Source organism: Nocardioides luteus (assembly GCF_000960475.2).
Classification (GTDB): domain Bacteria; phylum Actinomycetota; class Actinomycetes; order Propionibacteriales; family Nocardioidaceae; genus Nocardioides; species Nocardioides luteus_A.
In genome coordinates this window covers 1-46,922 of sequence record NZ_JZDQ02000045.1, presented here as the reverse complement: position 1 = coordinate 46,922, position 46,922 = coordinate 1, and the positions used below count along the sequence as shown (strand labels likewise).

The window sequence follows — 46,922 nt, the reverse complement described above, 5'->3', positions numbered from 1 at the left end:
CGTAGGTGACGCCTCGGCAGGGGACGATCAGACCGAGCGGACGGCAACGATGTCGGCGAAGGCCTCGAGGGCCGTGCGGACGGGGCCCTCGGGGAGCGGGGCGAGGGCGGCCTTGGCCTCCTCGGCGCGGGCCTGGACGTAGGCGCGGGCCTCGGCCAGGGCCGGGTGGGCGCGGAGCAGCGCGACACACTCGGCCAGCGCGTCGTCGTCGGTGAGGTCGCTGTCGAGCAGCTCCAGGAGACGGGCATCGCCGGGCTCGTTGGAGCGGCGGACGAGCAGCACCGGGAGCGTCGGGACGCCTTCGCGAAGGTCGGTGCCGGGGGTCTTGCCGGACTCGTCCGAGGCGATGTCGAGGATGTCGTCGGAGAGCTGGAAGGCGACGCCGACGATGTCGCCGTAGGCGACCAGGGCGTCCTGGATCTCCTTGTCGGCGCCGGCGAAGAGCGCGCCGTAGAGTGCCGAGGTCGCGATCAGGACCCCGGTCTTCCCGGCCAGCACCTCGAGGTGGTGGTCGACCGGGTCGACCCCCTCGGCCGGCGCGACGCCCTCGAGGATCTGGCCCTCGACGAGCTTGGCGAAGGTGGCCGCCTGGATGCGTACGGCCTCGGGGCCGAGCTCGGCGGTCAGCGACGAGGAGCGGGCGAAGAGGAAGTCGCCGGTCAGGATGGCGACGTGGTTGTCGAAGCGGGCGTTGGCCGTGTCCTCGCCGCGGCGCAGGAGCGCCTCGTCCATGACGTCGTCGTGGTAGAGCGAGGCCTGGTGGGTGAGCTCGACGACGCAGGCCGCGGTGATGACCTCGTCGGCGAGCGTGTCCGGGCCGCACTCGGCGGCCAGCAGCACCAGCAGCGGCCGGAACCGCTTGCCGCCGGCCTCCAGGAGATGCGAGGCCGCTTCCGTGACGAACGGAGAGCTGCTGCGGGCATAGCCCGCCAGCTTCTCCTCCACGATCGCCAACCGAGCGCGCAACCGCTGCTCGAGCTCGGGATCGGTGATCGGGAGGGCGAGTTCAGGGGCTCGGTCGGTGGGTGCGCTGGTGCTCACCCGATGAATCCTCCCGCATCCACCAACAGGCTGAGCACAGGGCCCGGAATTACACCCAACAAGACGGTGGCGAGAGCGCTCAGCGAGATCACCACGGTGGTGGCGTACGACGGCGTGGAGACCGTCGCCGCGTCGTCGCGTGGGTCGGTGAAGAACATCAGCATGATGACGCGTACGTAGAAGAAGATCGCGATGATGCTCGACCCGATCGCGACCACGACCACCGGCCACTGACCGGCGCCCAGCGCGGCGGCGAAGACGCCCCACTTGCCGATGAACCCGGCGGTCAGCGGCAGTCCGGCCATCGAGAGCAGGAAGACCGCGAAGGTCGCCGCCACCCACGGGTTGGTACGTCCCAGGCCGGCCCAGCGGTCGAGCGAGCCGACCTCGCCGTTGGGCCCCCGGACCAGGGAGACGATCGCGAAGGCGCCGAGCGTGGCGAAGCCGTAGGCGGTCAGGTAGAAGAGCACCGCCTGGGTCGAGCCGAAGGCGTCGGTCTGCACCCCGAGGAGGCCGGTCAGCAGGAAGCCGGTGTGGGCGACGGCGGAGTAGCCGAGCATCCGCTTCACGTCGGTCTGGACGATCGCGAAGGAGGCACCCAGGAGCATCGTCAGCACCGCGACGACGCCGATGGCCGGGCGCCAGATGTCGCCCTCGGCACCGAAGGCGACGTAGAAGAGCCGGAGCATCGCGGCGAACGCGGCGATCTTGGTGGCCGCGCTCATCCACGCGGTCACCGGCGTCGGCGCGCCCTGGTAGACGTCGGGGGTCCAGGAGTGGAACGGCACCGCGCCGGTCTTGAAGAGCAGTCCGACGGCCATCAGGCCGATGCCGAGCAGCAGCAGCGGCCCGGAGCCCTCCTCGGCCGCCACCTCACCGATGTCGGCCAGGGACATCGACCCGGCGAAGCCGTAGACCAGTGCCAGACCGTAGAGGAAGATCCCGGAGGAGAACGCGCCGAGCAGGAAGTACTTCAGCGCGGCTTCCTGGGAGAGGAGCCGCCGGCGCCGGGCGAGCCCAGTCAGCAGGTAGAGCGGCAGCGAGAGCACCTCGAGGGCGACGAAGAGCATCAGCAGGTCGCCGGAGATGCAGAAGAGCATCATCCCGCCGACCGCGAACATCATCAGCGGGTAGACCTCGGTGTGCTCCAGACCACGCTGGGAGGCGGTGCGCTCGGCCGAGGTGCCGGGCAGGGCCGCGGCCTGGCCGGCGAAGGCGCTGACACCGTTGTCGAGGCGGCGCTCGGCGAAGAGCGCGACGCCGCCGAGCGAGACCAGCAGCACCAGCCCCTGGGAGAAGACCCCGGGGCCGTCGATGACCAGGGCGCCTTCACCCGTCGAGGCGCCCAGCGCCGATCCGGCGCCGACGGCGACCGTACCGGCGAGCGCGGCGACCAGTCCCGCCAACGCCAGCGACACCTGGGTGTTGAACCGCGCGGCGCGGGGCGCGAAGGCCTCCACGACGACACCGGCGCAGGCCACGGCCAGCACCAGCAGGACGGGCCAGAGGGTGGCGTACGAAATTCCGGGAGACTCGAACATCGCCTCACTCACCTGCCTGGATGACGTCAACAAGAGGAGCCACGACCGGTTGGGCCGCCGAGATCAGCGGGCCCGGGACGAAGCCGAAGAAGAGGAGGGCGACCAGCAGCGGCACGAGTACGCCGACCTCCCGCCGGTCGAGGTCGTGGACCGGTCGCCGGGAGAGCTGAGCGGGTCCGGTGAAGATCCGCTGGTAGGCCCACAGCACGTAGATCGCGGCCAGCACGATCGCGGTCACCGCGACCACACCGACCAGCCAGTGGTAGTCGAAGGCGCTGATCAGGACCATGATCTCGGAGACGAACTGGGACAGCCCCGGCAGACCCGCGGTGGCCAGACCGGCGACGAGGAAGGTGCCGGCGAGCACCGGGGTCGCCTTCTCCAACCCGCGCATCGAGGAGATCGAGGCGGTGCCCTTGCGGGTGATCAGGAACCCGGCGATGAGGAACATCGCCGCGGTCGCGACCCCGTGGTTGACCATGTAGAGGATCGCGCCGACCAAGCCCTCGCGGGTCGCCGCGAAGATCCCGAGGGTGATCAGCCCGAAGTGCGAGAGCGAGGTCAGACCGATCAGGCGGAGCAGGTCGTCCTGCCCGATCGCGAGCACCGCGCCGTAGACGATCGAGATCAGCGCCAGCACCACCACCACGGGCGTCGCCCAGGCGGAGGCCTCCGGCACCAGCCCCAGGCAGAGGCGGATCATCCCGAAGGTGCCGATCTTGTCGAGGACGCACACCAGCAGCACCGAGGTCGGCGTCGTCGCCTGCTCGGTCGTGTCCGCCAACCAGGTGTGCACCGGGAACAGCGGCGCCTTGACCGCGAACGCGATGAACATCGCCACGAAGATCCAGCGCTGGGCGGTGGTGCCGATGTCGAGCTGGGCGAGGTCGCTGATCAGGTAGGACGGCGAGCCGGCGTCCGAGGAGACCACGAAGAAGCCGATCAGCGCACCGAGCAGCACCAGACCGCCGCCGAGCTGGAACATCAGGAACTTGAGCGCGGCCTTGGCCCGGTGGGGGCCACCGTGCTGACCGATCATGAAGTACGCCGGGATCAGCGTCGCCTCGAAGGCGATGTAGAAGACGAACAGGTCCGCGGCCAGGAAGGTGAGCAGCGCGAAGGCCTCCAGGGCCAGCGCCCAGGCGTACCACCGCTTGTCGTGGTCCTTGACCGCCGCCACCATCGTGATCGGCACCAGGGCCACGGTCAGCAGCACCATCAGCTTGCCGAAGCCGTCCATCTCGAGCGCCCAGTGGACGCCGAGCGGCTCCATCCAGACGAGGTCGGTGTCGGGTGCCGTGAACATCGTCACGAGACCGACGACCAGGGTCGCGATCGCGAACCCGAAGGCCCACAGCTTCGGCCGGGCCGGCATCACCGCGGTGATCAGCGCGCCCGCGAACGGGACGAGGACGAGGAGTGTCAACAAGTCAGCTCACCACGATCAGGGCCAGGGCGACGAGGACCGTGCCACCGAGGACGGAGAGGGCATAGGAACGTACGTAGCCGGTCTGCGCCTTGCGGAGCTCGCCGGCGATCGCCGCCAGGGCGATCGGGCCACCGCTCATCACACCGTCGACGGCGTACTTGTCGGTCGCGAGGGCGCCGCGGGTGAGCGCCATCCCGGGCGGCACCACGACGTCCTCGATGTGCGGGACGTGCAGGTAGGGAGTCGGCTCGGTCGTTGCCGAGCGGCGCCCGAAGACGAACCCGGCCGCCGCGACCCCGATCGCGACCACGAGCACCGCGAGGACGGAGGTCGCCCACACCGGGAGCGGACCGTGGTGCTCGGCGTGGCCGATCGCGGTCACCGGCTCGAGCCAGTGCTCGAGCCAGCCGCCCAGCGTGAAGACGCCGCCGAGCACCGACAGCGCGGCGAGGACGACGAGCGGGCCGGTCATGATCCGCGGCGACTCGTGCGGATGTACGCCCTCGGGCCAGCGCTTGCGGCCGAAGAAGGCGAGCATCATCAGGCGGGTCATGTAGAACGCGGTCACGCCGGCGGCCAGCAGGGCGATGATGCCGACCAGCCAGCTCTCGGCGAACGCGACCTCGAGGATCTTGTCCTTGGACCAGAAGCCGGCGAAGCCGGGGAACCCGATGATCGCCAGGTAGCCCATCGCGAAGGTCAGGAACGTGACCGGCATCGCGCGGCTCAGGGCGCCGTAGTGCTTGAGGTTCACGTCGTCGTTCATGCCGTGCATGAGCGACCCCGCGCCGAGGAACATGTTGGCCTTGAAGAAGCCGTGGGTGAGCAGGTGGAAGATCGCGAACGCATAGCCCGGCCCGCCCAGCCCGGCGGCGAGCATCATGTAGCCGATCTGGCTCATCGTCGAACCGGCCAGGACCTTCTTGATGTCGTCCTTGACGCAGCTCAGCGCGGCACCCCAGATGATGGTGACCAGGGCGACGACCACGACGGCGGTCGAGGCGGCCTCGGCGGCGTCGAAGATCGCGCTGCTGCGCACGATGAGGTAGACGCCCGCGGTCACCATCGTGGCCGCGTGGATCAGCGCCGAGACCGGGGTCGGGCCCTCCATGGCGTCCAGCAGCCAGCCCTGCAGCGGCACCTGGGCGGACTTTCCGCAGGCGCCGACGAGCAGCAGGATGCCGAGCCAGTTGAGGGTGGTCGTGGTGGTGTCGCTGATGTCGATCGCGGAGAACGACGTCGACCCGAAGGTGACGAAGGACAGCGCGATCGCCAGCGAGAGTCCCATGTCGCCGACCCGGTTCATCACGAACGCCTTCTTGGCGGCCGCGGCGGCCGACGGCTTGTGCTGCCAGAAGCCGATCAGCAGGTAGGACGCCAGACCGACGCCCTCCCAGCCGAGGAAGAGACCGACGTAGTTCTCCGCCAGCACCAGCATCAGCATCGCGGCGAGGAACAGGTTGAGGTAGCCGAAGAACCGGGTGCGCCGCTCGTCGTGGGCCATGTAGCCGACCGAATAGACGTGGATCAGCGTGCCGACCCCGGTGATGAGGAGCAGGAACAGGCCGGAGAGCTGGTCGTAGAGCAGGTCGAACCCGACGCTCAGGTCGCCGGTGTCGAACCAGGTGTAGAGGTGCTGGACGACCTGCCTGCTCTCCTCGTCACGACCGAGGGCGGCGATGAAGAGGGCGAGCGAGAGCACGAAGGACCCGCCGGCGAGCACGACCGCGAGCCAGTGCCCGACCCGGTCGAAGAGTGCCGGCGCCAGCGGCCGCCCGATCAGGATCAGAGCAGCGCCGGCCAGGGGTAGCGCGATGACCAGCCAGATCAGCGAGAAGACGCCTCCGGCCTCGACAGGATTCACCACTTGAGCATCCTTGGCTCGTCGACCGAAGCCGTGTTTCTGGTGCGGAAGATGGTCATGATGATCGCCAGCCCGACGACCACCTCAGCGGCCGCGACGACCATCACGAAGAACGCCGTCACCTGCCCGTCGAGGTTGCCGTGCATCCGGCTGAACGCCACCAGGGCCAGGTTGGCCGCGTTGAGCATCAGCTCGACGCACATGAAGACGACGATGGCGTTCCGCCTGGTCAGCACCCCGATCGTGCCGATCGTGAAGAGGATGGCGGACAGGATCACGTACGCCGTGGTGTTGTCTGTCATGCATCCTCCCCTTCGTCCGTGCGACCGCCGGCGAGGATCGCCGGGACCGACCTCGTGCTCTGCGACCCGTCCGGCAGCAGGGCCGGGGTGTCGTTGCTGTTGTGCCGCGCGAAGGTGCCCGGTGGGGGCAGCGGGCCGAGGTGCTTGCCGCTCTTCGCGTAGTCGGCGACCCGCTTCTGGGCGAGGTCGGTCTGGCTCTGCTTCGGGTCGATCCGCTCCCGGTGGGCCAGCACCATCGCGCCGATCGCGGCGGTGATCAGCAGCGCGCTGGTCGCCTCGAAGGCGATCACGTAGCGGGAGAAGAGAAGGTCGGCAAGGCGTTGTACGTTGCCGCCCTCGTTGGCGCTGGACAGCCCGCGCATGGTGGCGATGCTCGCCTGGCCGACACCCGCGATGAGCGTCGCGCCGAGCCCGACGCCGAGCAGCGTGGCCAGCACCTTCTGCCCCGCGATCGTCTCCTTGAGGGTGTCGGAGGTGTCGACGCCGACCAGCATGATCACGAACAGGAACAGCATCAGGATCGCGCCGGTGTAGACCACGATCTGCACCGCGAACAGGAACGGCGCCTCGAGCGTCGCGTAGATCATCGCGAGGCCGATCATGACCACCGCCAGCGACAGCGCGGCATGCACGGGCTTGCGCGCGAACAGCAGGCCCAGCGCCGCGATCACCGTCACCGCGGCCAGGATCACGAAGCTCATCGGGCCGACTCCTTCGGCTCCGGTGCGTAGTAGGAGGTGTCGTCGTTGCCGAGGAACATCGGGTGGGGAGGCGCCTCCATCCCGTCCTCGAGCGGCGCGAGCAGGTCCTGCTTCTCGTAGATCAGGCTCTCGCGCGTGGTGTCGGCGAGCTCGTACTCGTTCGTCATCGTCAGCGCCCGTGTCGGGCAGGCCTCGATGCACAGCCCGCACAGGATGCAGCGCAGGTAGTTGATCTGGTAGACGCGGCCGTAGCGCTCCCCGGGCGAGTAGCGCTCCTCCTCGGTGTTCTCCGCGCCCTCGACGTAGATCGCGTCCGCCGGGCAGGCCCATGCGCACAGCTCGCAGCCGACGCACTTCTCCAGGCCGTCGGGGTGACGGTTGAGCTGGTGGCGGCCGTGGAACCGCTCCTCGGTCGGCTCCTTCTGCTGCGGGTACTGCTCGGTGACCGGCTTCTTGAACTGGGTCCCGAACGTCACCGCGAACCCGCTGACCGGGTCCCAGAAACGCTCCTTGAACGAGCGGTCGTCGTTGCTCACTTTGCCTCCTCAGGAGAGGGAAGAATGCGTACGCCGTTGGCGGTCGGCGGCGGGCCGAAGACCAGCGGCTGGGCGGCGCCTCGCACCGCGCCGCCCTGGGGCAGCGCCGGCGTCGGGAAGCCGCCGGTCGGGGTGCTGACCTGGGCCTCCTTCTCCGGCAGCCGGTTGAGGAAGCCGAGCACGACGACCGCCGTGACGGCCAGGCCGAAGCCGAAGAGGACCCAGTTGGGACTGAAGCCGCCCTCGATCGCGGCCATCTTGATCACCGCGACGACGACGATCCAGGCCAGGCTCGCCGGCAGCAGGATCTTCCAGCCGAGGCTCATGAACTGGTCGTAGCGCAGTCGCGGCAGCGTGCCGCGCAGCCAGATGAAGATCCAGATGAAGAAGAACATCTTCAGGAAGAACCACAGCACCGGCCAGTAGCCCTCGTTGGCTCCGGCCCAGAGGGTGCCGAGGCCGAGCGGGGCGCGCCAGCCGCCGAGGAACAGCGTCGTGGCGAGCGCGCTGACGGTGGCCATGTTGATGTATTCGGCCAGGAAGAAGAGCGCAAACTTAAGGCTGGAGTATTCGGTGTGGAAACCACCGACCAGCTCGCCCTCCGCCTCGGGGAGGTCGAACGGCGCGCGATTGGTCTCGCCGACCATCGAGATGCAGTAGATCAGGAAGGAGGGCAGCAGCAGGGCACCGAACCACCAGTCCTCCTGCGCCGCGACGATCTGGCTGGTGGACAGGCTGCCGGCCATCAGGAAGACGGTGACGAGCGCCAGGCCCATGCTCACTTCATACGAGATCATCTGGGCGCTGGAACGGAGTCCGCCGAGGAGGGAGTAGGTCGATCCCGAGGCCCAGCCGCCGAGCACGATCCCGTAGATGCCGATGCTGGCGATCGCCATCACGAACAGCACCGCGACCGGCATGTCGGTCAGCTGCAGCGGCGTCCTTACGCCGAAGAGGTTGACCTCCGGACCGAACGGGATCACCGAGAACGTCACGAACGCGGGCACACAGGCCAGGATCGGCGCGGTGACGAAGACGATCTTGTCGGCCTTCTCCGGGGTCAGGTCCTCCTTGAGCGCCAGCTTCACGCCGTCGGCCAGGGACTGGAGCAGACCGAACGGCCCGTGCCGGTTGGGCCCGATGCGGTGCTGCATCCGGGCCACGACCTTGCGCTCCCACCAGATGTTGAACAGCGTCAGCACGACGCAGACGACGAAGACCAGCAGGACCTTGATCGCGATGATCCACCAGGGGTCCTGGCCGAACTGTTCCAGCCCGTTCACTGCGCACCCTCCACCGTCACCGTCGAGCCCGGCGAGGCCAGGTCAGCCCATACGCCGCGCCCGAAGCTGTTCGTCGGCACCCACACGGTGCTGTCGGCCATCTCGGCCGGCAACGCCGGGAGCGTCCAGCTCCCCCGGTCACCGGTGATCGTCACGACGTCACCGAGCTCCGCGTGGAGCGCTGCCGGGATGCGTACGAACGCCGGCCGTGCGGTCGCGGCCAGTGCCTTGTCGCCGCTCTGAAGCGTCCCGTTGTCGAGCATGAGACGCCAGGTGGCCAGCCGGAAGCCAGCCGAATCGGTCGTTGTGGCGGCCGAATCGGTCGTTGTGGGCGACGAGACGACAGTTTCGTCCGCCACTCCTGCGGACTCGGGGCCCACAAGTGAGAGCTCGGCGGTGATGTGTCCGAGGACCTCGGCGTCGGAGTAGGCCGCGGGCTTGTCGAAGACCTTCTCGAACGGACGGCGGCGGCCCTCCCAGGTGACGAAGGTGCCGGCCTTCTCGGAAGCGGTCGCGACCGGGAGTACGACGTCGGCGCGCTCGGTCACAGCGGTGACCCGCTGCTCGAGGCTGACCACGAAACCGGCCTGGTCGAGAGCGGCCAGGAAGGCGGCCGGGTCAGCGGTGTCGTCGGGATCGACGCCGGCGATCACCAGGGCGTCGAGGCCGGCTCGGACCATCGCCTCGGCGTCGAGCCCGTTCTCACCCGGGAGCAGGTCGGCCTCGACCGCTCCCCGGTCGCCGGCGCGACGCGGCACCCAGGCGAGCCTGGCGCCGGTGCGGTCGGCGAGCTCGGCCGCGGCGGAGTAGGCGCCGGGGCTGGTCGCCAGCCGCTCGCCGACCAGGATCACCGATGCTTCAGTGACCCCGCTGACCTGGGACAACGCGTCCTTCTCGGCACCGGGAGCGGTCAGGACGACCTGGGCGCCGAGCTTGCGGGAGCCCTCCGAGGCGTACGGACTGAGGGTGGTGATCCGCAGTCCGGCCCGGTTGGCCTTGCGCAGCCGCAGGAAGAGGGTGCCAGCCTCGTCCTCGGGCTCGAGACCGACCAGGACGACATGGTCGGCGGCGTCCAGATCGGCGTAGGTGACGGTCGTGCCGGCCACCCTCGATCGCAGGAAGCCGGTCTCCTCCTCCGACAGCGGGCGCGAGCGGAAGTCGAGGTGGGGCGTGCGAAGGGTGTCGCGGGCGAACGCGGCGTACGCCTTCGCATCCTCCAGCGTCAGCCGGCCACCGGGCAGCACACCCACCGAGCCGGCACCGGCCAGGCCCTGGGCGGCGACGGCGACGGCCTCGAGCCACGAGGCCGGCCGGAGCTCGCCGTTCTCACGGATCATCGGCGAGGTGAGCCGGTCGCGGACGGCGTAACGGAAGCCGAAGCGGTCCTTGTCGGAGATCCACTCCTCGTTGACCTCCGGGTCGTTGCCGGCGAGGCGGCGCATGACCTTGCCGCGACGGTGGTCGATCCGGATGGCGGCGCCGCAGGCGTCGTGCTCGGCGACGCCCGGGGTCGAGACCAGGTCGAACGGGCGGGCCCGGAAGCGGTAGTCGTCGCTGGTCAGGGCGCCGACCGGACAGATCTGGATGACGTTGCCGGAGAAGTAGGACGAGAACGGCTTGTCCTCGGCGATGCCGATCTGCTGCTGCGCGCCACGCTGGATCAGCGCGATGCCCGGGTCGCCCGGGATCTCGGCGGCGAAGCGGGTGCAGCGCTGGCAGACGATGCACCGCTCCCGGTCGAGCAGCACGTTGGGCGAGAGGTTGATCGGCTTGGGGAACGTACGCTTCGTCCCCTCGAACCGGGTCTCGCCCTGCCCGTGGGACATGGCCTGGTTCTGCAGCGGGCACTCGCCGCCCTTGTCGCAGACCGGGCAGTCCAACGGGTGGTTGACCAGCAGGAACTCCATGATCCCCTGCTGTGCCTTCACGGCCGTGGTGTTCTGCGTCTCCACCACCATGCCCTCGGCGACCGGGATGGTGCAGGAGGCCTGCGGCTTCGGGAAGCCGCGGCCGTTGCCGGCGTCGGGGATGTCGACCAGGCACTGGCGGCAGGCGCCGACCGGGGCGAGCAGCGGGTGGTCGCAGAACCGCGGGATCTCGATCCCGGCCTCCTCGGCCGCCCGGATGACCAGGGTGCCCTCGGGCACCGTCACGTCCTGGCCGTCGATCTTGACGGTCACATCGGTCACTGAACTGCCTCCGCCCATGCGGTCGACTTCTTGGCGTCGAAGGGACAGCCACCCTGCTCCAGGTGGGCCAGGTATTCGTCCCGGAAGTACTGGATCGAGCTCGTGATCGGGCTCGTCGCGCCATCGCCCAGCGCGCAGAACGAGCGGCCGAGGATGTTGTCGCACTGGTCGAGCAGCAGGTCGAGGTCCTCGGGCGAACCCTGGCCCTTCTCCAGCCGCTCCAGCACCTGCACCAGCCACCAGGTGCCCTCACGGCACGGGGTGCACTTGCCACAGGACTCGTGCTTGTAGAACTCCGTCCACCGCAGCACCGCCCGGACCACGCACACCGAGTCGTCGAAGATCTGCAGCGCGCGGGTGCCGAGCATCGAGCCGGCCGCCGCCACCCCTTCGAAGTCGAGCGTCACGTCCAGGTGCTCCTGGGTGAACAGCGGCGTCGAGGAGCCGCCAGGGGTCCAGAACTTGAGCTCGTGACCCTCGCGGATCCCGCCGGCCAGGTCGATCAGCGTACGCAGCGTGATGCCGAGGGGCGCCTCGTACTGCCCCGGCCTCTTGACGTGTCCGGAGAGCGAGAAGATGCCGACGCCGGCCGACTTCTCGGTGCCCATGCCGGCGAACCAGTCGGCGCCGTTCTTCACGATCGCCGGCACCGAGGCGATCGACTCGGCGTTGTTGATCACGGTCGGGCTGGCGTAGAGACCGGCGACGGCCGGGAACGGCGGACGCAGGCGGGGCTGTCCGCGGCGTCCCTCGAGCGAGTCGAGCAGCGCGGTCTCCTCACCGCAGATGTAGGCCCCGGCGCCCGCGTGCACGACCAGCTCGAGGTCGTAGCCGGAGCCGTGGATGTTCGTGCCGAGGTGGCCGGCCTCGTAGGCCTCACGCACGGCGGCCCGCAGCCGGCGGACCACGTGCAGCACCTCGCCGCGTACGTAGATGAAGGCCCGCTCCGCGCGGATGGCGTAGGACGAGATGATCACGCCCTCGACCAGGGTGTGGGGCGAGGCCATCATGAGCGGGATGTCCTTGCAGGTGCCCGGCTCGGACTCGTCCGCGTTGACCACGAGGTAGCGCGGCTTGGGGTTCTCGGGGTCGGGCGGCGGCAGGAAGCCCCACTTCACCCCGGTCGGGAAGCCTGCCCCTCCGCGGCCGCGGAGCCCGGAGTCCTTGACCATCGTCTGTACGTCCTCGGGTGCCATCCCGAGAGCGACGTCGAGCGCGTCGTAGCCGCCGGTGGCGGCATAGGCGGGCAGCGTCCAGGCCCGCTCGTCGCCCCAGTTGGCGGTGAGCACCGGGGTCAGGGTGTCAGTCATCGGACGCCTCCTCGGCGATCGTCTCCGACTCGGCGCGACGGGTGTCGGCCACCTCGACGGCCTCGGGCAGCTCCTCCGGGAGGTCGGACGAGCCGTGCGCGTCACCCGGCGCGGCCCAGCCGCGCTCGCGGGCGAGCTCGAGCCCGACGCGCGAGGCCGACCCGGCGGCGGGCCCCTCGTCGACGAGCCCGTCCTCGAAGCCGGCGAGAACCCGCTCGGCCTCGCGCCAGCTCGTGATCCGGGCCCCGCGTGAGGCCACGACCTCACGGCCTTCGCGCAGGTCATCGACCAGCTGCGAGGCCGACTCGGGGGTCTGGTTGTCGAAGAACTCCCAGTTGACCATCACCACCGGCGCGTAGTCGCAGGCCGCGTTGCACTCGATGTGCTCGAGCGTGATCGAGCCGTCGGCGGTGGTCTCGTCGTTGCCCACCTCGAGCTTCTCGCGCAGGCAGGCGAAGATCTCGTCGCCGCCCATGACCGCGCACAGCGTGTTGGTGCAGACGCCGACGTGGTGGGTGCCGACCGGGTGGCGCTTGTACATCGTGTAGAACGTCGCGACCCCGCTCACCTCGGCGGGGGTCAGTCCCAGGACGTCGGCGCAGGCCTGGATGCCTTCGGGCGTGACCCGGCCCTCCACCGACTGCACCAGATGGAGCATCGGCAGCAGCCCCGAGCGGGCCTGGGGGTAGCGAGCCGCGATCTCGCGCAGCTCGTCGAATGTCTCCGGAGCCAAGCTCATCGGTCGACGCCTCCCATCACCGGGTCGATGGACGCGATCGCCACGATCACGTCGGCCACCATGCCGCCCTCAGACATCACGCTGGTGGCCTGCAGGTTGGTGAACGACGGGTCCCGGAAGTGGACCCGGTAGGGCTTGGTGCCGCCGTCGCTGACCACGTGGGCGCCGAGCTCTCCGCGCGGCGACTCGATCGCGGCGTACGCCTGGCCGGCCGGGACCCGGAAGCCCTCGGTGACCAGCTTGAAGTGGTGGATCAGCGCCTCCATCGACTCACCCATGATGTGGCGGATGTGGTCGAGGGAGTTGCCCTGGCCGTCGGGGCCGACGGAGAGCTGGGAGGGCCAGGCGATCTTCTTGTCGGCCACCATCACGGGGGCACCGTCGAGGTCCTTCAACCTCTTGAGCGCCTGCTCCATGATCCGCAGCGACTCCCACATCTCGGCCAGCCGCACCCGGAACCGCCCGTAGGAGTCGCAGGTGTCCCAGGTGATGACCTCGAAGTCGTAGTCCTGGTAGCCGCAGTAGGGCTGGGTCTTGCGCAGGTCCCACGGGTAGCCGGTCGAGCGCAGGATCGGGCCGGTCAGCCCGAGCGCGAGGCAGCCCTCCAGGTCGAGGTAGCCGACCTGCTCCAGGCGGCCCTTGAAGATCGGGTTGGCGTTGCAGAGTGCGGCGTACTCGTGCAGCCGGGTCTTCATCAGCTCGATGAACTCGGTGACTCGCGCGACGGTCCCTTCCGGCACGTCCTGGGCGACGCCGCCGGGGCGGATGTAGGCGTGGTTCATCCGCAGGCCGGTGATGAACTCGAACAGGTCCAGGCACAGCTCGCGCTCACGGAACCCGATCGTCATCACGGTCAGGGCGCCGAGCTCCATGCCACCGGTCGCGATCGCCACCAGGTGGGAGGAGATCCGGTTGAGCTCCATCAGCATGACCCGGATGACGTCGGCCTTCTCCGGCACCTCGTCACCGATGCCGAGCAGCTTCTCCACCCCGAGGACGTACGCCGTCTCGTTGAAGATCGGCGAGAGGTAGTCCATCCGGGTGACGAAGGTCGTGCCCTGCGTCCAGGAGCGGAACTCCATGTTCTTCTCGATGCCCGTGTGGAGGTAGCCGATCCCGGCTCGCGCCTCGGTGACGGTCTCGCCCTCGAGCTCGAGGATCAGCCGGAGCACTCCGTGGGTCGAGGGATGCTGCGGACCCATGTTGACGACGATCCGCTCGTCCTTGACGTCCTTGAGGGCGTCGGTCAGCTCGTCCCAGTCCTGGCCCGTGACGGTGAACGTACGTCCCTCGTCTGCCTCGGTCGTCGTCATGAGTAGCTCCTCCGCGTGTCCGGCGGCGGGATCGTCGCGCCGTGGTATTCCACCGGGATCCCGCCGAGCGGGTAGTCCTTGCGTTGCGGGTGTCCGGGCCAGTCGTCGGGCATCAGGATCCTGGTCAGGCCCGGGTGGCCGTCGAAGACGATCCCGAACATGTCGTAGGTCTCGCGCTCGTGCCAGTCGAGCGTCGGGTAGATGGCCACCCCGCTCGGCACGTGCGGGTCCTCGTCGGGCGCAGAGGTCTCGATCCGCACCCGGCGGTTGTAGGTCATCGAGAGCAGGTGGTAGACCGCGTGGAGCTCTTTGCCCTGGTCAGCCGGGTAGTGCACCCCGGACACCCCCGAGCACAGCTCGAAGCGCAGCTCGTCGCGGAGCACCCGCAGGGCCTCCAGCAGCCGCTCGCGGCGTACGTGGAAGGTCAGCTCTCCACGGTGGATGACCGCCTCCGCCTCGGTGAAGGCGAGCGCGTCGGCGATCTCCTTGAACCAGCCACCGTAGGGCTGCACCCCGACGTCGCTGGTGCGGCTCGGCATCGAGTGGCGGCGGGTGAGACCGCCGTAGCCGCTCGTGTCGCCGGTGTCGCTCACGCCGAACATGCCGCTGTTCTGGCCGATGTTCTCGCTCACCGCAGGAGTCCCGTCTGGTCGATCAGCGGCAGCTGGCGCAGGGCCGCGGTCTCGTTGGCGACCTCCTCGCGCTCGGCGTTGACGCCCAGCGAGCCGTGCTGGATCTTGTCGTGGAGCTTGAGGATCGCGTCGATCAGCATCTCCGGCCGCGGCGGGCAGCCGGGGAGATACATGTCGACGGGCACGATGTGGTCGACGCCCTGGACGATCGCGTAGTTGTTGAACATGCCGCCGCTGCTGGCGCAGACGCCCATCGCGAGCACCCACTTCGGCTCGGGCATCTGGTCGTAGATCTGGCGCAGCACCGGCGCCATCTTCTGGCTCACCCGGCCGGCCACGATCATCAGGTCGGCCTGCCTCGGGGAGGCCCGGAAGACCTCCATGCCGTAGCGGGCCAGGTCGTACTTCGGGCCACCGCTCGTCATCATCTCGATGGCGCAGCAGGCCAGCCCGAACGTCGCCGGCCACAGGCTCGCCTTGCGGAAATAGCCCGCCAGGCCCTCGACGGTCGTGAGCAGAACCCCGCTCGGAAGCTTCTCTTCGAGACCCATGTCAGTCCCAGTCCAATCCACCGCGGCGCCACACATAGGCGTACGCGACAAAGACGGTCAGCAGGAACAGGCCCATCTCGGCGAGACCGAACCATCCCATCGAGTCGAACCTGACGGCCCACGGGTAGAGGAAGATGATCTCGATGTCGAAGATGATGAAGAGCATCGCGGTGATGTAGTACTTCACCGGGAAGCGACCGCCCAGCGCCTGTGGCGTGGCCTCGATCCCGCACTCGTAGGGATCCGCCTTGGCCTGGTTGGCCCGACGCGGTCCCACGACCGAGCTCATCACCACCGAACCGACCGCGAAGAGCGTCGCCAGTCCCGCCAACGCGAGCACCGGCACGTAGAGCTCCATCTCGCCTCCTACCCTGAGCCGGCCCACCCCTGTTTGAGACTTTGTGAATAGAATCACAATGTGGGCCAACTCACATCCTGCCACTCCTGCGGCGGATTGCAAGTGGGTTGCTGAAATGGCGCGCGGGCACTTTCCCGCCATGGTGGGAATGTGCCCGCGCATACGGCGGCAAACGCCTGCAGAACCACGCCATGGCGGGGTTGTGGCGGGTCAGGCTTCGGCGCTCGCGGCCGGCGTCGGAGCGTCGAGGAACGCTCGGGGGATCACGACGATCCGCTTGTCGGCATTGGTCAGGACGGACGGCATTCCGCCGGGACCGACCTGCACCATCTCGTACGTCACGGTGTGCTTGGTCCACCGGCGCAGCTTCAGCCAGGTGTGGTGCCAGGCGACGCTTCCCCAGGGCCCCTGGATCTCGAGCCACTCACCCACCGAACCGCCAACCGTGGCGCCGACGGGATACATCCCCGACATCCGGCCCTCGCCGGCGAGCAGCCAGATGATGGGGCTGAGCGCCGCCATCACCGTCATTGCGATCGCCAACCTGTAAGAGCCGATGGCGACCTGGATCGGGAGGTTGAGGCCGACGGCGGCTGGGTACAGCCACAACGAGATGCCGAACTGCGCCCGAAGCCACGCCCGGACGAGCCGCCACCTCAGGGGCCGATCGACGACGACCTGCTCTTCTGCCATCGGGGCCTGCGCAGACCCCTTGCTCACCCTCATGGCCAGCTCTCGTCTGATCTCCGGCCCGATGAGCTGAACCGGGAAGTCGACCGACCGCGCCACCTCATCCGGACCGCTCGGAAGATAGGCCGGCACGGCCAGCGTCTTCTGGCCTTCCTGCCGGCACCGCACGAACACCGGCCCCACGTCGACATCGGTCAGTCGCGACCAGGGGTAGAGCGTCAATCGCCTGAGCGTACGCACACCCAGGCCGGCCTCCGATGCCCATGCCGTCAACGTCGCTCCGACGGGGTATTCGCGCTCCACACGGCCCGGCAACGTGGCCAGAGGCACCGACATCGCCAACGCCATGAAGACGGCGCCGATCGAGACCGTGATCCCGAGCTCGAGAGCCTGGGGGATGGATCCCACGGCGGGATCATGCAGGGCGAACCAGAAGAGGCCGGCGATCAGCACAGGCAGAACCAACCCCGAGACCCAGTAGGCCCAGCTCCGCAGCCGCAACCTCACCATGGCCCACTTGAGCCGACGCTGATCCTCGAGAGTGACGGTCCAGTCCGTCACCGAGCCCGGCACCACATCCGCATCCACGAGCGGCCTCCTCAGCGTCCCCACAGAAGTCGCCGCAGCGTACTGGATACCCCGGCGGGAATTCGGGCAAACCGGGATCAGGTCATCCTCAGTCGGGATCGGGACGGATCCAGCCCTTCGCAAGCCCCGCACGGACGATGGCGTCGGTGGCTTCGCCGAGGGTCGTCGAGGCGGCGACGACGCCGGCCTCACGCGCCCGCACGCGGGACTCCGTGGCACCTGGCATGCTCCAGGTGCCACCGCGGTTGAGCCAGTTCAGGAGCATCGGCTCGAGGCGGTCCATCGCCTTGCAAAAGCGCGCCTCGGGGGTTTGAGCGGCCTCGAACTCGTCCCACAGCGCCCGGATCTCGCCTGCCTGATCCGGCGGCAGCATGGTGAAGAGCTTGTCGGCGGCGGCGAGCTCGCGCTCGACCTGGTCGACGACCGCGGCGGGGTCGAAGACCGGGCTGTCGCCGGCGTAGATCTCGACCATGTCGTGGATGATCACGAGCTTGATCGCGTGCCCGACGTCGATCGGCTCGTCGGCGTACTCGGCCAGCAGCAGCACCATCAGCGCCAGGTGCCAGGAGTGCTCGGCGTCGTTCTCTCGGCGGTCTGCCGCGGCCAGCGGCGAGGCGCGCAGGATCGTCTTGAGCCTGTCGGCCTCGGCGATGAACTCCAGCTGGGCTCGCAGCCTCCCGCCGATCTCGTCCGGGAGCGGGTTCAGGTCGATGATCAGGTCGGCAGGCGAGTCATCCATGCGTCGACCTTCGCACGGCGCGTACGTCTGGAGAAACCGACTCCTCGTCGAGGATCGCCCGCGGCACGATCACCCGCGCTGCGCCCGACCTGAAGACAATCGCATACCTCGTCCTGGCGACCGGCGCGAGCTTGGACCGGTGGATCGACGTACGTCCCCACGGGCCACGGACCACCAGATACTCACCGAAGGAACCGCTGATCGTCGACCCGATCGGGTAGGTGCCGATCGTCGGAACGACGGTAACGGCGATGATGACGCCCAGGGCGAGCATCAACCCTCCTGCCGTCCGCAGAGCCGGCCAAAGGTCGCCGCCAGCTACCCCGAGAAGCACCACCAGCACGGCTGCGGCGACCACGATCCAGCCCGCCACGCGGAAGCGGCGCACTGCCGCCGCACACAGGGCGATCTGCAGCTTTCGGTCGACGACCACGGAGCGCTCGCCGGGCGCATCCTCGCGAGCAACCGGTTCGACGACACGTCCATCGACACCGCGGTCCAGGCGCGCCCTCGCCTGCTCACCCAGCACCTGCCGAGCCACCAGGAGATTCTGCTTCGGACTCAGTGTCCGCAGGTGCACGGCGATCGGCCCGACGTTCGCAGCAGCGATGCGATCCCAGTTGATCTCCATACCGCCACCGCGGCCGTCGAGCCGGTATGCCGTCGCGCCCGCCCAGGAACGGAAGGTCTCTCCGACGGGGTAGACCTGTCGGACCCGCCGCACCGAGATCCCGATGATCAGCGCCACAGAGGCAAGCAGGGCGGCGATCGCCACGACCGGGTGCCAGTCGAGCACCATCGCAGCGCCGGCGATGATCCCCACGGCTACGCACAAACCCAACCAGGTCGAAGGCTGCCGCACCCACCACCGCCGATACGCGCGCATGAACTCGCGCCGTTCCTCGGCGGTCACCGTCCAAGTGGCGTCCGGCGCGTCGATCGAGTCAGTCACGACGCCGCATCATGCCGTAGCGGCAGAAGCCAACAGGCCTCGGGTCAGCGAGTGGGCAGGGGAAGCGCGCGCTTGGAGCGCGACACGTACGCCGAGCCCTCCGGCCCCACGACGGCGTAGGAGTCGCCCAGGCGGGAGTTGTACTCCAGGTGGGCGCGGCCCCAGAACATGCCGATGCGGATGCCGCCGTACATCCCCGGGGCGGTGAACCAGGCCTCGTCGGGGCCGCCCTCCTCGGAGATGAGCCGGACGTCGAAGGTGCGCAGCTGGTAGTCGCCACGGAACTCGGCGGTCAGCTCGGCGAGGGTCGCGTTCACGTGGTGGTTGACGCCCTCGAGGTTGTCACCGAGCGGGGTGCCGGGGCGGTAGTAGGGGTCGAGCATGTCGACCAGGTGCTCGTGACCGCGACGCTTGGCGAGCTGATAGGGCGTCTCACCGTGAGCCGTCGGCAGCGAACGAACGCCGCCCAGCGAGAGCAGCTCCTGCACGGTCTCCCGCGGCGCACCGAGGTAGGCGGCGTGGTGGAGCGGCGTGAACATCGACTCGCCACCGATCTTCCAGGTGTTGACGCCGACCGTGTAGTCGTTGCGCACCTGCGAGAGCGCGCGGCGCCAGTCGCCCTGTGCAGCCGCGTCGGTGAGCGAGTCCCTGGCCTTGACCGCTGCGGGGCCGTAGGCCTCGCGGGGCATCAAGATTCCGTCCCAAGGCAACGTGGAGGTCATGGTTGAACTTTCGCAGAGATCAAGCCGTCGCGTGGTGGAGAGCGACGATTCCGCCGGACAGATTCGTCCAGGTCGGCGACTGCCAACCGGACGCGGAGAGCAGGTCTGCGAGACCTGCCTGGTCGGGCCAGGCCCGGATGGACTCGGCCAGGTAGACGTAGGCATCGGGCGATGAGGAGACCGCGCGGGCCACCGGCGGCAGGGCCCTCATCAGGTATTCCACGTAGACCGTCCGGAACGGCTTCCAGGTCGGGTGCGAGAACTCGCAGACCACGATCCGGCCGCCGGGGCGGGTGACCCGGCGCAGCTCGCGCAGGCCGGCCGCCGGGTCGACGATGTTGCGCAGACCGAACGAGATCGTGACCGCGTCGAAGGTGCCGTCGCGGTAGGGCAGCCGGGTGCCGTCGCCGGCCGTGAACGGCAGGTGCGGCTTGGCCTGCTTGCCGACCTGGAGCATGCCGATCGAGAAGTCCGTCGGGACCACCGTGGCGCCCGCGTCCAGGAACGGCTGGGACGAAGTGCCGGTGCCGGCGGCGAGGTCGAGCACGAGTTCGCCCGGCTTCGGGTCGACGGCCTTGATGACCTCACGCCGCCAGCGCCGGTCCTGGCCGAGCGAGAGCACGTCGTTGGTGAGGTCGTAGCGCTTGGCCACGGCGTCGAACATCCGACGTACCTCGCCGGGCTGCTTGTCCAGATCTGCTCGGGTCACAGGAGGATTCTGTCTCGGGTCGCTGTCCGGACCGAACTCAGGCGAGCTTGTCGAAGATCTCGTCGGCGTACTTCGCCGCGTCCTTCTTCGAGGCCGCGGTCGCCTGGACGGTCAGGTCGTCGGACGCGTGCGAGCAGGTCGCCTGGGTCTGACCGGTCGACTGGTCGGCGCTGGAGTAGCAGACGTTGTCGCCCACCTTGGAGACCTCGCCACCGCCGTAGTAGGCGCTGCCGTCGCCGGCGAAGGCACGGATCATCACGGACTTCTTCATGTCCTTGGTGATGTAGGTGCGCGTGGCCATCGAGAACCCGAGAGCGTCGGACACGTTGCGGTCCTCGGTCTTCGAACTGGTCGCGTTCTGCTTGATGTACATGTCCAGCTGGTCCTCGGACGCGCCCTGCTTCTTGATGACGTCGAGGTCGTAGGAGGACTTCTTGTCCGCCGGCTTGTAGCCGCCGGACAGCGTCTCCGGGAGGGTGATCTTCACCCCCGAGTGGGAGTCGGAGTCGCCAACCCACCGCGGCAGGCCCACGCCCAGCACGACGAAGAGGGCCAAGGCGATGATGCCGAGGGTGATGCCGTTCTCTGCGACGAACGACTGCTCTTTGTTGGTACTCACGCCAGGGCACGCTACAACCCATGTGGTCAGGTATGGCAACTGGGGCGTACGCCACATACATCACTTCGACTCGTCCCGGCCGACACCACGCCGATACTCTGGTGTGGTGAGTGAGTCTGAGCAGCGGTCCCTGGTGGCCACCACCGTGGCCCTCGACGCCGGGTCGGAGACGCTCGAGGACCTGCTCGCGCTGCTGCCCGCCCGGCGCCGCGTCCTGTCCTGGGTGCGCCACGGCGAGGGCCTGGTCGGCTGGGGCACCGCCGCCGAGATCCGTACGTCCGGCCCGGAGCGGTTCGCGCACGCGGCCAAGTGGTTCGAGGAGCTGGCGGCCGTCTCGACGGTCTCCGACCCCGTGGGCGAGCCCGGCACCGGCCTGGTCGGCTTCGGCTCCTTCTCCTTCGCCGACCTGCCGGGATTCTCCGTCCTCAAGGTGCCCGCGGTCGTCGTCGGCAAGCGAGGTGACGTCGCCTGGGTGACCACCGTCGGCCCGGCCGCCACCCCGCCTCCTCCCCTGGCTCCGACGCCGCAGCCCGAGGCACCGCGCGATGTCGTCTTCGCCGATGCGTACGTCGACGGCGAGCACTGGATGCGGATCGTCGCCGACGCCGTCGCCCGGCTCCAGCACGGCGACCTCGACAAGGTCGTCCTGGCCCGCGACCTGCTCGCCGCGGCCAGCGCCCCGATCGACATCCGGGCCGTGCTGCGGCGGTTGGCCGCTGCGTACCCGACGTGCTGGACCTTCCACGTCGACGACCTCTTCGGCGCCACCCCGGAGCTGCTCGTACGCCGCGAGCGCGGCCTGGTCACGTCCCGCGTGCTCGCCGGGACGATCTGGCCGACCGGCGAGGAGGACCTCGACCACGCCCTGGCCGCGTCGCTGGCGGAGTCGTCGAAGAACCTCGAGGAGCACGAGTACGCCGCCAGGTCGGTCGCCGACGCCCTGGAGCCGCACTGCTCCTCGATGAACGTGCCCGAGGCGCCCTTCGTGCTCAAGCTGCCCAACGTGATGCACCTGGCCACCGACATCACCGGCGTGGCCAGCGACGGGGTGAGCTCGCTCGATCTGGCCGCCGCGCTGCACCCCTCGGCCGCGGTCGGCGGCACCCCGCGCGAGGACGCCGTCGCCCTCATCGCCGAGATCGAGTCGATGGAACGTGCCCGCTACGCCGGGCCGGTCGGCTGGATGGACGCCACCGGCGACGGCGAGTGGGGCATCGCGCTGCGCTCGGCCGAGATGATCGACGACCGCACCGCCCGCCTCTTCGCCGGCTGCGGCATCGTGGCGAGCTCCGACCCGGAGACCGAGCTGGCCGAGACCCAGGCCAAGTTCGTCCCGATCCGCGACGCCCTGTCCTGAACGCCCCTCGGCGGGCTGGAACCCGCGCGATAGATTCGGCGGCATGAGGATCACGAAGTTCGGCCATGCCTGTGTCCGGATCGAGCACGACGGGGCGGTGGTGGTCGTCGACCCGGGCGTGTTCACCCAGCCCGAGGCGCTCGACGGCGCGACGGCGGTGCTGATCACCCACGAGCACCCCGACCACTACAACCCGGCCCTCCTGGAGGGCAACGACGCGCCGGTCTACACCATCGGCGCGGTCGCGGCGCAGATCCAGAAGGGCGCTCCCGCGGTCCACGAGCGGACCACGGTGGTGAAGCCGGGTGAGTCGTTCGACGCCGGGCTGCCGGTCACCGCGGTCAATGACAAGCACGCGGTCATCCACCCCGACCTGCCCCACTTCGACAACTCGGGCTACCTGATCACCGCCGGCGACCAGGCGCTCTTCCACCCGGGCGACGCGCTCGACGGCCCCGGCCAGGCCGTGGACGTACTCTTTCTGCCCGTCTCCGCGCCGTGGGCGCGCTCGGGCGAGCTGATCGACTTCGCCCGCTCCGTCGGTGCCTCGCGGACCGTCGCGATCCACGACCGGGTCTACTCCGAGGCCGGCTCCGGCATCTTCGACACCCAGGCGGCCGCCCTGATCCCCGCAGAGCGCGGCTACGTACGCCTCGCGGACGGGGCCGACCTCTGATGGCACTCGTCGCAGTCGTCTACGCCTACAACGACCTTCCCGACGTACGCGCCGAGCATCTCGACGCCCATCGCGGGTTCCTCGGGAGCCAGGACACCCTGGTCCTCTCCGGCCCCACCTCCGACGGCTCCGCCCTGCTCGTCTTCGAGGGCGAGATCGCCACGGTCGAGGCCATTCTGGACGACGACCCGTTCCTCGCGGCCGGGCTCATCAAGGAGCGCCGGATCTTCGAGTGGACCCCGGTCCTCGGCTCCTGGAAGTCCCAGCTGGGCCTGTGAGGACCGGGGGCCGCCCGAACCCCGGGATCACCCCCGCGCGAGCGCCTGCAGGCGGTCGTACGCACCGTTGAACGTGTCCTGGTCCAACGGCGAGGAGGTGTACTGCCAGAAGGTGTAGTAGCCCCAGCCGGCCGGCAGCGTGCCGGGCGAGCTGGCATAGCGCGCGATCCACAGCGGGTGCGCGCTGGCGAACTGCGAGGTGTTGCCGGTGCAGGTCGTCCACCAGTCGGTGGTCGTGTAGATGACCGCGTCGCGGCCGGTGCGGTAGCGGTAGCGGCTCAGGAAGGCCGAGATCCACGAGCGCATCGACGACTGCGACAGGCCGTAGCAGGTGCCGCCGGAGTAGGGGTTGTACTCGATGTCGAGCACGCCCGGCAGAGTCTTCCCGTCGGCCGACCAGCCGCCGCCGTTGTTGACGAAGTAGTCGGCCTGCGCCGCACCGCCGGAGTCGGACGGGTTGGCGAAGTGGTAGGCGCCGCGGATGAAGCCCTGGTTGTAGGAGCCGTTGTACTGCTGCGGGAAGTAGGTGCTGTTCTTGTAGTAGCTGCCCTCGGTCGCCTTGATGTAGGCGAAGCGCTTCCCCTGACCCCACCAGTAGGCCCAGTCGACGTTGCCCTGGTGGCCGGAGACGTCGATGCCGCTCACCGTCGCCTGCGCGGTGATCGGGGTCTCGTTGCGGGATCCGCCCTTGGCGTTCGAGCCGGGCGTCGACCATCCGACGTACGCCCCGTGCTCAAGGGTGACGCCGTGGGACTTCGCGTTCTGGGTGAGGTGGCGGTCGTCCTTCTCGGCGGCGCCGGCGGACTGGGTCGGGGAGAGGGAGGTGGCGAGGAGGAGACCGGCGACGATCGCGGTCACTCTCATGGATCTGCGGCGCGAAGGACTCATGGGGCTGCCTTTCCCGAGGAGGAGACGTGCACTGAGAAGCATCGTGGCTGGGAAACATGGTGCCGCAACCGATGTCCCCCGGGGAATGTTTTCCAGTAAGCAAGTTACTCAACCAAATGGTTGACAATGCCGTACGCCTCGACCTAGCCTCGTTATCAACCAAATGGTTGAGGAGTAGCGGATGAGCGAGGACAGACTCTCCCGAGTCTTTGCGGCACTGGCGGACCCGACCCGGCGCGACCTGGTCGCCCGGCTCGCGTCGGCCGACGCGACCGTCGGCGAGCTGGCAGCGCCGTACGACGTCAGTCTCCAGGCGGTCTCCAAGCACCTCAAGGTGCTCGAGGACGCCGGTCTGGTGAGCCGGGAGTCGCGCCGCGCACCCGTACGCCTCGAAGCGGAGGTGTTCGACCTCATGACCAAGTGGATCGAGAGATACCAACAGCAGGCCGAGAAGCGCTACCAGCGCCTGGACGCGCTGCTCGCCGAGATGCAGGAAAGCACGTCACCACGAGAATCATCCCGAGAAGAGGACGCATCATGACCACCACGAAGCACGAGACCACGATCGAGGCCTCCAAGGAGACCCCGACGATCACCATCGTCCGCGAGTTCGACGCTCCCTGCGAGCTCGTCTTCCGCGCCCACGCCGACAAGGAGCTGTACGCCAAGTGGCTCGGCCCCCGCGACGTCGGGATGCACATCACCGAGTGGGACTTCCGCACCGGCGGCTCGTGGGCCTACTCGGCCGAGCGCGACGGGGACGAGTTCACCCAGTTCTTCGGCAGCTTCCACGAGGTGCGTGAGAACGAGCGCATCGTGCAGACCTTCACCTGGCGCGGCGCGCCCGACGGTGCCTCGCTGGAGTTCCTCACCTTCGAGCCACTGCCCGGCGGCCGTACCCGACTGACCGGCCTCAGCGTCGTCGAGTCCTTCGAGACCCAGGCCGCGATCATGGCCAGCGGCATGGACAAGGGCGTCATCCAGGGCTACGAGCAGCTCGACGAGCTCCTCGAGGAGCTCTCGTGAGTCCTTCCGAGCAGCACGCGTACGACGCGGCCCGGTTCGCCGAGCTCGTCGGCTCCGCCGCCCCCGAGGACTGGGCCCGCCCCAGCCCGGTGGCGGCGTGGACCGCACTGGACGTCGTCACGCACCTGGTCGAGTGGCCGCGCGACTTCCTGCGCTCCTCGGCCGGCGTGGACCTGGTCGCGCTCGACGTCGCCGCGGACCCGGTTGCGGCCTGGAAGACCCACACCGCCGACATCCAGGCCCTCTTCGACGACCCCGCCGGCCGGATGGTCTCCAACCCCCATACGGGCGACAACCCGGTCGACGTCGTGCTCTCCCAGATCTACACGCCCGACATCTGGATGCACTCCTGGGACCTGGCCCGCGCCCTCGGGCGCGACTTCGACCTCGGCGACGAGCGTGCGTCGGCGATGCTGGCCGGTGCTTCTGCGATGGAGGATGCCATGCGTGCCTCCGGCCAGTTCGGGCCTCGCGTCGAGGTTGCCGCCGATGCCTCCCCTCAGGAGCAGCTCCTCGGCTTCATCGGCCGGGATCCGTACTGGAATTCCTGACATCCAGCCGCGGCATGCCTTATCGTTTCTCGATAACATCGAGAAACGATAAGGAGTCGTCATGGCGCGACCGTCACATGACGAGAGGCCGACATCTGAGCGCGATGCGCTCACACCGTTGAGCACTCTGGTCGACGTCATCTTCATGTTCCTCGTCGTGTCGGTCCTCTTCCTCGCCACGCTGGTGACACTGAACCTGTTCGGCATCGGTGACGGCGCGAGCTTCTTCGAGTTCTCCGAGGACGTATGCGTCGAGTCCGACTCCTTCATGGTGGGCGACGACGAGCCCCCGGCCGGAACGTACACAAAGCCGGGTTCGAGGATCATGACGTCCGGCTCGACGTTCTGCACGCATCGCCCGAGCTGGGCGACGCAGCTGGCCGCCTCGGCCGGCGGGATCCTTGGCGCAACGCTACTGTTCGGGGCTTGCCTCCTCGCGCGACGGATCATCAAGGTCGCTCGGCGCGACGGGATCTTCGCAAGGAAACCGGCCGCGTCGATGCGTACGTTGGGGTGGTTCCTGCTCGCAATGTCGATCATCGTTCCCGTGGGGAACGACATCGGTAGCAGCATCTTCATCGCCTCGGCCGCAGCGCCCGAGCTGGACCTGACGTGGTCGACAGGAGTGGGCATCGAACCGGACTGGTCCCCGTTGATCCTGGGGATCTGTGCCCTCACCTTCAGTCGCGTGATGCGCCGCGGAGCGTCGCTGCAGGAGGAAGTGGCGCTGACAATATGACCGATGGCGACCACCGCGTGACCGTGCACCTCGACGCCCTCCTCGAGGAACGCGGCATGACGCTCACCGAGCTCGCAGACCGGATCGGGATTACCGTCGCCAACGCGTCGATCCTCAAGAACGGCCGCGCCCGCGCGATCAGGTTCTCGACGCTCACCGCGATCTGCGACGTACTCGAGTGCCAGCCCGGCGACATCCTGCGGGTGAGCTGACCTCAGGACAGCGTCAGGGAGCCGACGCCTGAGGTGTAGTGGGTCGCGTACGTCAGCTGCACCTGCTCCGCGCCGGGCGCGAGCAGGATGGTGGCAGCCTGCTGGATGTAGTTGCCCTCGACGTGGACGCTGACGTGACAGGCCCGCTCGGCGGGGATCTCGAAGGAGACGGTGCCCCAGTAGACGACGTACTGCCGGCCGTCGATGCTCGCGATCGGCGGCAGCTTGCCGGGGTTGTTGGCCAGCATCTTGTTTCCGCTGGTCAGATGGAGCACGAGGATGCGCTTCGCGCCGGTGTAGTAGTCGACGTAGGGCACCACACCCGGCCACTGTGGCTGTTCGGTCACGGGGTCACTGTTCCATGTCAGGCGCGGGCGAGCGCGCGGATGGCCAGGTCGAGCTGCCGGCGGCCGGCGCGGGAGACCACGGCCTCGATGACCTCGATGCCGCCGTTCGGGGAGGCGAGGGCGGCCTCGAGCTCGGGCACCGAGGTGACCGCGAGGTGCGGGATGCGGTGGGCGGCGCAGAGTGCTTCGAGCGAGGTGCCGTGCGGGGTGCCGAAGAGCCGCTCGAACCTGTCGGCGTAGTCGTCGGCGCCCTGCTCGAGCGAGGCGAAGATCGACCCGCCGTCGTCGTTGGCGACGACGATGGTGAGGTCAGGGCGGATCTCCTCGGGGCCGAGCAGGAGGCCACCGGCGTCGTGCAGGAAGGTCACGTCGCCCATCAGCGCGAGCGCGCGGGTCGACCACGGACGGCCGACGGCGGCACCGATCGCCGTGGAGACGATGCCGTCGATGCCGGCCAGGCCACGGTTGGCGATCACCTTCCGTCGCCCGCCGACGTTGTTGGGCCGCATCATCAGGTCCAGGTCGCGTACGGGATTCGAAGGGCCCAGCATCAGCAGCCCGCGGTCGGGCAGGGCGCGGGCGACACAGGCGGAGACGTCGTACGCCGTCATCTCCTGCTGCTCGTGGAGCAGCCGGTCCACCTGGCGGCTGACCTCGCGATCGGCCGAGCGCCACTCCTCCAGCCACCCGGTGTCCGGGGTGCCGTCGACGTGGAGCCGGGTGTGGATCGTCCGGTCGACCCGGAACGGGCGCGCCGGCCAGACGCCGTCGACCGCGGCCGCGATGACCTCGACGTCGGCGCGGGCGAGCAGGTTGGTGACCGGGCGGGAGAGGGTGGGGTGGCCGTAGACGACGACCCGCTCGATCCGTTCGGCGAGCGGTGACTCCAGCAGCAGGCGGTAGGAGCGCAGGGCGTTGTCGCCGGTGCGGGCGCCGGAGGAGGGCTCGGCGAGGAGCGGCCAGCCGGCGTCCTGGGCGAGGATGCGGGAGGGCGGGCCGGCATCGTCACCCGCGACGACGACCGTGAGCGGTGTCCCCGGGCCGGTCTGGATCGACTCGTGGATCATCAGCTCCGGCCGTACCGGCTCCGGGCGGACCGCGATCTCCCCCGGCTCCCACCTGTCAGGCGGGGTCAGTGGCTCGTCGAGCTGGAGGTTCCAGTGGACAGGCCCGCGCGCGGCGTCGAGGGCGTCGATCTGGTTCGCGTCGGGGGCCTCGGCCAGGTCGACGGTCTCCACCAGCCGGCCGAAGATGCCGACCTGGTCGGTCACCTGGTTGGCGCCGGTCTCGCGCAGCCGGGCCGGCCGGTCGGCGGTGACCACGGCCAGCGGCACGCCGCCGTGGGCGGCCTCGAGCACCGAGGGGTGCAGGTTGGCGACCGCGGTGCCGGAGGTGCACATCACCGCCGCGCGCGAGCCGACCTTGGTCAGGCCGAGCGCGAAGAAGCCGGCGGAGCGCTCGTCGATCCTGGTGTGCAGTCGCACCAGCCCCGCGCGCGCGGCATCGAAGGCCGCGAACGACAGCGGGGCGTTGCGCGATCCCGGCGCGATGACCACGTCGGTGACCCGCGCCTCGAGGAGCGCGGTGACGACCGCACGGGCGAGCTCGGTAGCGGTGGCCATACGTTCTTCCTTCATCGAAGCGTCTCCCGGTAGGCGAGGACATCAGCCAGACGCCGGCGCCAGAACTCCGTACGCTCCGGCGCGGCCGCCAGCGCCGGCTCGGCGAGCAGCCGCACGGGGGCCGGCGAGGCCGAGAGCACCGGCAGGACGCCGCCGGACGGAAGGAGCGGCACACCGGCGATGTCCTCGGTGAACATCGAGACCGTGCCGAGTCCGCAGGCGTAGGGCAGCTCCGGCAGCGCCGCCGCGAGCGCGATCCCGGCGGCCATCCCGACCGAGGTCTCCAGCGCCGAGGAGACCACGCACGGCAGCCCGATGTCCTCGGCGATCCGCAGGCAGGCGCGTACGCCGCCCAGCGGCTGCACCTTCAGCACCGCCACGTCCGCAGCCTCGAGGTCGCGTACGCGATAGGGGTCCGCGGCCCGCCGGATCGACTCGTCCGCGGCGATCGGCACGTCTACCGCGCGGCGTACCTCGGCGAGCTCCTCGACCGTGGGGCAGGGCTGCTCGACGTACTCGAGCCCGCCGGCGGCCCGGTCCAGCACCTTGATCGAGGCCAGCGCCTCCTCGACCGTCCAGAGGCCGTTGACATCGATCCGGACGTTGCCCGCAGGACCGAGGGCGTCGCGGACCGCCTCGACGCGGGCGATGTCGTCGGCCAGGCTCTGGCCCGGATCGGCGACCTTGACCTTCGCGGTCGCGCACCCGGAGCGGGTCACGATCTCGTGGGCACGCTCCGGCCCGACGGCCGGCACCGTGGCGTTGACGGGAACGGTCTCGCGAAGCGGCGTCGGCCAGTCCCCCGCCGCCGCCTCCTCGGCGCAGCGCAGCCACGGCTCGATCTCAGGGATGTCGTAGTCGAGGAACGGCGACCACTCGCCCCATCCACCGGAGCCCTCGAAGCGATGTATCGAGCCTGTCGAGATGACGACGCCCTCACGCTCGGTGATCCCGCGGAAGCGGGTCGTCATCGGCAGCGAGAAGACCTGCAGGTTCATCGCGACTCCACCTCGTCGCTCGTCGCCAGGCGCAGCAGGGCCTGCCGGTCGGGCTTGCCGTTGCCGAGCAGCGGGATCGCGTCGAGCGCGACGACCTGGCGGGGCGCCCAGGACCGGGGGTGCTCCGCGGCGACCCACTCCCGGGCCGCGGCGGCGTCGATGTCGCCGACGACGAAGGCGACCAGGCGCTGGCCCCACTCCTCGTCGGGCGTGCCGAGGGCCTCGGCGGCGGTGACGGCCGGGTGCTCGCGTAGCCGCCTGGCGACGATCGCGGCCGGCACCTTCACACCGCCGGTGATCACCATGTCGTCGATCCGGCCGAGGATCCTGAGCCGGCCGTCGTCGTCCAGGGTGCCGGCATCGGAGGTCAGGAACCAGCCGTCGACCAGGGCGCTCGCGGTCTGGTCGGGATCGTCCTGGTAGCCGTCGAAGAGCATCGGGCCACTGATCCGGACCCGGCCGTCGGCGCCGATCGCGATCCCGACACCGTCCAGCGGCATCGCGTCGTAGACGCACCCGCCGCAGGTCTCGGCCGACCCGTAGGTGGCGACGACGTTGATGCCTTCCTCATGAGCCCGGTCGCGCAGCGACGGGTCGATCGGGCCACCCCCGAGCAGCAGTGTGTGGAACCCGGCCAGCGCGGCGAGATCGTCACCACCGGACTCGATGATCCGGTGCAGCTGGGTCGGCACCATCGAGACGAACCGCGGCCCGTCGTTCATCGCCGCGGCGGCCTCGGCGAAGGACGCGTGGGCGGCAGCGATCACGGGCTCGAACCCCGCGAGCAGCGAGCGGGCGATCACGTTGGCCCCGGCGACGTACGAATCAGGGAGCGTCAGCAGCCACTGCCCGCTCGCCCCGACGCGTCGCGCCGACGCCGCTGCCGACGCCTTCATCGCCTCGCGTGACAGCATCACCCGCTTGGGCGTACCCGTCGACCCCGAGGTCTCCACGACCCAGTGCTCCGGCCCGCCTCCGGCGAGCCACTCGGCCATCGCGGCGACGGTCTTCTCAGCCCGTACCACCGCGTCGTCCACACCCCAACGCTATCTCCTGCGGTGCGGGGGCCTGCGGAGGGCTGGTGGGTCCGCGGGCTGTAACACGCTGTCCGTAGGTCTATCCGGTCGTTCCGATAGGGCGAGTAGTCCTACGAACGACGTGTTACACGTGCCGCGAGCGCCGCTACTGGCCGCGGATGTCGAAGTCGGCCACCAGCCCGTGGTGGTCGGACTCGAGCTTGAACGTGGCCTGCCGGGCGGCGGTGACGGTCGCGTTCGAACCGAAGAGCCAGTCGATGGTGCCGCCACCGTCGTGGGTGGCCCAGCCCTGCGGGGGCGCACCGAGGGCCTCGAAGGTGGAGGTCATCCCCGCCTTGGTCATCAAAGGCTTCGGCCCCCACGGATCGCCGTCGCCGCCGTTGCGCGGGTAGGGCGAGTTGAGGTCGCCGGCGACGAGGACGGGGCCGTACTTCTGCAGTCCCTGCGCCAGCCCGGCGAGCTTCGCGAAGCCGCGCTGCGCCTCGTCCTTACGCGCCTGGGGGCTGTTGGCGGGCGAGGTCATCGTGTGGGTCGAGATCACCGAGATGCGGCCGGAGCCGTCGCTGCTCGCGAGGACCACCCAGGTGGCGTACCTGTTGTCGTTCTTGACCCCCGTGACCGGCTTGGTGAGCTGGACGGTGCCCTTGTCGACCGCCACCCAGCGGTCGGTGCGCCACATGACGACGGGGCTGAGCGCCTGGCTGCGGGTGCCGTACTCGTCCGCCGAGGCGCGGTAGGTGCCGTAGCCACGCACCGAGATGTCGGAGACCGTACGCGACTGGGCCTCGTTCAGGGAGACGAAGTCGGGCCCGTGCTCCATGACCTCGGCCAGGTCGGAGCGGTATCTCGAGCGGGACAGGGTGACCTTGATGTTGGCCTGCGCCAGGCGCACCTGCGGGCCGGAGACCGCTGCCGGCGAGGCTCCGACCTGGCCCGCGCCGGGCAGCCCGGCGGCCTGCTTCGTGGCCTCGAGGGTCTTGCCGATGTTCTTGGTCAGCCAGGCGGCCGGATCGACCTGGTCCTGCAGGTAGCCGCCGCCATGCGGGTGCACCTCGAAGTGGAGGTGGCAGCCGGTCGAGTTGCCCTCGCTGCCGACCTGCCCGATGACCTGGCCGGCCTTCACCATCTGGCCCTCGCGGACCGAGAGCGACTGCATGTGGGCGTACCACGTGGTCAGGTTGCCGGGCGCCGTCTGCACCTTCACCAGCCAGCGACCCGCCCAGCCCCAGCCGCCGCCGGACTCGATCACGATCGTGCCGCCGTGGGCGGCCTGCACCGGGGTGCCGCACGGCGCGGAGTAGTCGTTGCCGGTGTGCATGTTGGCCCAGTTGGAGCCGGAGTTGCCGTAGTTGCCCTGATCGACCGCGAGGCCGGCCTGGATCGGGCGGATGACGGTGGTGCTGATCCCGGCCAGGCCGATCGTGCACGAGACGTCGGTCGCGGTGGCCTTCAGGTCGGCGGCCGAGACTCCGTCGGCGAGCGCGGCGACGAGCGCCCGCGCCTCGTTCTCGTGCTGGGCGTACGCCAGCGGGAATGCCGATCGCTGCACCGCCTGCGCGGCCGCGGTGACCTGCATCTTGCGCCATCCCGGGATGTCCAGGAGACCGGTGTTGCCGGTATGGGCGGCCACGCCGTAGAACGCCTGGGCGGACTTGACCGGGTTCATGATGTCGGCGACGGTGCCCCACCCGGAGACCGGGCGCTGCTGGAAGAGACCGACCGAGTCGCGGTCACCGTAGTCGAGGTTGCGCAGGGCGCTCTCCTGCATCGCGGTCGCGAGCGCGATCACCCACCCGTAGGCGGGCACGCCGGACTGCTTGCCGACCGCCACGATCGTCCGGGCGTTCTGGATCTGCTCGGTGTCGAACCCGGCGATGCTGCCCTCGGGGACCTCACCGTCGGGGCCCAGGTTGCCGGCCGGGACCGCGTTGACCCCGCCGACACAGCCCGACTGGGCCTGGTCCTGGTTGCTCTGCTCGGTGCTCGCCAGACCGCCGACCAGGATCACCAAGGCACCGGTGACCACAAGGACGAGCGTGGCCGCACCGGCCACGATCCCCCAGATCAGACGTGCCTTGAAGATCCACATCGCCCTAACCCCCCGGAAGGATGTTGGCGACGTACCAGACGTTGTCGACCAGCGTCAGGTAGACGATGACCTTGGGGCCGTCGGTGGTGACCTCGACCCGTGCCTCCCCGTCGTTCTGCTCGAGCACCTTCGCGGCGCCGACCACCTTGGTCGCCGGTACGGTCGCCGGGTCGGTGGTGCCCAGTGCCTGGGCCAGCGACTCGTCCGGGCGGGCGGCGTTGATCCCGGCCCACCACTCGTCGGTGGTCAGGTCGGGACGGGCCCAGGCGGTGACGAACTTGGTCGCCAGGGGCACCGGGTCGGGCACGGGTGCCGGCGATCCGGTGGCTTCGGGGCTCTGCTCCGCCGACACCGAGCCCCGCTCGGGCTGCGAGGCCGGCTCGGCGTCGGGCGCGTCGCTCCACTGGGCGATGAGCCAGATCACGAAGACGATCCCGACGACCACCGAGAAGAACCGGAACGGCGACCTCATGGGCCACCTCAGCACCGGCGCGATGACCTCCCACAGCACACCACGCGTCGTTGTCGACCGCACTACCGGGCTCCTCCTTCAGCTGACCCCCAGCTGGAACCGTTGTCGACAGGAACCGAGCGGTTCCCGTTCGGTGAGTAGATGACGAAGACCGGGTTGCCGTCCGCGTCGTAGTCCACGTTGGCCTCCGCCACCGGCGAGTGCCGCGGCGGCTCCGGCTCGCGGTCGGCGTAGGCGGTGTGGTCGACAGGGCTCGGCGCGTCGGGGCGGTCGTTGGCATAGACCTGCGCGGCGGCGGGTCCAGGAGTCGGCTCGTCGCGCTCGGCGGAGCGCGAGTCGAACCACTGTCCGGCCACGCGCTCGCCGTCGTTGCCGCTCATCGAGGAGCCCAGGGCGTACGTCGGTGTGCTGCTCGCCCCCGCTCCGGCACCCAGCGCTCCGGCGGCCGTCACCGGCGCCGGGTTGGGCACCTGCTCGGCGAACATCGCCGGCCGGCTGCCGGTCAGCTCGTGGCCGGGCATGTAGACCCCACCGGGGCTCGAGACCGCTCCGGTGCCGGCCGGGACACCACCGGTGGCCGGCGGCCGGTCGGCGGTCGCGTCTCGGACCCCGGCCTCGGTGCCCGTCCGGGCACCGACGTACGAGGAGAGCATCGAGGTGAGCCGCCCCATGCCCGGCAACGGGATCCCGTACGCCGCGGGGCGGGTGAGTCGCCAGGCCAGCACGGTCAGCACCGCGATCAGCCCCAGCTTGAGCACGAACCACATCGTCGAGGTCAGGATCGCCGAGTCCAACCGCAGCAGCAGCAATGCGACCAGGAAGTAGATCGGGCCCATCACCAGCGGCCCCACGACCCGCTTCAGCATCGCGACCGCCGCGTCCCGGGTGTGGTCCAGCATGAACAGCACCCCCGCGGCCGGCGCGAACGGCACGATCAGCCGGATCAACGCGAACGACAGCAGGATCGCCAGGCCCGCGACCAGCAGGAACCCGCACACCACGACGACCACCACGAGGTTCACCAGCGCCGTGGTCGCCCGCTGGGACCAGTGCTCGCCCTTGAAGTACTCGTAGGCCACCGGGTCGGACTTCTTCACCGCCTCGGCATGCTTCTTGAACGCGTCCTGCTTGGCCTCCAGGACCTTCTTGCCCTCGCCGTTGGGGTCCTTGCGGTAGGCGTCGTACTCCTGCCAGGAGAAGTGTGTCGCCCGGAACACCCGCGGCCCGTAGGTCTTCGCGGTGGCCGAGTCGGGATCACCGAACGCACCGGCCAGCCAGGTCCGGTACTGCGTCGAGCGCACCACCTCGTCCATCTGGCCGTCCACGGCCTTGACCGCATCGGTCTCGCCGAACTTGTCGTCACCGACGCCGGGGACGGTTCGGCCGTCGTTGAACCCGGCCGCGATCAGACCCGTCGCCGACCGCACCCCGTCGTCGACCAGCTTGGTCGACTCGACCGGATACTGGATCAGCCACGACGTCACCACCAGCACGCCCAGGGCCCAGCCCGCCGCCGTGACCGCCCGCGCGAACCGGCCGTCCCGTGCCCGGATCATCACCGTCGCCGCGACCAGCAGCAGCACCACGCTCACCCAGGGCGCCCAGACCCCGTCCGTGACCGCCTTGGACGCCGCCACGATCGGGTCGTCCAGCGCCTTCAGGAAGGAGTTCTCCCCGATCACCGCGTTCAGCAGCGCGTGCGACCAGTTCGGCAGGATCCCCGAGATCTCCAGCATGATGTTGCCGATCGAGGTCCCCGCCCCCGCGATGAACTGCCCCGTGCACCCGTTGTCATAGGTCCACCACTGCGGAGAGGTGCCGTAGGCCGACTCCAGGGAGACCTCGTCCTTGTTGCGGAACGGGTCCAGCTCGTCGTTGATCTTCTCCGGATCGTTCAGCTCGGTCCCGGCCTTCGACGCCGCCCCCAACGCCGTCATCCGCACGATGAACGAGCCGTCCCCGTAGGGAGAGGCCGGCATCGGCGCGTCCAGGTTGTTGCACGCATCGCTCACACCCGAGAGCCCACCCGTCGGATCGAACGGGATCGGGATGTCGATCCCCCGCGTCCCCGCGGCCGCCGGCCCGGCGACCGACAGCAGAGCGACGACGAGTACGACGAGGGCGGCAGCCCTACGGCGCAGGGCTGTCCTCCGAGGAGCGGGGCGCGACGACATCAGCCGATCCCGTCCCCGGAACGATCTGTCTCGGAGGGGTCGGCCGGCTGTCCGCCGATGGCCCGGCTGACCCGGCGGGTCGGGTCGGCGGTGGTGTTGAGCGCCTCCTGCAGACCCGGGTGGTGGTTGAGGGTGACCTTGATGATCTCCATGCCGCCGTGGCCGGTGTCGCCACCGAGGCCGTCGCGGTAGATGAACTCGCGGTAGCCCAGCTGCTCGTCGCCGCGGCGGGTGCGCGGCGAGAGCCGCGCCAGGATCGACTCGTAACCCAGGCCCTCCGGCTTGCCGAGCAGCTTGAGCGCGTCGCGCTGGGCGGTCTCGTCCTGCGTACGTCCCACGAAGGCCGCCCCGACGAAGTTGTTGATGTCGGAGCCCAGGATCGCGGAGGCGTTCTGGGTGGAGACCAGCGCGGCACAGTTGTTCTTGCGGGAGTCGCTGGAGAGCTTGTGGACCAGGGCTCGCCCGGTGCCGCCGCTCGCCTGGGTGACCTCGTGGGCCTCGTCGAGCGCGAACAGCTTCCGCTCGTTGGGGTCGCTGCGGTAGATCAGGTGGAGCGCGGACCAGGCCGCGAGGGTCATGATCGGGCGCGCCATCTGCTCCTCGGCGCTCCACTCCTCCCGCGGCACGTGCTCGGGCGGGGTGTTGAGTCCCTTGAGGTTGTAGAAGGTGAACGGCGTGCCCTTCAGCTCCGCGTCGGACTGCAGGAAGTCGTTGCCGAAGAAGAGGCGGCCCAGCTCGCGCTCGCGGGCGGCGGCGAGCTCGCGGGCGATCTCCTGGTCGCCGCCGTCGCCCTCGAAGAGCATCTTCACGATCGTCGAGGTGTCGGCGCCGCGGTCGGCCTGCGCCTCCATGACACGGGCGCGGATGCGCTTGAGCACCTCCTCGTTGTTGGCCAGTCCGACCGGGAGGCAGGAGCGGAGCACGGAGACGGTCAGGTCGCGGCGCTGCTGCACGGCGGCCGACCGCTCCCGGTGGAGCCGCTCGGCGAACTCGTGGTCCGACATCGCCTCGGCCCGGATCAGCTCCGGGTTGGGGTCGGGCACGACCGCGTAGGGCGACAGCGACCCCGGGCGACCGCCGAGGACGTCGACGCTGCGGGCGCGGGCCGGCACCTGCTGGCCGTTGAAGAGACCGCCACCGATCTCGGGCAGCGCCATCAGCCGCTGCAGCCGGCCCGCCGGGTCCATGGCGACGCCGTGGATGCCGGACAGGATCGACATGTAGATGACGACGCCCATCAGCGTCGACTTTCCGGAACCGGGGGTGCCGACCAGCGGGATCAGACCGGCCTGCTCCATGACCTCGGTGAGGTACCACGGGTCCATCAGAACGGCCCGCGAGGCCATCGCCGAGGTCTCGCCGAGGTAGAAGCCGCGCTTGTCGCCGACCTCCGCGGTGACGGCCGGGAGTCCGGCGGCGACCTTGAGGACCGGGAACTTGCGGGCGTGCGCCGTCGACGCGAGCGGCTCGCCCGGGACGAACTCGCGCGCCAGGTGGTACTGCCCCAGCTGACGGGTGATCTTGATCTGCGGCCGGTAGAGGTCGACGACCTTCTGCGCCTTGTCGAGCGCCTCCGCCTCGGTGCGGCCGGTCACGGCGATGCGGTACCAGCCCCTGGTGCGGGTGGACAGGCCGGTGAACTCCGAGCGCATCTCGTCCTCGACGTCGGCGGCCCGGCCGGCCTGACGCGAGAGCTGCTTGGGAGGCCGCTTGCCGTGGTCCTCGGACCAGTGGCTGACCTGGCCGTCGATGCGGCGGGTCAGCGACGCCATCTCGCGGGAGACGTCCTCGGGCGAGCGCGGCTCGACCCTGAAGGACCACTCCACCGGGAAGCCGAGCGCGTCGGTCTTCGCCATCCACGGCGCATGGGTCTCCGGGACCTCGATGTCGCCGATGCGCGAGACGGTCAGTACGCAGACGTGGCTGGTCTCCTGGCGGCCACCGATGCTGCTGGTGACCTGCACGGTCGGCGCCAGCGGCTCGGCCGACCACGCCACCGACTCGAACCACTCGGCCATGTCGTCGGTGTCGAGGAAGTTCTGCTGGGCCTCGCCCGGCTCCGGCACGGGGATCTTCGCGCCCAGCGAGAGCGAACGCGCGATCATCCACTCCATGTCGTGGCCGACCGCGGGCCGTGCGGAGAAGCCGGGTCGCGACATCACCCGGTTGACCGTGTCGAGCCGCTCGCTGATCGCGGCCATCTCCCGCTCGGCGGCGCTGGCGGAGAACTTCGCCAGGGTCCGCACCGTCGCGTCGCGACGGCCGAGGTCGACGCCGTAGTAGACGAGCTTGTCGGCCTGGCTGTGGGCGGCCATGTGGGCCTGGTTGCGCGCCATCATCTCCTCGAACCCGGGCTGCGGGTCGGGGGCGTTGGCGAACGCGGCATGCGCCCAGTGACGTACGGGGTAGGGGCGGGTGGTGACCCGGCCGTGGATCGTGTTGCCGACCAGGTCGGCCAGCTGGCTCGCCTGGTCGGTGATCAGGGCCTCGAGGTCGGAGTGGGCACGGAACGACCAGGTCTGCGGCTCGGCGAGGTACCAGGCGATGATGCGGTCGCCGGTGAAGGTCAGGTGACCGCGCACCTCCTCCAGCGCCCACTTGTCACCTCTGGGCTCATGGACGCCCTTCGAGTCGTCGCCGCCCCGGCCGAAGACGCTCTTGCGTCCCGGCTTGGGCTTCTCGAAGCCAGGCCCGTAGGCCCGCTCCGTTCGCGGCCGCCTCATGCGGTTCCTCCGTCGTTGGGTGCGTCGTCGCCGTTGAGGCGCTTGCGGTAGTCGTCCACGCTCTGCGGGCGCTCGTCGGTCGCCGCCCACTCGTCCTGATTGTCCCTGGGACGCGTACGTCCCGAGGGCGCATCGTCGAAGTCGTCGAAGTCGTCGGCGTCGTCGAAGTCATCGAACCCCGGCTCCGGCGCGATCACCACGGCCGGCCTGACCGCGTGCGAGAGCGGCTGCCTCGCCGGCTTCGGTGCGGGCTCAGGTGCGGGCTCAGGGGCGCGTTTCGGCGCCGCAGGGGCCGATGAAGAAGGTGGCGGCGGAGGCGGAGGGGGTGGCGCCGTGGGCGGAGCAGGCGTCGACGTCGGAGCAGGCGGGGCAGGCGGGGCAGGCGGGGCCGGCGGGGCGGGCGGAGGCGGAGGGGCTGCAGAGGCAGCTGACCCGGGGGCCGGCGCGGGCTGGTCCTGCTGCGCGCTGCGCGCGCTCGCTCCCTCGCTCGGCCTCGCTCCGGTCGTCTCCTGCCGGGCCTGCCACGGCGCGCCACCCTTCCACGGGACGTCTCGGGGCTCACGCGGCGAGGAGGACGGCCGGCTCGACCAGCCCCCCTTCGCCGGACGTACGCCGCCGACCTGCTGCTGCCTGGCAGGCCGGGCCTCGGGCTGGACCCTGAGATCGGCCGGGAGCGGCTCCTCGACGACCTTGGCCTCGATCACGCGCCGCACGGGCGCGGCCTTGCCGCGCACCGGCTGGGCCGAAGCGAAGCCCGAAGCGACGTGTCCCGTCGCGCTCGGGGTCGTGGCGACGACCGTCGCCGGCAGCATCCGCGGCGACGGCGTGGCACCCGGCTGCTGGGCGAACCGCCGGCCGGGCCGGCGCATGGCCTTCGCCCACCCTCCTCGCGGGGTCGTCGCATGCCGGAACGCGGCGGCTGCGCCGCATGCGTACTGTGCGCCCGTCTCCACGCGCGGCGTGGTCAGCTCGTGCCAGAAGGTCATCAGCCAGGCGCCGGCCGAGCTCTCCGAGCTGATGTAGTCGGAGGCCTTCATCGAGAGGTAGGAGGCGCCGATCAGCCACAGCCCCATGCTGAGCAGCGTCACCGGCATGCCCAGCTTGCGCAGCAGCACAAGGGTCACCGGCGCGATCACCAAGAAGAGGAAGATGGTGCGATAACGCATCTCCCCGATGTAGCGACGAGGGGGACCGAGATAGGTCTGGTCGACCTCGTACAGCTCGTCGTCGTCAGGCAGCCTCATCCCCGAGATCCCTCCCTGGGTTAGCTAACGGGACCGAGTTCACCCCTTGAAGAGACCAGCCATCCATTGACCGAGGTCCGTGGCGTTGTTGCCCACGGCCAGGCCGAGGACGCCGAGACCGATGATCAGGCCACCGACGATCGTGACGGCCTTGGAGATGTTGCCGCTGCGGGCAGCCCACAGGACCGTGACGCCGAGGATCAGGACGACAAGCGTGATGATGTTGTCGGTGATCCACTCGGCCAGGCCGCCGGTGCCATACTCGGCGGCTTGCGTCGTATTTTGAATCAGTTGGTGCGGTGCCATTGTTCTGCTCCCTTTCCCGAGGTGAGGTGTGGTTGCCGGACGCGTCCGGAAGTTATTCGGTTGTCCCGCCCGGCGCAGCCCCATGCGGCACCAGTGGGTGGAGGCGCCCGCCCCTCCCGCGCGCTGACGCAAACTCCCGGGCATCGGCATTCTGGACAAACGCCACCGCCATGTGAGACGAGGGTAGTCCTCAGACCGCCTCGGCGCACCTCGTTCCACCTGACGACACGTGTCTCAGCGCGCGCGTGCACGCCAACGAGCGACACCCCGCTACACGGTTGTCGTGCCACACACCGGACCGCTGCGCGCGACACCGTCCCGCTCAGTGGTCTCCTTCGGCGAATTCTTGCGAGGGGAGGCTAACTTCGGGGAATCTATATCCCGGCGCATCCTCGCGAATTTCGCGCGCTTGCGTCTGGATTCGCGAATTTACATTCCATTCAATCGGATTTCTCGGGAGGACGAGCTCACATGGACAAGAAGAAGATCTTCATCGTCATCGGCGCCCTGTTCGTCGGGTTCTGGCTGTTCACCGATCCGCAAGGACTGACCAGCACGGTCTCGGCCATCGCCGGCGGCATCTGGGGCGTCACCACCGACGTCTTCGGCGGCGTGATCGGCACGATCGAGGGCTCCACCCGCTGACCCAGGCAACGACCAACGCCGACGCACGGGCGTCGGCGCGATGGGCTCCTTTTTTCTCGCTGCCCGGTGTGGGGACCGCGCAGCACGGATAACTGTTTGACGCCGGACTTCGCGAGGACAAGACTTCGCTTGTCTCGATGTCAAGATAGTTTGGAGTCGACGTGTCCCCTCACTTCATCCGGTTGAGGGACAAGGTCCTCTCAGACGACCCGCTCATCCGGGCGATGTCGTACCAGTCGGTGCTGTCGGCCTTCGCCGAAGGCACCTTTCTCACCGGTTCGGCGGTCTTCTTCACCCAGATCGTCGGCCTCTCCGCCGCACAGGTCGGCCTCGGTCTCACGATCGCGGGCGTCGCAACCTTCTTGTTCGCCGTCCCCCTGGGCCGACTCGCGGATCGTCTCGGCACCCGGTTCAGCTGGATCGCCGGTGCCGTCCTCCAGGCGCTGCTGTTCGGTGCCTGGGTCCTGGTCGGCAACTTCGCGGCGTACGTCGCCGTCGAGGTGCTCCTCGCGCTCGCCTCCTCCTGGCAGCGGTCGGGTCGCGACGCCTATCGGATCTCGGTCTTCCCCGCGGCGACCCGGGTGCGTTCGTTCGCCTACATGCGAGCCGCCCGCAACGTCGGCTACACGCTCGGCGCCCTGGCCAGCGGCCTCGCCCTGGCGGCCGACTCCAACACCCTGATCAAGGCCGCCCCGCTGATGACCGCCGTGGTGCTGCTGTTCAACGCCTACTGGATCTCGCGCCTCCCCCGCCTCGCCGACGCTGCCTCGCCCGGCGACCTGAAGAAGGACGTACGCGACCGCCTCGGCGCCCTGCGCAACCGCGCGTTCCTGGCGACCACGTTCTTCGACGGCGTGCTCGGCACCCACCAGGTCCTCCTCAACGTCGTCATCCCGCTGTGGCTGGTCCAGGAGACCGACGCGCCACGGGTGCTGCTGGCGTGGCTGTTCGGGACCAACACCGTCATGGCCGTCGGGCTACAGGTCATCGCCGCCCGCGGCGTGACGGACGTGACGACGTCGCTTCGGGCTCAGCGGCGCGGAGCGCTCTGCTTCCTCGCCTCCTGCGCCATCATCGCGGTCACCCACGACACCGTCGGCCTGATCACGATCGCCCTCGTCTGGCTCGGCCACGTGACCGTCACCGGCGCGGAGCTCTTCCAGTCCGCCGGCGAGTGGGGCCTGGTCGCCGACCTCTCCGACCCGGAGCACCGCGGCGACTACCAGGGCGCCGCCCAGGTCGGCTACACCCTCGGCACGGTGTGGGCCCCCGCGGCGTACACGTTCCTGGCCATGGAGCTCGGCCACCTCGGCTGGGCCCTCATCGCGGGCATCATCATCGTCGCCGCCATCGCCGTCCACCCCTCCGCCCGCGCCGCCGAGCGCTACCTCGCCCAGCGGGCCCGGCCCGTCCCCGAGCCGGCGTAGCCGCCAGGGGGAATTGAGTCCCCCGGGCCCGGCGGGATGTAACACGTCGTTCGTAGGACTACTCGCCCTATCAGAACGACCGGATAGTCCTACGAACAGCGTGTTACACCCCGCCCCGAGCTCGGCTATGGGCCACCATCCATCCACAGCCCAACGTCGAGCCGGGGTTATCCACAGCGCACTCATCAGCGCCGAGAAGTGTCGACGCAGGGCCACAGGCTGGAACCATGAACCCACACCTCCAGGCGATCATGGCGGCCAACCACGGCCTCATCACCCGCAGTCAGGCGCTCGCGGCCGGGCTCGATCTCGACACGCTCTATCGGTACGTCAAGAGCGGCTCGTGGACCGTCGTCCGCCGCGGGGTCTACGCCGAACGCACCTACGTCGAGAGCATCACGCTGCCCACTGACAGGCGCCGCCTTCGCGACCGGGCCGCCTGCGCAGCCATCACGGTCCCGTTCGTACGAAGTCATGAGACGGCTGCCCTCGAGCTCGAGATGGGCATCCTCCTACCCCCGATGCCCCAGACCCATGTGACGCGCCATCCAGTGGTCGGCACCCACAACAAATGGGGCGTGAAACATCACCTTGCGCCCTACTCCGACGATCAAGTGGTTCAGGCGAACGGTTTCGATGTGCTCGGTCTTGCCCGGACCGCGGTCGACATCGCGCGTGAGCACGGCCGCCCGTACGGTGTCGTCGCCGTCGATTCCGCGCGTCGGATGGGAGTGTCCCTCGACGAGCTCTGGGCGGTTCTCGACCACATGGAGCACTGGCCCAACCGCCGTCTGGTGCGGGAGGCCATCGAACTCTCGTACGCAGGTGCCGAGTCGGTTGGCGAGTCACTCACCCGAGACGTACTCGAAGAGCTGGGAATGACCGGAATCGAGACCCAGTTCGAGATCACGGACGGCGTACGCACCGCTCGATTCGATCTCCGGGTGGGCCGCCACGTCTTCGAGTTCGACGGCCGGAGCAAGTACGTCCCTGTCGCCGACGGAGGGCTGGCGCTCCGCTCAGTCGATGACATCCTCGCCGAGGAGAAGACCCGCCAGGACTGGGCCCACGGCTTCCATCTCGGCATGTCGCGGATCGAATGGGCCGACCTCTTCGGCCGCAACCGCAACTACCTCAAAGACCGCCTCGCCCGGGAGTACCTCGCCACCTGCCGAGCCTTCGGCACCGACATCTCAGACCTGGAACGATTCCGCGTACGTCGCCCGAAGGCGGCCTGAGGCTGCCTCGCCGCTGCTGTAACACGTCGTTCGTAGGACTACTCGCCCTATCAGAACGACCGGATAGTCCTACGAACGACGTGTTACACCCCGCGCGGCGAGGCCTCAGACGAACAGCAGAGGTACGCCGACGAGCAGCCCCCACACCAGCGTGGCCAGCCCGGTCTGCTGAAGGACCGGGATCAGCCGCGGGCCCAGGTTGGCGCGGTCGAGAATCGTGCGTACGCCCTGAGCGGCGACCGCGACGAACCCGAGGCCGAGCAGCGCCCACCAGGACGTCGTCAGGGCCACGAGCACGACCGAGACGGCGGCGACGGCCACGAGGGCGACGTAGAGCCAGCGGGTGCGGGCGTCGCCGAGGCGTACCGCGAGGGTGATCTTGCCCGACTCGGTGTCGCCGGGGATGTCGCGCAGGTTGTTGGCGACGAGGAGCGCGGAGGTGATGGCGCCGATGCCGACGCCCGCCCACAGCGCGCCCCACTCCCAGCTCCGGGTCTGGACGTACGTGGTGCCGATGACCGCGACGAGCCCGAAGAAGACGAAGACCATGACCTCACCGAGGCCGGCGTAGCCGTAGGGGTGCGAGCCGCCGGTGTAGTACCAGGCGGCGATCATGCAGACCAGGCCCACGACGACCAGCCACCACGCGGAGGTCACCGCCAGCACCAGCCCTGCCACCGCGGCGACCCCGAAGGCGATGAACGCGGCGCGCTTGACCGAGGACGGTGCCGCGAGCCCGGAGCCGGTCAGGCGCAGCGGCCCCACCCGCTCGTCGTCGGTCCCCCGGATCCCGTCGGAGTAGTCGTTGGCGTAGTTGACCGCGACCTGCAGCGCCAGCGCCACGACGAGCGCGAGCAGCGCCTTCCACCAGACCAACCCACCGGCGTACGCAGCCACCCCTGTCCCGGCGATGACCGGCGCGAGCGCCGCGGGGAGTGTGCGAGGACGGGCTCCCTGGAGCCACTGAGCGGAATTTGCCACGCCGCTATTCAACACCGGTGGCTCGAGGCGGGTGCGGCTGGGCTGTAACACGTCGTTCGTAGGTCTATCCGGTCGTTCCGATAGGGCGAGTAGTCCTACGAACAGCGTGTTACACGGGCCGCCGACCCCGAAAACCCGACGACCCCCGCCTGGGGGGAGGGCGGGGGTCGCGGGGTGGGGGTGCGGGAGATGGATCAGGTCTTCGAAGGGTCGCCGGAGGAGTCGACGCTCAGCTCGGCCTCCATGGCCTCGATCTCCTCGGCCAGCTTGTCGGGCGGCGGAGCGCTGGGCTCGGCGGACTCGGCGCCAGCACCACCGGAGCCGGCGGTGCGGCGCTTGTTCCACACGTCGAAGGCGACGGCGAGCAGGAGCACGAGGCCCTTGATCGCCTGCTGCCAGTCGATGGAGACACCGAGCAGCGACATGCCGTTGTTGAGGACACCCATGACGAGACCACCGATGATCGCGCCGACGACCGTGCCGACACCGCCGGTGACGGCTGCGCCACCGATGAAGGCTGCGGCGATCGCGTCGAGCTCGAAGTTCACACCGGCCTTGGGGTTGGCCGCCGTCAGACGGGCGGTGGTGACCAGACCCGCGAGACCCGAGAGCAGACCCATGTTCATCATGACCATGAAGTCGACGCGCTTGGTGTTGACGCCGGACATCGTGGCCGCGTCGACGTTGCCGCCGATGGCGTAGACGTGCCGGCCGAACACGGTCCGGTTCATGATGAACGTGTAGACCACGATCAGGCCGCCCAGGATCAGGCCGACGATCGGCAGACCGCGCGCGTCGGCGAGCAGGTAGGCGAAGTACATGATCACGATCGTCAGCAGCGCCAGCTTCACCACGAAGAGCGGGAAGGGCAGGACGTCGAAGTTGTACGCCGCCTGAGCGTTCCGGCGCCGCACCTCGAGCACGATGAGCACCGCGACGGCGGCGACGGCGATGAGAAGCGTCAGGTTGTGGAACCCGGTGTCCGGCCCGATCTCGGGCAGGAAGCCGTTGCCGATGGCCTTGAACGGCTCGGGCAGACCACCGACGGTCGCGCCCTTGAGCACGACCAGGGTCAGGCCGCGGAAGAGCAGCATCGAGGCCAGCGTGACGATGAACGCCGGGATCCCGACGTACGCCACCCAGAAGCCGTGCCAGGCGCCGATCGCGGTGCCGATCAGCAGGCCGAGGAAGACGGCCAGCCACCACGGGAAGTCGTACTGGGTCATCATGATCGCCGAGGCGGCGCCCACGAAGGCGGCGACCGAACCGACCGAGAGGTCGATGTGGCGCGCCACGATCACGATCACCATGCCGATGGCCAGGATCAGGATCTGGGCGTTCTGGACGACCAGGTTGGAGACGTTGAGCGGCTTGAGCAGCACGCCCTCGGTCGAGATCTGGAAGAGGATGACGATCGCCGCCAGAGCGATGATCATCCCGTACTGGCGGACGTTCCCGCGCAGCGTGTTGAGCAGGGCATTCATCGGGTCTTACTTCCTCGCGTCCGCGGTCATGTAGCGCATCAGGGACTCCTGGGTGGCCTCTGAGCGGTCGAACTCATGGGTGATCACGCCCTCGGCGAGCGTGTAGATGCGATCACACAGACCGAGCAGCTCGGGCAGCTCGGAGGAGATCACCAGTACGCCGCGACCGCTGCGGGCGAGCTCCTGGATGATCCCGTAGATCTCGTACTTGGCACCGACGTCGATGCCCCGGGTCGGCTCGTCGAGGATCAGCAGCTTCGGGTCGGTGTACATCCACTTGGACAGCACCACCTTCTGCTGGTTGCCGCCGGAGAGCTTGCCGACGCCGGAGGTGATCGAGGGCGCCTTGATGTTGAGGTTCTTGCGGTAGCCCTCGGCGACCACGACCTCCTTGCGCTCGTCGACGACCAGCCCGGTGCGCAGCTTCTTCAGCGCCGCCGCGGTGACCGAGGTCTTGATGTCGTCGATGAGGTTGAGCCCGAGGCCCTTGCGGTCCTCCGAGACGTACGCGATGCCCGCATCGATCGCCTGGGTGACCGTGTTGAGGTGCAGCTCCTGGCCCTCCAGCACCAGCGAGCCGGAGGTCCGGGAGCCGTAGGAGCGGCCGAAGATCGACCGCGCCAGCTCCGTACGTCCCGCACCCATCATCCCGGCGATGCCGACGATCTCGCCGGCCCGCACCGACAGGTTGGCCTGCCGGATGACCTCGCGGTGGCTGTCCTGCGGGTGCATGACGGTCCAGTCACGCACCTCGAAGAGGACGTCCCCGATGGACGGGGTGTGGTCGGGGAAGCGGTTCTCGAGGTCGCGACCGACCATCCCGCGGATGATCCGGTCCTCGTCGACGCCACCGGCGGCGACGGACAGGGTCTCGATGCTCTTGCCGTCGCGGATGATCGTGATCTCGTCGGCGATCTGCTCGATCTCGTTCAGCTTGTGGCTGATCATGATCGAGGTGATCCCCTTCTCCTTCAGCCCCTTCAGCAGGGCGAGCAGGTGCTGGGAGTCGTCGTCGTTGAGAGCGGCGGTCGGCTCGTCGAGGATGAGCAGCTTGACCTCCTTCGAGAGCGCCTTGGCGATCTCGACGAGCTGCTGCTTGCCGATCCCGAGGTTCTTCACCGGGGTCAGCGGGTTCTCCCGCAGACCGACCCGCGCGAGCAGGTCGATCGCCTCGCGGTTGGCGCGGCCCCAGTCGATGATGCCGCGCTTGGCGGTCTCGTTGCCGAGGAAGATGTTCTCCGCGATCGAGAGCTCGGGGATGAGGGCGAGCTCCTGGTGGATGATCACGATGCCGGCGGCTTCGCTCTGCCGGATGTTGGCGAACGTGGCGGTCTCGCCCTCGAAGACGATGTCGCCGGTGTAGGTGCCATGGGGGTAGACCCCGCTGAGCACCTTCATCAGGGTGCTCTTGCCGGCGCCGTTCTCACCGCAGATCGCGTGGATGTCACCGCGGTTGACGACGAGGTTGACGTCGGACAGCGCCTTGACGCCGGGGAACTCCTTGGTGATGCCGCGCATCTCCAGGATCGGTGAGCTCATGTGGTTCCTGCTATCTGGCCAGATGCCGGCGTGGGCCCGGTCCGGAGGGTCCCGGGCCCAC

General features: G+C 69.3%; 46 protein-coding genes. 11 read left to right on the top strand and 35 right to left on the bottom strand.

Features of this window, described 5'->3' with window-relative positions; genetic code table 11:
- Positions 1-27 precede the first annotated feature (27 nt).
- From UG56_RS24415 to UG56_RS24315, 21 genes are all read right to left on the bottom strand, one after another.
- A complete protein-coding gene (locus tag UG56_RS24415) occupies positions 28-1,041 on the bottom strand; it encodes a polyprenyl synthetase family protein (RefSeq protein WP_045549055.1) in 1,014 nt (337 codons plus the stop codon).
- Positions 1,038-2,582, bottom strand: coding sequence for an NADH-quinone oxidoreductase subunit NuoN (gene nuoN, locus UG56_RS24410; RefSeq protein WP_045549054.1), 1,545 nt, complete (start codon positions 2,580-2,582; stop codon positions 1,038-1,040). Before nuoN ends, UG56_RS24415 begins: the two co-directional genes overlap by 4 nt.
- A gap of 4 nt (positions 2,583-2,586) precedes the next feature.
- On the bottom strand, positions 2,587-4,008 hold the full coding sequence (locus UG56_RS24405; protein WP_256206874.1) for a complex I subunit 4 family protein: 1,422 nt from the start codon (positions 4,006-4,008) through the stop codon (positions 2,587-2,589).
- Positions 4,009-4,012: 4 nt separating this feature from the next.
- Positions 4,013-5,878, bottom strand: coding sequence for an NADH-quinone oxidoreductase subunit L (gene nuoL / locus UG56_RS24400; RefSeq protein WP_045549052.1), 1,866 nt, complete (start codon positions 5,876-5,878; stop codon positions 4,013-4,015).
- Complete coding sequence (gene nuoK, locus UG56_RS24395) at positions 5,872-6,177, bottom strand: NADH-quinone oxidoreductase subunit NuoK (RefSeq protein ID WP_008356449.1); 306 nt, start codon at positions 6,175-6,177, stop codon at positions 5,872-5,874. The genes nuoL and nuoK overlap by 7 nt, the downstream gene beginning before the upstream one ends.
- On the bottom strand, positions 6,174-6,878 hold the full coding sequence (locus UG56_RS24390; RefSeq protein WP_045549051.1) for an NADH-quinone oxidoreductase subunit J: 705 nt from the start codon (positions 6,876-6,878) through the stop codon (positions 6,174-6,176). Before UG56_RS24390 ends, nuoK begins: the two co-directional genes overlap by 4 nt.
- Entirely contained in the window at positions 6,875-7,414 is a 540-nt protein-coding gene (gene nuoI, locus UG56_RS24385) for an NADH-quinone oxidoreductase subunit NuoI (RefSeq protein WP_045549050.1), read from the bottom strand. Before nuoI ends, UG56_RS24390 begins: the two co-directional genes overlap by 4 nt.
- Positions 7,411-8,697 (bottom strand): NADH-quinone oxidoreductase subunit NuoH, encoded by a 1,287-nt coding sequence (nuoH, locus tag UG56_RS24380; protein WP_045549049.1) that lies wholly within the window; start codon positions 8,695-8,697, stop codon positions 7,411-7,413. The genes nuoI and nuoH overlap by 4 nt, the downstream gene beginning before the upstream one ends.
- On the bottom strand, positions 8,694-10,904 hold the full coding sequence (locus tag UG56_RS24375) for an NADH-quinone oxidoreductase subunit G (RefSeq protein ID WP_071327302.1): 2,211 nt from the start codon (positions 10,902-10,904) through the stop codon (positions 8,694-8,696). Before UG56_RS24375 ends, nuoH begins: the two co-directional genes overlap by 4 nt.
- Positions 10,883-12,196, bottom strand: a complete 1,314-nt coding sequence (nuoF, locus tag UG56_RS24370; protein WP_045552032.1) for an NADH-quinone oxidoreductase subunit NuoF — start codon at positions 12,194-12,196, stop codon at positions 10,883-10,885. The genes UG56_RS24375 and nuoF overlap by 22 nt, the downstream gene beginning before the upstream one ends.
- Complete coding sequence (gene nuoE / locus UG56_RS24365; protein ID WP_071327301.1) at positions 12,189-12,935, bottom strand: NADH-quinone oxidoreductase subunit NuoE; 747 nt, start codon at positions 12,933-12,935, stop codon at positions 12,189-12,191. The genes nuoF and nuoE overlap by 8 nt, the downstream gene beginning before the upstream one ends.
- The gene (locus UG56_RS24360; RefSeq protein WP_045550497.1) at positions 12,932-14,248 is read right to left on the bottom strand and encodes an NADH-quinone oxidoreductase subunit D; all 1,317 of its coding nucleotides are present in this window, start codon (positions 14,246-14,248) and stop codon (positions 12,932-12,934) included. The genes nuoE and UG56_RS24360 overlap by 4 nt, the downstream gene beginning before the upstream one ends.
- The gene (locus tag UG56_RS24355; RefSeq protein ID WP_045550496.1) at positions 14,245-14,880 is read right to left on the bottom strand and encodes an NADH-quinone oxidoreductase subunit C; all 636 of its coding nucleotides are present in this window, start codon (positions 14,878-14,880) and stop codon (positions 14,245-14,247) included. Before UG56_RS24355 ends, UG56_RS24360 begins: the two co-directional genes overlap by 4 nt.
- On the bottom strand, positions 14,877-15,431 hold the full coding sequence (locus UG56_RS24350) for a NuoB/complex I 20 kDa subunit family protein (protein WP_045550495.1): 555 nt from the start codon (positions 15,429-15,431) through the stop codon (positions 14,877-14,879). The genes UG56_RS24355 and UG56_RS24350 overlap by 4 nt, the downstream gene beginning before the upstream one ends.
- A 1-nt stretch (position 15,432) precedes the next feature.
- Positions 15,433-15,789 carry an NADH-quinone oxidoreductase subunit A gene (locus UG56_RS24345; RefSeq protein WP_045550494.1) on the bottom strand — a complete coding sequence of 119 codons (357 nt, stop codon included), beginning with the start codon at positions 15,787-15,789 and terminating at the stop codon, positions 15,433-15,435.
- A 210-nt stretch (positions 15,790-15,999) separates the two neighbouring features.
- On the bottom strand, positions 16,000-17,199 hold the full coding sequence (locus UG56_RS24340; protein ID WP_143055181.1) for a hypothetical protein: 1,200 nt from the start codon (positions 17,197-17,199) through the stop codon (positions 16,000-16,002).
- Positions 17,156-17,806, bottom strand: a complete 651-nt coding sequence (locus tag UG56_RS24335) for an HD domain-containing protein (protein WP_045550492.1) — start codon at positions 17,804-17,806, stop codon at positions 17,156-17,158. The genes UG56_RS24340 and UG56_RS24335 overlap by 44 nt, the downstream gene beginning before the upstream one ends.
- Positions 17,799-18,758 carry a hypothetical protein gene (locus UG56_RS24330; protein ID WP_045550491.1) on the bottom strand — a complete coding sequence of 320 codons (960 nt, stop codon included), beginning with the start codon at positions 18,756-18,758 and terminating at the stop codon, positions 17,799-17,801. The genes UG56_RS24335 and UG56_RS24330 overlap by 8 nt, the downstream gene beginning before the upstream one ends.
- A 44-nt stretch (positions 18,759-18,802) precedes the next feature.
- Entirely contained in the window at positions 18,803-19,480 is a 678-nt protein-coding gene (locus UG56_RS24325) for an ankyrin repeat domain-containing protein (protein ID WP_143055180.1), read from the bottom strand.
- A gap of 19 nt (positions 19,481-19,499) precedes the next feature.
- On the bottom strand, positions 19,500-20,189 hold the full coding sequence (locus tag UG56_RS24320) for a demethylmenaquinone methyltransferase (protein WP_045550490.1): 690 nt from the start codon (positions 20,187-20,189) through the stop codon (positions 19,500-19,502).
- 37 nt (positions 20,190-20,226) lie between these two features.
- The gene (locus UG56_RS24315) at positions 20,227-20,808 is read right to left on the bottom strand and encodes a hypothetical protein (protein WP_045550489.1); all 582 of its coding nucleotides are present in this window, start codon (positions 20,806-20,808) and stop codon (positions 20,227-20,229) included.
- A gap of 106 nt (positions 20,809-20,914) precedes the next feature.
- On the opposite strand from UG56_RS24315, the gene UG56_RS24310 reads away from it, so the two are divergent.
- The 3 genes from UG56_RS24310 to UG56_RS24300 are packed head-to-tail and all read left to right on the top strand — an operon-like array spanning position 20,915 to position 23,119.
- Positions 20,915-22,165, top strand: a complete 1,251-nt coding sequence (locus UG56_RS24310; RefSeq protein WP_084101550.1) for an isochorismate synthase — start codon at positions 20,915-20,917, stop codon at positions 22,163-22,165.
- Positions 22,166-22,208: 43 nt separating this feature from the next.
- Positions 22,209-22,841 carry an MBL fold metallo-hydrolase gene (locus tag UG56_RS24305; protein ID WP_045550488.1) on the top strand — a complete coding sequence of 211 codons (633 nt, stop codon included), beginning with the start codon at positions 22,209-22,211 and terminating at the stop codon, positions 22,839-22,841.
- Positions 22,841-23,119, top strand: a complete 279-nt coding sequence (locus UG56_RS24300) for a YciI family protein (RefSeq protein ID WP_045550487.1) — start codon at positions 22,841-22,843, stop codon at positions 23,117-23,119. The genes UG56_RS24305 and UG56_RS24300 overlap by 1 nt, the downstream gene beginning before the upstream one ends.
- A gap of 27 nt (positions 23,120-23,146) precedes the next feature.
- On the opposite strand, the gene UG56_RS24295 is transcribed toward UG56_RS24300, so the two are convergent.
- Complete coding sequence (locus UG56_RS24295) at positions 23,147-23,983, bottom strand: GH25 family lysozyme (RefSeq protein WP_045550486.1); 837 nt, start codon at positions 23,981-23,983, stop codon at positions 23,147-23,149.
- A gap of 205 nt (positions 23,984-24,188) precedes the next feature.
- On the opposite strand from UG56_RS24295, the gene UG56_RS24290 reads away from it, so the two are divergent.
- The 5 genes from UG56_RS24290 to UG56_RS24270 all read left to right on the top strand — a co-directional run bounded on the left by UG56_RS24290 (position 24,189) and on the right by UG56_RS24270 (position 26,535).
- Positions 24,189-24,548 carry an ArsR/SmtB family transcription factor gene (locus UG56_RS24290; protein ID WP_045550485.1) on the top strand — a complete coding sequence of 120 codons (360 nt, stop codon included), beginning with the start codon at positions 24,189-24,191 and terminating at the stop codon, positions 24,546-24,548.
- Positions 24,545-25,033 carry an SRPBCC domain-containing protein gene (locus UG56_RS24285; protein WP_045550484.1) on the top strand — a complete coding sequence of 163 codons (489 nt, stop codon included), beginning with the start codon at positions 24,545-24,547 and terminating at the stop codon, positions 25,031-25,033. Before UG56_RS24290 ends, UG56_RS24285 begins: the two co-directional genes overlap by 4 nt.
- The gene (locus tag UG56_RS24280) at positions 25,030-25,584 is read left to right on the top strand and encodes a maleylpyruvate isomerase family mycothiol-dependent enzyme (RefSeq protein WP_045550483.1); all 555 of its coding nucleotides are present in this window, start codon (positions 25,030-25,032) and stop codon (positions 25,582-25,584) included. Before UG56_RS24285 ends, UG56_RS24280 begins: the two co-directional genes overlap by 4 nt.
- Positions 25,585-25,645: 61 nt before the next feature.
- Positions 25,646-26,323, top strand: a complete 678-nt coding sequence (locus UG56_RS24275) for a DUF2975 domain-containing protein (RefSeq protein WP_045550482.1) — start codon at positions 25,646-25,648, stop codon at positions 26,321-26,323.
- Positions 26,320-26,535: a helix-turn-helix domain-containing protein gene (locus tag UG56_RS24270; protein ID WP_045550481.1), complete on the top strand. Its 216-nt coding sequence runs from the start codon at positions 26,320-26,322 to the stop codon at positions 26,533-26,535. The genes UG56_RS24275 and UG56_RS24270 overlap by 4 nt, the downstream gene beginning before the upstream one ends.
- Positions 26,536-26,537: 2 nt before the next feature.
- On the opposite strand, the gene UG56_RS24265 is transcribed toward UG56_RS24270, so the two are convergent.
- The 10 genes from UG56_RS24265 to UG56_RS24220 all read right to left on the bottom strand — a co-directional run bounded on the left by UG56_RS24265 (position 26,538) and on the right by UG56_RS24220 (position 39,547).
- Positions 26,538-26,882, bottom strand: coding sequence for a hypothetical protein (locus UG56_RS24265; protein WP_045550480.1), 345 nt, complete (start codon positions 26,880-26,882; stop codon positions 26,538-26,540).
- A 17-nt stretch (positions 26,883-26,899) separates the two neighbouring features.
- Entirely contained in the window at positions 26,900-28,504 is a 1,605-nt protein-coding gene (menD, locus tag UG56_RS24260) for a 2-succinyl-5-enolpyruvyl-6-hydroxy-3-cyclohexene-1-carboxylic-acid synthase (RefSeq protein WP_071327300.1), read from the bottom strand.
- Positions 28,505-28,515: 11 nt separating this feature from the next.
- The gene (locus UG56_RS24255; protein ID WP_045551168.1) at positions 28,516-29,502 is read right to left on the bottom strand and encodes an o-succinylbenzoate synthase; all 987 of its coding nucleotides are present in this window, start codon (positions 29,500-29,502) and stop codon (positions 28,516-28,518) included.
- Positions 29,499-30,539, bottom strand: coding sequence for an AMP-binding protein (locus UG56_RS24250; RefSeq protein WP_084101546.1), 1,041 nt, complete (start codon positions 30,537-30,539; stop codon positions 29,499-29,501). Before UG56_RS24250 ends, UG56_RS24255 begins: the two co-directional genes overlap by 4 nt.
- 145 nt (positions 30,540-30,684) lie before the next feature.
- Positions 30,685-32,628, bottom strand: coding sequence for a peptidoglycan DD-metalloendopeptidase family protein (locus tag UG56_RS28545; protein ID WP_052694075.1), 1,944 nt, complete (start codon positions 32,626-32,628; stop codon positions 30,685-30,687).
- A gap of 4 nt (positions 32,629-32,632) precedes the next feature.
- Positions 32,633-33,163, bottom strand: coding sequence for a hypothetical protein (locus UG56_RS24240; protein WP_218145281.1), 531 nt, complete (start codon positions 33,161-33,163; stop codon positions 32,633-32,635).
- The gene (locus UG56_RS24235) at positions 33,163-35,274 is read right to left on the bottom strand and encodes a hypothetical protein (RefSeq protein ID WP_045551169.1); all 2,112 of its coding nucleotides are present in this window, start codon (positions 35,272-35,274) and stop codon (positions 33,163-33,165) included. Before UG56_RS24235 ends, UG56_RS24240 begins: the two co-directional genes overlap by 1 nt.
- Positions 35,274-37,997 carry an ATP-binding protein gene (locus UG56_RS24230; RefSeq protein WP_045551170.1) on the bottom strand — a complete coding sequence of 908 codons (2,724 nt, stop codon included), beginning with the start codon at positions 37,995-37,997 and terminating at the stop codon, positions 35,274-35,276. The genes UG56_RS24235 and UG56_RS24230 overlap by 1 nt, the downstream gene beginning before the upstream one ends.
- Positions 37,994-39,241 (bottom strand): hypothetical protein, encoded by a 1,248-nt coding sequence (locus UG56_RS28540; RefSeq protein WP_071327299.1) that lies wholly within the window; start codon positions 39,239-39,241, stop codon positions 37,994-37,996. Before UG56_RS28540 ends, UG56_RS24230 begins: the two co-directional genes overlap by 4 nt.
- Before the next feature lie 39 nt (positions 39,242-39,280).
- Positions 39,281-39,547 (bottom strand): hypothetical protein, encoded by a 267-nt coding sequence (locus UG56_RS24220; RefSeq protein ID WP_045547647.1) that lies wholly within the window; start codon positions 39,545-39,547, stop codon positions 39,281-39,283.
- 471 nt (positions 39,548-40,018) lie between these two features.
- Between UG56_RS24220 and UG56_RS28535 the strand changes: the two genes are divergently transcribed.
- The 3 genes from UG56_RS28535 to UG56_RS24210 all read left to right on the top strand — a co-directional run bounded on the left by UG56_RS28535 (position 40,019) and on the right by UG56_RS24210 (position 42,857).
- Positions 40,019-40,192, top strand: coding sequence for a hypothetical protein (locus tag UG56_RS28535; RefSeq protein ID WP_160146497.1), 174 nt, complete (start codon positions 40,019-40,021; stop codon positions 40,190-40,192).
- 161 nt (positions 40,193-40,353) lie between these two features.
- Entirely contained in the window at positions 40,354-41,619 is a 1,266-nt protein-coding gene (locus tag UG56_RS24215) for an MFS transporter (RefSeq protein ID WP_052693281.1), read from the top strand.
- 227 nt (positions 41,620-41,846) lie between these two features.
- The gene (locus UG56_RS24210; protein ID WP_045547648.1) at positions 41,847-42,857 is read left to right on the top strand and encodes a type IV toxin-antitoxin system AbiEi family antitoxin domain-containing protein; all 1,011 of its coding nucleotides are present in this window, start codon (positions 41,847-41,849) and stop codon (positions 42,855-42,857) included.
- 105 nt (positions 42,858-42,962) lie between these two features.
- Here UG56_RS24210 and UG56_RS24205 read toward each other — a convergent pair whose 3' ends face one another.
- The 3 genes from UG56_RS24205 to mmsA form a co-directional block, all read right to left on the bottom strand.
- Positions 42,963-43,838, bottom strand: coding sequence for a 1,4-dihydroxy-2-naphthoate polyprenyltransferase (locus UG56_RS24205; RefSeq protein ID WP_045547649.1), 876 nt, complete (start codon positions 43,836-43,838; stop codon positions 42,963-42,965).
- A gap of 194 nt (positions 43,839-44,032) precedes the next feature.
- Positions 44,033-45,322, bottom strand: coding sequence for a multiple monosaccharide ABC transporter permease (gene mmsB / locus UG56_RS24200; RefSeq protein ID WP_045547650.1), 1,290 nt, complete (start codon positions 45,320-45,322; stop codon positions 44,033-44,035).
- Between the two features lie 6 nt (positions 45,323-45,328).
- Positions 45,329-46,861 (bottom strand): multiple monosaccharide ABC transporter ATP-binding protein, encoded by a 1,533-nt coding sequence (mmsA, locus tag UG56_RS24195; protein WP_045547651.1) that lies wholly within the window; start codon positions 46,859-46,861, stop codon positions 45,329-45,331.
- Positions 46,862-46,922 lie beyond the last annotated feature (61 nt).

Coding starts and splice junctions, on each gene's coding strand:
- UG56_RS24290 (WP_045550485.1), top strand. CDS start 24,189: ATGAGCGAGGACAGACTCTCCCGAGTCTTTGCGGCACTGGCGGACCCG.
- UG56_RS24210 (WP_045547648.1), top strand. CDS start 41,847: ATGAACCCACACCTCCAGGCGATCATGGCGGCCAACCACGGCCTCATC.
- UG56_RS24305 (WP_045550488.1), top strand. CDS start 22,209: ATGAGGATCACGAAGTTCGGCCATGCCTGTGTCCGGATCGAGCACGAC.
- UG56_RS28535 (WP_160146497.1), top strand. CDS start 40,019: ATGGACAAGAAGAAGATCTTCATCGTCATCGGCGCCCTGTTCGTCGGG.
- nuoE (WP_071327301.1), bottom strand. CDS start 12,935: ATGAGCTTGGCTCCGGAGACATTCGACGAGCTGCGCGAGATCGCGGCT.
- UG56_RS24345 (WP_045550494.1), bottom strand. CDS start 15,789: ATGGAGCTCTACGTGCCGGTGCTCGCGTTGGCGGGACTGGCGACGCTC.
- UG56_RS24375 (WP_071327302.1), bottom strand. CDS start 10,904: ATGGGCGGAGGCAGTTCAGTGACCGATGTGACCGTCAAGATCGACGGC.
- UG56_RS24295 (WP_045550486.1), bottom strand. CDS start 23,983: ATGAGAGTGACCGCGATCGTCGCCGGTCTCCTCCTCGCCACCTCCCTC.
- UG56_RS24335 (WP_045550492.1), bottom strand. CDS start 17,806: ATGGATGACTCGCCTGCCGACCTGATCATCGACCTGAACCCGCTCCCG.
- UG56_RS24300 (WP_045550487.1), top strand. CDS start 22,841: ATGGCACTCGTCGCAGTCGTCTACGCCTACAACGACCTTCCCGACGTA.
- UG56_RS24350 (WP_045550495.1), bottom strand. CDS start 15,431: ATGGGTCTCGAAGAGAAGCTTCCGAGCGGGGTTCTGCTCACGACCGTC.
- UG56_RS24270 (WP_045550481.1), top strand. CDS start 26,320: ATGACCGATGGCGACCACCGCGTGACCGTGCACCTCGACGCCCTCCTC.
- mmsB (WP_045547650.1), bottom strand. CDS start 45,322: ATGAATGCCCTGCTCAACACGCTGCGCGGGAACGTCCGCCAGTACGGG.
- UG56_RS24275 (WP_045550482.1), top strand. CDS start 25,646: ATGGCGCGACCGTCACATGACGAGAGGCCGACATCTGAGCGCGATGCG.
- nuoN (WP_045549054.1), bottom strand. CDS start 2,582: ATGTTCGAGTCTCCCGGAATTTCGTACGCCACCCTCTGGCCCGTCCTG.
- UG56_RS24230 (WP_045551170.1), bottom strand. CDS start 37,997: ATGAGGCGGCCGCGAACGGAGCGGGCCTACGGGCCTGGCTTCGAGAAG.
- UG56_RS24220 (WP_045547647.1), bottom strand. CDS start 39,547: ATGGCACCGCACCAACTGATTCAAAATACGACGCAAGCCGCCGAGTAT.
- mmsA (WP_045547651.1), bottom strand. CDS start 46,861: ATGAGCTCACCGATCCTGGAGATGCGCGGCATCACCAAGGAGTTCCCC.
- UG56_RS24255 (WP_045551168.1), bottom strand. CDS start 29,502: ATGAACCTGCAGGTCTTCTCGCTGCCGATGACGACCCGCTTCCGCGGG.
- nuoF (WP_045552032.1), bottom strand. CDS start 12,196: ATGACTGACACCCTGACCCCGGTGCTCACCGCCAACTGGGGCGACGAG.
- UG56_RS24390 (WP_045549051.1), bottom strand. CDS start 6,878: ATGAGCTTCGTGATCCTGGCCGCGGTGACGGTGATCGCGGCGCTGGGC.
- nuoK (WP_008356449.1), bottom strand. CDS start 6,177: ATGACAGACAACACCACGGCGTACGTGATCCTGTCCGCCATCCTCTTC.
- UG56_RS24285 (WP_045550484.1), top strand. CDS start 24,545: ATGACCACCACGAAGCACGAGACCACGATCGAGGCCTCCAAGGAGACC.
- UG56_RS28545 (WP_052694075.1), bottom strand. CDS start 32,628: ATGTGGATCTTCAAGGCACGTCTGATCTGGGGGATCGTGGCCGGTGCG.
- UG56_RS28540 (WP_071327299.1), bottom strand. CDS start 39,241: ATGAGGCTGCCTGACGACGACGAGCTGTACGAGGTCGACCAGACCTAT.
- menD (WP_071327300.1), bottom strand. CDS start 28,504: ATGGCCACCGCTACCGAGCTCGCCCGTGCGGTCGTCACCGCGCTCCTC.
- UG56_RS24235 (WP_045551169.1), bottom strand. CDS start 35,274: ATGTCGTCGCGCCCCGCTCCTCGGAGGACAGCCCTGCGCCGTAGGGCT.
- UG56_RS24325 (WP_143055180.1), bottom strand. CDS start 19,480: ATGACCTCCACGTTGCCTTGGGACGGAATCTTGATGCCCCGCGAGGCC.
- UG56_RS24360 (WP_045550497.1), bottom strand. CDS start 14,248: ATGACGACGACCGAGGCAGACGAGGGACGTACGTTCACCGTCACGGGC.